Annotated in this window: 54 protein-coding genes and 1 pseudogene (1 of these 55 cut by a window edge); 29 read left to right on the top strand and 26 right to left on the bottom strand. The window is 60.2% G+C overall.

Annotated features, from left to right (window positions below; genetic code table 11):
• A protein-coding gene (locus NRG74_RS22830) for a hypothetical protein (protein ID WP_257706661.1) crosses the window boundary here: on the top strand, positions 1 to 435 show its 3' portion. It extends 30 nt beyond the left edge of the window; the window shows 435 of its 465 coding nt (coding positions 31–465); its start codon lies off the left edge, out of view; the stop codon is at positions 433 to 435.
• 392 nt (positions 436 to 827) lie between these two features.
• Here NRG74_RS22830 and NRG74_RS22825 read toward each other — a convergent pair whose 3' ends face one another.
• Both NRG74_RS22825 and NRG74_RS22820 read right to left on the bottom strand, forming a co-directional pair.
• A complete protein-coding gene (locus tag NRG74_RS22825; RefSeq protein WP_257706660.1) occupies positions 828 to 1,748 on the bottom strand; it encodes an alpha/beta fold hydrolase in 921 nt (306 codons plus the stop codon).
• Positions 1,745 to 2,635 (bottom strand): alpha/beta fold hydrolase, encoded by an 891-nt coding sequence (locus NRG74_RS22820; protein ID WP_257706659.1) that lies wholly within the window; start codon positions 2,633 to 2,635, stop codon positions 1,745 to 1,747. Before NRG74_RS22820 ends, NRG74_RS22825 begins: the two co-directional genes overlap by 4 nt.
• A gap of 118 nt (positions 2,636 to 2,753) precedes the next feature.
• On the opposite strand from NRG74_RS22820, the gene NRG74_RS22815 reads away from it, so the two are divergent.
• The 6 genes from NRG74_RS22815 (at position 2,754) to NRG74_RS22790 (ending at position 7,482) form a co-directional block, all read left to right on the top strand.
• On the top strand, positions 2,754 to 3,131 hold the full coding sequence (locus NRG74_RS22815; RefSeq protein ID WP_257706658.1) for a MerR family transcriptional regulator: 378 nt from the start codon (positions 2,754 to 2,756) through the stop codon (positions 3,129 to 3,131).
• A 237-nt stretch (positions 3,132 to 3,368) separates the two neighbouring features.
• Positions 3,369 to 3,608, top strand: coding sequence for a hypothetical protein (locus tag NRG74_RS22810; protein ID WP_257706657.1), 240 nt, complete (start codon positions 3,369 to 3,371; stop codon positions 3,606 to 3,608).
• Positions 3,609 to 4,379: 771 nt separating this feature from the next.
• On the top strand, positions 4,380 to 4,904 hold the full coding sequence (locus NRG74_RS22805; protein WP_257706656.1) for a hypothetical protein: 525 nt from the start codon (positions 4,380 to 4,382) through the stop codon (positions 4,902 to 4,904).
• A 778-nt stretch (positions 4,905 to 5,682) separates the two neighbouring features.
• Positions 5,683 to 5,967 carry a hypothetical protein gene (locus NRG74_RS22800; RefSeq protein ID WP_138956554.1) on the top strand — a complete coding sequence of 95 codons (285 nt, stop codon included), beginning with the start codon at positions 5,683 to 5,685 and terminating at the stop codon, positions 5,965 to 5,967.
• A 173-nt stretch (positions 5,968 to 6,140) separates the two neighbouring features.
• A protein-coding gene (locus NRG74_RS22795) for an IS3 family transposase (protein ID WP_181126034.1) occupies positions 6,141 to 7,303 on the top strand; the annotation gives its coding sequence in 2 pieces (ribosomal slippage) (positions 6,141 to 6,396 and positions 6,396 to 7,303; 1,164 coding nt in all).
• Between the two features lie 26 nt (positions 7,304 to 7,329).
• Positions 7,330 to 7,482, top strand: a complete 153-nt coding sequence (locus NRG74_RS22790) for a hypothetical protein (protein WP_257706655.1) — start codon at positions 7,330 to 7,332, stop codon at positions 7,480 to 7,482.
• 39 nt (positions 7,483 to 7,521) lie between these two features.
• Here the strand turns inward: NRG74_RS22790 and NRG74_RS22785 are convergent, their stop codons facing one another.
• The 3 genes from NRG74_RS22785 to NRG74_RS22775 form a co-directional block, all read right to left on the bottom strand.
• Positions 7,522 to 8,781 (bottom strand): DUF1173 domain-containing protein, encoded by a 1,260-nt coding sequence (locus NRG74_RS22785; protein ID WP_257706654.1) that lies wholly within the window; start codon positions 8,779 to 8,781, stop codon positions 7,522 to 7,524.
• A 186-nt stretch (positions 8,782 to 8,967) separates the two neighbouring features.
• On the bottom strand, positions 8,968 to 9,537 hold the full coding sequence (locus tag NRG74_RS22780) for a hypothetical protein (RefSeq protein ID WP_257706653.1): 570 nt from the start codon (positions 9,535 to 9,537) through the stop codon (positions 8,968 to 8,970).
• A 157-nt stretch (positions 9,538 to 9,694) separates the two neighbouring features.
• Complete coding sequence (locus tag NRG74_RS22775) at positions 9,695 to 9,952, bottom strand: hypothetical protein (RefSeq protein WP_093257852.1); 258 nt, start codon at positions 9,950 to 9,952, stop codon at positions 9,695 to 9,697.
• A gap of 317 nt (positions 9,953 to 10,269) precedes the next feature.
• Here NRG74_RS22775 and NRG74_RS22770 point away from each other — a divergent pair, with 317 nt between their 5' ends.
• On the top strand, positions 10,270 to 10,506 hold the full coding sequence (locus NRG74_RS22770; protein WP_257706652.1) for a hypothetical protein: 237 nt from the start codon (positions 10,270 to 10,272) through the stop codon (positions 10,504 to 10,506).
• Between the two features lie 307 nt (positions 10,507 to 10,813).
• Here NRG74_RS22770 and NRG74_RS22765 read toward each other — a convergent pair whose 3' ends face one another.
• On the bottom strand, positions 10,814 to 11,002 hold the full coding sequence (locus NRG74_RS22765; protein WP_257706651.1) for a hypothetical protein: 189 nt from the start codon (positions 11,000 to 11,002) through the stop codon (positions 10,814 to 10,816).
• A gap of 232 nt (positions 11,003 to 11,234) precedes the next feature.
• On the opposite strand from NRG74_RS22765, the gene NRG74_RS22760 reads away from it, so the two are divergent.
• On the top strand, positions 11,235 to 11,468 hold the full coding sequence (locus NRG74_RS22760; RefSeq protein ID WP_257706650.1) for a hypothetical protein: 234 nt from the start codon (positions 11,235 to 11,237) through the stop codon (positions 11,466 to 11,468).
• Positions 11,469 to 11,479: 11 nt separating this feature from the next.
• Positions 11,480 to 12,031 carry a hypothetical protein gene (locus NRG74_RS22755; RefSeq protein ID WP_257706649.1) on the top strand — a complete coding sequence of 184 codons (552 nt, stop codon included), beginning with the start codon at positions 11,480 to 11,482 and terminating at the stop codon, positions 12,029 to 12,031.
• Between the two features lie 7 nt (positions 12,032 to 12,038).
• On the opposite strand, the gene NRG74_RS22750 is transcribed toward NRG74_RS22755, so the two are convergent.
• Both NRG74_RS22750 and NRG74_RS22745 read right to left on the bottom strand, forming a co-directional pair.
• Positions 12,039 to 12,761 (bottom strand): thermonuclease family protein, encoded by a 723-nt coding sequence (locus NRG74_RS22750; RefSeq protein ID WP_437181206.1) that lies wholly within the window; start codon positions 12,759 to 12,761, stop codon positions 12,039 to 12,041.
• A 178-nt stretch (positions 12,762 to 12,939) separates the two neighbouring features.
• A complete protein-coding gene (locus NRG74_RS22745; RefSeq protein WP_074585291.1) occupies positions 12,940 to 13,575 on the bottom strand; it encodes a hypothetical protein in 636 nt (211 codons plus the stop codon).
• 121 nt (positions 13,576 to 13,696) lie between these two features.
• Here NRG74_RS22745 and NRG74_RS22740 point away from each other — a divergent pair, with 121 nt between their 5' ends.
• The 3 genes from NRG74_RS22740 (at position 13,697) to NRG74_RS22730 (ending at position 15,192) form a co-directional block, all read left to right on the top strand.
• Positions 13,697 to 14,179, top strand: a complete 483-nt coding sequence (locus tag NRG74_RS22740) for a hypothetical protein (protein ID WP_257706647.1) — start codon at positions 13,697 to 13,699, stop codon at positions 14,177 to 14,179.
• 171 nt (positions 14,180 to 14,350) lie between these two features.
• Positions 14,351 to 14,617 carry a hypothetical protein gene (locus tag NRG74_RS22735; RefSeq protein WP_007162497.1) on the top strand — a complete coding sequence of 89 codons (267 nt, stop codon included), beginning with the start codon at positions 14,351 to 14,353 and terminating at the stop codon, positions 14,615 to 14,617.
• A 125-nt stretch (positions 14,618 to 14,742) separates the two neighbouring features.
• Positions 14,743 to 15,192: a hypothetical protein gene (locus tag NRG74_RS22730; protein WP_257706646.1), complete on the top strand. Its 450-nt coding sequence runs from the start codon at positions 14,743 to 14,745 to the stop codon at positions 15,190 to 15,192.
• A gap of 192 nt (positions 15,193 to 15,384) precedes the next feature.
• Here the strand turns inward: NRG74_RS22730 and NRG74_RS22725 are convergent, their stop codons facing one another.
• From NRG74_RS22725 to mobI, 6 genes are all read right to left on the bottom strand, one after another.
• Positions 15,385 to 18,459 carry an error-prone DNA polymerase gene (locus NRG74_RS22725; protein WP_068383176.1) on the bottom strand — a complete coding sequence of 1,025 codons (3,075 nt, stop codon included), beginning with the start codon at positions 18,457 to 18,459 and terminating at the stop codon, positions 15,385 to 15,387.
• On the bottom strand, positions 18,456 to 19,871 hold the full coding sequence (locus NRG74_RS22720; RefSeq protein ID WP_257706645.1) for a Y-family DNA polymerase: 1,416 nt from the start codon (positions 19,869 to 19,871) through the stop codon (positions 18,456 to 18,458). The genes NRG74_RS22725 and NRG74_RS22720 overlap by 4 nt, the downstream gene beginning before the upstream one ends.
• Positions 19,872 to 19,883: 12 nt before the next feature.
• The gene (imuA, locus tag NRG74_RS22715) at positions 19,884 to 20,516 is read right to left on the bottom strand and encodes a translesion DNA synthesis-associated protein ImuA (RefSeq protein ID WP_007162493.1); all 633 of its coding nucleotides are present in this window, start codon (positions 20,514 to 20,516) and stop codon (positions 19,884 to 19,886) included.
• A complete protein-coding gene (locus NRG74_RS22710; RefSeq protein ID WP_115947129.1) occupies positions 20,509 to 20,973 on the bottom strand; it encodes a hypothetical protein in 465 nt (154 codons plus the stop codon). Before NRG74_RS22710 ends, imuA begins: the two co-directional genes overlap by 8 nt.
• Positions 20,974 to 21,709: 736 nt before the next feature.
• On the bottom strand, positions 21,710 to 22,024 hold the full coding sequence (locus NRG74_RS22705; RefSeq protein WP_257706644.1) for a hypothetical protein: 315 nt from the start codon (positions 22,022 to 22,024) through the stop codon (positions 21,710 to 21,712).
• A gap of 29 nt (positions 22,025 to 22,053) precedes the next feature.
• Positions 22,054 to 22,557 (bottom strand): conjugative transfer protein MobI(A/C), encoded by a 504-nt coding sequence (gene mobI / locus NRG74_RS22700; protein ID WP_108576357.1) that lies wholly within the window; start codon positions 22,555 to 22,557, stop codon positions 22,054 to 22,056.
• Between the two features lie 1,327 nt (positions 22,558 to 23,884).
• On the opposite strand from mobI, the gene NRG74_RS22695 reads away from it, so the two are divergent.
• Entirely contained in the window at positions 23,885 to 24,895 is a 1,011-nt protein-coding gene (locus NRG74_RS22695; protein ID WP_074585299.1) for a ParM/StbA family protein, read from the top strand.
• Between the two features lie 10 nt (positions 24,896 to 24,905).
• Positions 24,906 to 25,325, top strand: coding sequence for a hypothetical protein (locus tag NRG74_RS22690; RefSeq protein WP_257706643.1), 420 nt, complete (start codon positions 24,906 to 24,908; stop codon positions 25,323 to 25,325).
• A gap of 68 nt (positions 25,326 to 25,393) precedes the next feature.
• Here the strand turns inward: NRG74_RS22690 and NRG74_RS22685 are convergent, their stop codons facing one another.
• Complete coding sequence (locus NRG74_RS22685; protein ID WP_257706642.1) at positions 25,394 to 26,092, bottom strand: XRE family transcriptional regulator; 699 nt, start codon at positions 26,090 to 26,092, stop codon at positions 25,394 to 25,396.
• Between the two features lie 413 nt (positions 26,093 to 26,505).
• On the opposite strand from NRG74_RS22685, the gene NRG74_RS22680 reads away from it, so the two are divergent.
• The 3 genes from NRG74_RS22680 to NRG74_RS22670 are packed head-to-tail and all read left to right on the top strand — an operon-like array spanning position 26,506 to position 28,355.
• Positions 26,506 to 27,075, top strand: a complete 570-nt coding sequence (locus NRG74_RS22680; protein ID WP_257706641.1) for a lytic transglycosylase domain-containing protein — start codon at positions 26,506 to 26,508, stop codon at positions 27,073 to 27,075.
• Positions 27,075 to 27,560, top strand: coding sequence for a hypothetical protein (locus NRG74_RS22675; RefSeq protein WP_077172104.1), 486 nt, complete (start codon positions 27,075 to 27,077; stop codon positions 27,558 to 27,560). The genes NRG74_RS22680 and NRG74_RS22675 overlap by 1 nt, the downstream gene beginning before the upstream one ends.
• Positions 27,561 to 27,593: 33 nt before the next feature.
• Entirely contained in the window at positions 27,594 to 28,355 is a 762-nt protein-coding gene (locus NRG74_RS22670; protein WP_257706640.1) for a flagellar transcriptional regulator FlhC, read from the top strand.
• 357 nt (positions 28,356 to 28,712) lie between these two features.
• Here the strand turns inward: NRG74_RS22670 and NRG74_RS22665 are convergent, their stop codons facing one another.
• Positions 28,713 to 29,924, bottom strand: a complete 1,212-nt coding sequence (locus NRG74_RS22665; protein ID WP_257706639.1) for a tyrosine-type recombinase/integrase — start codon at positions 29,922 to 29,924, stop codon at positions 28,713 to 28,715.
• Between the two features lie 385 nt (positions 29,925 to 30,309).
• Between NRG74_RS22665 and NRG74_RS22660 the strand changes: the two genes are divergently transcribed.
• Both NRG74_RS22660 and NRG74_RS22655 read left to right on the top strand, forming a co-directional pair.
• On the top strand, positions 30,310 to 31,302 hold the full coding sequence (locus NRG74_RS22660) for a DNA-binding protein (RefSeq protein WP_257706638.1): 993 nt from the start codon (positions 30,310 to 30,312) through the stop codon (positions 31,300 to 31,302).
• Positions 31,299 to 31,781, top strand: a complete 483-nt coding sequence (locus NRG74_RS22655) for a hypothetical protein (RefSeq protein ID WP_068383184.1) — start codon at positions 31,299 to 31,301, stop codon at positions 31,779 to 31,781. Before NRG74_RS22660 ends, NRG74_RS22655 begins: the two co-directional genes overlap by 4 nt.
• 9 nt (positions 31,782 to 31,790) lie before the next feature.
• Here the strand turns inward: NRG74_RS22655 and NRG74_RS22650 are convergent, their stop codons facing one another.
• Both NRG74_RS22650 and NRG74_RS22645 read right to left on the bottom strand, forming a co-directional pair.
• Positions 31,791 to 32,135 (bottom strand): hypothetical protein, encoded by a 345-nt coding sequence (locus NRG74_RS22650; RefSeq protein ID WP_257706637.1) that lies wholly within the window; start codon positions 32,133 to 32,135, stop codon positions 31,791 to 31,793.
• Complete coding sequence (locus NRG74_RS22645) at positions 32,132 to 32,386, bottom strand: type II toxin-antitoxin system Phd/YefM family antitoxin (RefSeq protein WP_068383188.1); 255 nt, start codon at positions 32,384 to 32,386, stop codon at positions 32,132 to 32,134. Before NRG74_RS22645 ends, NRG74_RS22650 begins: the two co-directional genes overlap by 4 nt.
• A 307-nt stretch (positions 32,387 to 32,693) precedes the next feature.
• Between NRG74_RS22645 and NRG74_RS22640 the strand changes: the two genes are divergently transcribed.
• Positions 32,694 to 33,884 carry a Fic family protein gene (locus NRG74_RS22640; RefSeq protein ID WP_257706771.1) on the top strand — a complete coding sequence of 397 codons (1,191 nt, stop codon included), beginning with the start codon at positions 32,694 to 32,696 and terminating at the stop codon, positions 33,882 to 33,884.
• A 29-nt stretch (positions 33,885 to 33,913) separates the two neighbouring features.
• Here the strand turns inward: NRG74_RS22640 and NRG74_RS24485 are convergent, their stop codons facing one another.
• Positions 33,914 to 34,129: a D-glutamate cyclase family protein gene (locus NRG74_RS24485; protein WP_082731490.1), complete on the bottom strand. Its 216-nt coding sequence runs from the start codon at positions 34,127 to 34,129 to the stop codon at positions 33,914 to 33,916.
• A gap of 360 nt (positions 34,130 to 34,489) precedes the next feature.
• On the opposite strand from NRG74_RS24485, the gene vapB reads away from it, so the two are divergent.
• Genes vapB through NRG74_RS22625 form a run of 3 tightly spaced genes read left to right on the top strand, consistent with a single transcriptional unit; the run spans position 34,490 to position 39,361 of the window.
• Positions 34,490 to 34,720 carry a type II toxin-antitoxin system VapB family antitoxin gene (gene vapB, locus NRG74_RS22635; RefSeq protein WP_007162476.1) on the top strand — a complete coding sequence of 77 codons (231 nt, stop codon included), beginning with the start codon at positions 34,490 to 34,492 and terminating at the stop codon, positions 34,718 to 34,720.
• Positions 34,717 to 35,127: a type II toxin-antitoxin system VapC family toxin gene (locus NRG74_RS22630; RefSeq protein WP_068383192.1), complete on the top strand. Its 411-nt coding sequence runs from the start codon at positions 34,717 to 34,719 to the stop codon at positions 35,125 to 35,127. Before vapB ends, NRG74_RS22630 begins: the two co-directional genes overlap by 4 nt.
• A gap of 19 nt (positions 35,128 to 35,146) precedes the next feature.
• The gene (locus NRG74_RS22625) at positions 35,147 to 39,361 is read left to right on the top strand and encodes a HEAT repeat domain-containing protein (RefSeq protein ID WP_257706636.1); all 4,215 of its coding nucleotides are present in this window, start codon (positions 35,147 to 35,149) and stop codon (positions 39,359 to 39,361) included.
• A gap of 384 nt (positions 39,362 to 39,745) precedes the next feature.
• Here the strand turns inward: NRG74_RS22625 and NRG74_RS22620 are convergent, their stop codons facing one another.
• The gene (locus NRG74_RS22620; RefSeq protein ID WP_169854974.1) at positions 39,746 to 41,152 is read right to left on the bottom strand and encodes a heavy metal sensor histidine kinase; all 1,407 of its coding nucleotides are present in this window, start codon (positions 41,150 to 41,152) and stop codon (positions 39,746 to 39,748) included.
• 5 nt (positions 41,153 to 41,157) lie between these two features.
• Positions 41,158 to 41,832 carry a heavy metal response regulator transcription factor gene (locus tag NRG74_RS22615; protein ID WP_026083573.1) on the bottom strand — a complete coding sequence of 225 codons (675 nt, stop codon included), beginning with the start codon at positions 41,830 to 41,832 and terminating at the stop codon, positions 41,158 to 41,160.
• A gap of 220 nt (positions 41,833 to 42,052) precedes the next feature.
• Between NRG74_RS22615 and NRG74_RS22610 the strand changes: the two genes are divergently transcribed.
• The 4 genes from NRG74_RS22610 to NRG74_RS22595 all read left to right on the top strand — a co-directional run bounded on the left by NRG74_RS22610 (position 42,053) and on the right by NRG74_RS22595 (position 48,064).
• Complete coding sequence (locus NRG74_RS22610; RefSeq protein WP_231357402.1) at positions 42,053 to 43,300, top strand: TolC family protein; 1,248 nt, start codon at positions 42,053 to 42,055, stop codon at positions 43,298 to 43,300.
• A gap of 41 nt (positions 43,301 to 43,341) precedes the next feature.
• Positions 43,342 to 44,616, top strand: coding sequence for an efflux RND transporter periplasmic adaptor subunit (locus NRG74_RS22605; protein ID WP_017638793.1), 1,275 nt, complete (start codon positions 43,342 to 43,344; stop codon positions 44,614 to 44,616).
• 9 nt (positions 44,617 to 44,625) lie between these two features.
• Complete coding sequence (locus NRG74_RS22600) at positions 44,626 to 47,763, top strand: CusA/CzcA family heavy metal efflux RND transporter (RefSeq protein WP_017638792.1); 3,138 nt, start codon at positions 44,626 to 44,628, stop codon at positions 47,761 to 47,763.
• A 91-nt stretch (positions 47,764 to 47,854) separates the two neighbouring features.
• The gene (locus tag NRG74_RS22595; protein WP_017638791.1) at positions 47,855 to 48,064 is read left to right on the top strand and encodes a hypothetical protein; all 210 of its coding nucleotides are present in this window, start codon (positions 47,855 to 47,857) and stop codon (positions 48,062 to 48,064) included.
• A 516-nt stretch (positions 48,065 to 48,580) separates the two neighbouring features.
• Here NRG74_RS22595 and NRG74_RS22590 read toward each other — a convergent pair.
• Together NRG74_RS22590 and NRG74_RS22585 are read right to left on the bottom strand one after the other, a co-directional pair.
• Positions 48,581 to 49,729 (bottom strand): annotated as a pseudogene (locus tag NRG74_RS22590) (IS3 family transposase).
• A gap of 196 nt (positions 49,730 to 49,925) precedes the next feature.
• On the bottom strand, positions 49,926 to 51,221 hold the full coding sequence (locus NRG74_RS22585; protein ID WP_231357420.1) for an OprD family porin: 1,296 nt from the start codon (positions 51,219 to 51,221) through the stop codon (positions 49,926 to 49,928).
• A gap of 1,170 nt (positions 51,222 to 52,391) precedes the next feature.
• Here NRG74_RS22585 and NRG74_RS22580 point away from each other — a divergent pair.
• Complete coding sequence (locus tag NRG74_RS22580; protein ID WP_081348011.1) at positions 52,392 to 52,580, top strand: LysR family transcriptional regulator; 189 nt, start codon at positions 52,392 to 52,394, stop codon at positions 52,578 to 52,580.
• 325 nt (positions 52,581 to 52,905) lie between these two features.
• Here the strand turns inward: NRG74_RS22580 and NRG74_RS22575 are convergent, their stop codons facing one another.
• From NRG74_RS22575 to NRG74_RS22565, 3 genes are all read right to left on the bottom strand, one after another.
• Positions 52,906 to 53,562, bottom strand: coding sequence for an HNH endonuclease (locus NRG74_RS22575; RefSeq protein ID WP_257706635.1), 657 nt, complete (start codon positions 53,560 to 53,562; stop codon positions 52,906 to 52,908).
• Positions 53,546 to 54,952: an AAA family ATPase gene (locus NRG74_RS22570; RefSeq protein WP_143008583.1), complete on the bottom strand. Its 1,407-nt coding sequence runs from the start codon at positions 54,950 to 54,952 to the stop codon at positions 53,546 to 53,548. The genes NRG74_RS22575 and NRG74_RS22570 overlap by 17 nt, the downstream gene beginning before the upstream one ends.
• Before the next feature lie 360 nt (positions 54,953 to 55,312).
• Positions 55,313 to 55,744: MerR family transcriptional regulator (locus tag NRG74_RS22565; RefSeq protein WP_017638776.1), on the bottom strand; the 432-nt coding region annotated here is incomplete at its 5' end.

Genomic DNA, 55,744 nt, shown 5'->3' with positions numbered 1-55,744 from the left:
GCGTCGCTGAAGGCCTATCTCGATGAAGCCCTAGCTTTCAGTGTTTCGCTTGAGCGAATGGGCCAGGAGTCGTCGGCTGTACTATCTGGCATCGCTACGGGTGGACCCGGGGAATGGTTCGAGTGGTACACGTATGTCGACCGGGCCAGCTTCGATCACTGTCTCTACACTGCCGTAATCGAAGACAGCCGCGGACTGCACAATGGCTTCCTCGAGCTGCATAGCGCATGCATCGACCTTGAGCTCGCGGGACAACCTGGGCGGGGCCTGCGCTTCGATCGCGGAGCGTTTCTTGAGCATCTTCGCCGGTACCACGCTGCTCCCGGCTGGTTTGGCGAGGAGGGGCAGCCTCGCCTTCCTTACCCACATGAGGTTGTGACCACAGGCGACGAGCCTTCGGATTATCTGGCGCGCTTCAACATCGAGCATTTATAGGAGAAAGCGCTATGCCAACTCCACGCGGTTCGACAAGAAGCGCTATCGTTTTGATAGCGCTACAGGGTCTGCAGGTGGCCGTCACCGGCCTCTGCCCGCGTCTCCCACGATAAATACCTGAACAATGGCAGTCGGGGGCGTGACGCTGGGCCCTGGTGCTGGAGCCTTTACCGGGGCGAGGTAGGCCAACGCAGCGAAGAGGGTCGCGGTTGCGCTCAGTGCGAGTGTGGCAACTTCGTAGATTGTCATGAGGTGTTCCTTTGCTTTAGGGAACACCTATTTCAATGTCACGACCTGACCCTGGATTGCCGGACTTTCCGAAAAGAACACGGCCACGCGCCGACCACCTGTTCCGCGGGTATCACGACCGTCATCGGCGCAAGCGCTGATTGTCAGGTTTCCTCGCCTGCGGACGACGTATTACCGCCGGCTTCCGGTCTTCCCGCGAGGAACGGCACCAGCGCGGCGAGCACCTCGGCCGCGCAATCCTCCGGTTGCAGATGACCACCTGGTAACGCTTTGCCGCGAACGTCGCGGGCCCACCGGCGCCAGATAGCCGTAGGCGGCTCACCGGTGACCTGGGCCGCCGACCAAAGTACCAGCAGCGGGCAGTCCAAGTGCCGGCCCCGGGCCTGGTCCGCAAGATCGTCCCCCAGGTCCTCGTCAGCGCCGGTGCGGTAGTCCTCGCAGATAGCGCGGCGCACTGCAGGATCGCGAAAGGCCTCTCGATAGGCTGCCAGCGCATGGGGCTCAACGCGGTTGAGTCCACCCGCCATGCGCGCCAGCGCCTGTTCGAGAAAGGCATCGGGATCGGCCGCCAGCAGGCGCTCGGGTAGGTCGCTTGGTTGAGCAAGAAAGGTCCAGTGAAAATTCTCAAGTCCGCGTGCTCGGTCGAGGGACGCCCAGGCCTCTGGTGTGGGCACCACAGTGAGCGACGCGTAGCGCTCGACGCGAGCCGGATGGTCTAGCGCCAGTCGGTAGCCGACGCGAGCGCCGCGGTCATGGCCAACCACGGCGAACCTCTCAAGCCCAAGCGCGTCCATCAGCTCCAGTAAGGCCGCCGCTACGCGCCGCTTAGTCCAGCGAGATCCCTGGTCCAGCTGACGGCTGGCGCCGTAGCCTGGCAGATCAGGTATCACCACCCGATACGTCCGGGCGAGCTCCGGGGCGATACGGCGCCAGGCGAGGTGAGTCTGCGGATAGCCGTGCAGCAGCAGCACGGCCGGTCCCTGGCCGCCGATCACACCGCGGAAGACGGCAGACGGGGTGTCCTGGCAGAGCCGCTCGAAACCGGGGAAATTGGAAACAGTCATGGCTGGCGTCTCTCTACGCGGTCGACGAAGGTTGCCAGGTCGTGGTTGAAGCGTGGTGCCTCTTCCAGGAACGGCGCATGCCCAGACTCAGCGTAGCGTGTGACCGTGACGCGCGGATTCAGCGCCTGGGCCCGGGCGATAGATGCCTCCGGCCGTACCAAGGCGTCCTTCTCGCCGTAGAGCAGCCACACCGGCACCTGCGCGCGGCCAAGCCCGGTGGCGGCCGCCACATCCTGACCCTGCACGGCGCTCTGCATGTTCCAAGATGCCATAGCAGCGTTGGCGTACAGGCGCTGGAACAACGCCGGCGCCGGCGGCGTGGCGAAGCACAGGGCGAGGAAATCTCGGATGGCATCCAGATGCGTGCGCAGATCAGATGAGACCAGGTCCCTGTAGATCTCCGGGTGCGGCACGATCTGCGCTGACGCGAGCTCGATGACACCGTCAACGTAGACCGCACCGGAAATGGCGCTGTCCCCATAGGCGGCCAAGTAGTTGGATATGACCGTAGCGCCCAGAGACCACCCTACGAGCACAGGTTGGCGGGCACCGGTGGCAGCGATGACGGCGGCCAAATCGTCGGCCCAGCGCCGACCCTCACGATAAGCCGCGGCATCGGACGGCTTGCCTGAAAGGCCATGGCCGCGAAGGTCGTAGGTGATCAGGCGAAAGCGACTCAGATCAGCGCTCGTAAGCTGGGCGTCCCAATTCAACCGGCTGCCCAGCAAACCGTGGATGAAGACGATCGGCATACCGCGGGGATTGCCCTGTTCTTGGACAGCGAGCACCACACCGTCGGGGGCCGTCACTCGCCATTCCCGCGCCTGGGCGGCCAGACTGGTCAGACTCAACAATAGGATCAGCGATAGCAGTCGCACACGACTCATGGTGGCTCTCCGGAATAAGGGAGTCTCGAGTCTCGGGGATGACACCAGTGTCAGGGTCAAGCGCCGCGTGTCATGCGATAGTGGATCTTTCCTGCCACCAACGCTTCGGACCGTCGCCATGCCTGCACCCGCACCTTCCCTCAGCATTGGCCAGCTGGCTACCGCCACCGGCGTCAGCGTGCGCTCACTACGTCACTACGAGGCCCAGGGCCTGCTGGCGGCTGGCCGCGGTACCAATGGCTACCGGCACTTCTCGGCCAGCGCGGTGGCGCAGGTTCGGCAGCTGCAGCGCCTGCTTGGCGCCGGCTTCAGCTTGACGGAGATCCGCGGCTTCCCGGACTGCATGCGACTGATCGAGGGCGCCCAGGCCTGCCCGGAGACCTCGGCTGCCCAGCGCGAGCGCCTGGAGAACTTGGAGCGTCAGATCGGTGAACTGGAGAGCCGGCGCGCTCGCCTGCTGCAGATGCTTCGAGAGAGCGAAGGGCCTGGAGCTTAGGCCCGGCGGCGATCGCGTGCCGCCCGCTTCAAACCCGAGTGAAGAAAGGCCCGGCAGCATTCGCTGCGCCAGTTCACCCCTCTTCAGGGAGCAAATCAACGAACTGTTCCGTCGTGAGACAGGGACCATGGGGGCTGCACATCGAACACGACTGCTGCTTTCACCGGACGAACCTTAATGCAGATGACACGACTGATGGTTCTCCGCCCATGATCAATTCCCACACCGGAGATGCGAATGCCGAACAAAGCCTGGATTGAACACGCGTACCCGCTGCAGCAGCTGACTATCAAGCTGCAGGGCACTCGACATACCAGTCGGGCGGACCTCATTAGCCTGCTTGAGAGAGTTACTGCTCGTCTTAAAGCCGGCCAGATGGCAGGGGCCGAACACGACGATGATTTCGGTTACGCGTTCGAGTACAGAGACTCGGTACCTGGCCCGTCATTCTTCGAGGAAGAGGCCGAGCGCTCCTGACATCGGTAAGCGCGCTGAAAAGTAGGCGAGGGGAGGGGCAATCTCGCTGAACCTTTCTCTGGGCTCAACACGCCGCCTCAACGTACCGGATCTAATGACTTTTGGGACGATATCTGTGAATCGAACAAAACGCGGCCTCGCCGCCCTGGCGACAGCGGTTCTGATCGCCGGGTACGCACTCGCCGGCCTCTACTGGAACGGCAAGATCAGCTGGTCTCCTTTCCACCTGTTTTACGAGGCGCCTGTGCCTGGCTGGAGCGATTTTTTCGGGTGGATGCTGGCCGGCATCTGCTGGATCTGCCCTGCGGTTGTAATCGCTCTTGGGCTGCTCCACCTGGCTGGCAAAGCCTCCAGCGCTAAGCACTGCTCCCTTCCCCGAGCCTGACCGTCTGAAGCCCTGCCGCGCTGAATCCGCCGTGCACGGCGCCTGCAGGTGTCGAGCATTGATATCCGCCACCTCGTGCCGGCGGCCCTACCCAGATCGGGCAACTGGTCCGGGAGCGCGCCGGGGAAGCGGCTGCTATACCAGGCCGGGGCTACAAGCTTCCCGCAATCTCGATCAGCTGCCGCTGTGAGCGCCTAGACAGTAAGCAAGGGTTACCTGTGCGTGAGGGTTCCCATCGCTACTACCACCGCTGAGGTTCACCCCTTCGATGGGCGCAAATTGGCCATCGTCCGGCGGCCGCCTCGGGCACCATCAGGCATTAGGCGATCATCTACACCGGCCATAAGCTGTTAACCGATGCCTGCGGGCTGACTCAGGAACACATCATGAAGCTGGACGCGCTGAATAAATATCTTGAGGCTACCCAAGACCATTTGGGTGTTGAGGACCAACGCTATGGCGGCGGCTTCCGCGCAATCGTCGCGCACCGCTCGGCTGCCGATTTTCTATTCGACAAGCTCGAAGGCGGCGATTTCGACGGTACCGAAGCGCAAATCTTTCTCAATGAAAATCCATTATTCCCGTCAGCGACCGGCAAAACGCCTCAAGATGCGTTGCAGAAACTGAACGATAAGCTGGAGCTTCTTTATCAGTTTGAGCCTAATGCCGGCGTGTATAAGTGGACCGCGATCCCTCGCTTCAAACTGCAAGCTCAATATGACGCCGATCCAGGTGAAGACCGGACTTGGTATGACGTGTGCTGGAACGACGTTGTCGATGACTTGCAGTCAGATGCGCTCTATTTTTACGAGGACTGTAGAGATAGGTGCAGCGATGAAGTAAAGCGTGATCTGCACGCGTTGGTTACCTTCAAGTATGAAGGCATATTTGCCGGCCTGAAAATCGGTTGATCGTTCGAGTACAGCGCCTCGTGGCCAGGGCCATCGTTCTTTTACGACACGTCTTAGCGCGGCCGAAAAGCCAATGTAATTTAGATCGCCGCTGTTAGCGGCTTCGACGACGGAATAAAATATGAAACAGCCACCCTACATAGTTTTGATTATGGCGCCAATATTTAGTATTGGAAGCGTCTGGTTGGTTTATTCAAACGGCCTGGAGCTGGGATATAGCCCTGTTTACACTGCCCTGCTAACGGTTGGCGGCTGGGGCGGCGCTCTCTATTGTTGGTACACACGTCGCAAGGTGATAGCCAACCGCCTTCGCTTGGACATTCGGCCGAACTCCGCCCAAATAGTTGACAGTCCGGTCTTCCATCAGTGGTTTTCCACGCGTACTCACTTCCTAGGCGATCCCGCTGCCTTCAACAAACTGATCACGGAGGTGGCTAACCGGCCAGCTGTTAGTAAAGGACGGTTTATGTATCGGCGAGAGTCCGTCTACGTGCGACTTCACGCGGGCGAGTTAACCCTTACCGAGGTAGAGGCCGACCGTATAATGGAAATAGTCGAGAGCCATTTCATCGATCCAATCTTCGAGCTAGTTGAGGATGGCGATGCCGAAGTCAATCAGTCAGTGTCCATTAGTGCTTAGCACTGTTTATCGATCAAAGTTTTTTTGCGCTGCTCTTTGAGGTGTTCTGTGCGAAAGATGTGCACGATATTAGCGATGCTAATAACTACCGGGGCGCATGCCACGCCTGATCTGAATTACGCAACGCGGGTAGTATTGGTGACCGAGCTCAAGACTACCGTTGCAGGCACGCAGCTGGCATTTAAACGGCCAGGCGGATGCGTGCTCTCCGGTGTTGCGACTGACGCGAAGGTCGTCGACATCACCCAGAAGACCTGCGGAAATTCGACCACCAAAGTGAAAATGGTTGTCCCGCTGGAAAGGCAAAAGGCCTTTATCGACGCCGGCGGCGCTTGGCCGGAGTTCGATTGGATCAACGACGATCGCCTTAACTATCTGCTCTTCCCGGTCGAGCCTGAAGCTCCAGCACAGAAGACGTCCTAGCTTCTACGGCGAGATCGCCTGGATCGCAGACTCACCGCTCAAGTAGCATCTCAGCAAATGCTGTATAGGCTATCGCCGATTGGTACCCAACCTTGGAGAGCGTAATGGTGTAGTGGTCTACTGATTCCGGACACCCATTTAGGGCGAGAATGCTCGCCATAGAGAGGTGTCTGATGACCAAGCAACGTCGTTCCTTTACGCCCGAGTTCAAACGAGAGGCCGCCTGCCTGGTGCTCGATCAGGGCTACAGCCATATCGAAGCAGCTCGTTCACTGGGAGTGGTTGAGTCGGCCCTGCGCCGTTGGGTAAAACAGCTTCAAGAGGAGCGCGTGGGCGTTACCCCGAAGAGCAAAGCACTGACGCCCGAACAGCAGAAAATCCAGGAGCTGGAAGCCAGGATCGACCGACTGGAACGGGAGAAAGCGATCCTAAAAAAGGCTACCGCTCTCTTGATGTCGGACGAGTTCAATCGTACGCGCTGATAGACCAGTTAAGTGAGCGGGAGTCGGTGGAAGTGGTCTGTTCAGCCTTCGGCGTGGTGCGGTCTTGCTACTACGCCCATCGGCTTCGACGCTGCCGTGTTGATGCATGCCGCGTTGCACTGCGCAGTCAGGTTAACCAGCTGTTCAACCAGAGTCGAGGCTCGGCTGGCAGTCGCAGCATTCTGGGTATGCTGCGTGAGGATGGCGTCAGCATTGGCCGTTTTCATGTGCGTCGGTTGATGCGTGAGTTGGGCTTGGTCAGCAAGCAGCCAGGCTCGCACGCATACAAGCAGGCTACGGTTGAGCGACCAGATATCCCGAACCGGCTGAACCGCGAGTTCACCACTGAGCGCCCCAATCAGGTGTGGTGCGGCGACATCACCTACATCTGGGCACAAGGTCGCTGGCATTACTTAGCGGCGGTGTTGGATCTGCATACAAGACGAGTAGTCGGCTGGGCGATTTCTGCCAAGCCGGATGCTGAGTTGGTGATCAAGGCGCTGGACATGGCCTACGAACAGCGTGGCAAACCGCAGCAGGTACTGTTTCATTCCGATCAGGGCAGCCAATACGCTAGCCGCCTGTTTCGGCAACGGTTGTGGCGATATCGGATGGAACAGAGCATGAGCCGCCGGGGCAACTGCTGGGATAACTCGCCGATGGAGCGATTGTTCCGCAGTTTGAAATCGGAGTGGATTCCACAGACCGGTTACCTGACAGCTCAGGAGGCCCAACGGGACATCAGTCATTACCTGATGCACCGCTACAACTGGATCAGGCCGCATCAATTCAACGATGGGCTACCGCCTGCGGTGGCCGAAGAAAAACTTAACCCACTGTCCGGGATGGGTTGACCACTACAATGGCGGAGCAAGCAAAGGTGATCGCTTGGCGCGTTGAGTTTGAAAGCGGCGCCGTCGAATTGTGGCCGGCAGAAGAGTTCACTGGCATGCCTGGGTTCGGGCGTTGGGTGACCCCGCTGATCGCCGGCGGCGATACCATCGACCACTGTCCGGACCAAGCCGAAGACTGATCCCGGACGGTTGCGCTGCCTGTGCGGGTTCACGTCGACCTACCTGGAAGACCCGTATGCCGCGGGGAACGCCGGTATGTGTTCTCCGCGAGGGTCCTGGGTCGCGTCCCAGCGCCACCAGCCCGTCTTGCCGTACTCGCTGCAGTACCACTGTTCTTTCGTGCCGCGCCGTTCCAGGTACTGCGGCGTGGCCATGCCGAAGACCTCGAGCGCAAAATCCTGCTGCATATCGAGCAGCCAGAAGTCTGGGAAGACCGCGCACTCATCGGCGTCGTAACGCAGCGGCTTGTCGAACTTGCGCCCCTCATCCCGCAGCTTCTGCTCGACCTTGCCTTCCAGGTCTGAATCGAGCGGGATCCACTGCTCGCTCACCTGCATCAGCGCCACCTCGAGCACATCCGCCTGGTGGGCTTTACCCGGGCGCTGCGCGATTTGAGCGATAGCGATCACCCGGCTTCCCCTTCGCCAGGCGCCCAGCTCCCGTCCGAATCGGCGAGAGGCGGTTTCCCATACGGCAGGGGGCAGGTAGAGCGTTGGCATCCCGAATGGCCCAGTCACCGGCAATCTCTCCGGCGAGCCGCTGTGCCGCTCCTCGTCGTACCTGGCCAGGGGACTGACGACGACCAGCCGCCAGTTGCGTGAAGCCGCGTTCGTGGCGATCTCGCGGTTGGTGGCCTCGCGCCGCTTCTCTTTCTGAGCAGCCAGCAGCAGCACCTGGTCGAGCTTGATGCGAGGCGCTACCGACACCCGCCCGGCGCATTCGTGAAGCAGGTGAGAAACCAGCTCCCCATTACGCTTTCCCGCCATTGCCGGGTACCAGGTGGTGAGCCGGCTTTCCGACCAGAGAAGATGTAGCAGGCCCAGGAGCGTCATGGCCGGCTTCTTCACGCCCGGGGCGGCCGGCGGAGAGGGAGTCGCATCCGCAGCTTCCCCAGGCGCTTGCTGCCGTACGCCCCGGGCGAGCCTCACCTTCATACCCCCGTCGGCGGTTTCTTCCACCACGCCGACGGCATAGCCCTGCAGACCAGAGCGCTCGGGCGCTGCTGCATAGAAGCGACAGTCATTGGCATGCTCCGGGCCGCTGTGAGGGTAGCGGGCTAGGTGGTAGCCGTCCGATCCTTCGCGCAGCTTGATCGTCACCTTTCGCTCGCCGCTCCCAGGGCATCCGCACAGACCGTGTTCCCGGCCGTAGGCGCGTTCCAGGACGCGCTTCCAGGCCGCGGCGTACTGAGGATCCGTTTGGAACTCAGGGGAGTATGACTTCCCGCCCAGGGTGATCCGATAGCGGTTGTTGAGCATAGGCGTAGGCCTCCAAGCCAAGGTGGTAGCTATCTCCTCACCGCGGTCCGATAGCGGGTGTCGCCGGCCAGCCACGCTGAGGGAGAGATCCCTGTCAGTACAGCACGGCAGCCGCCTAGGCAAACGCCGGATTGAGCACGCTCCGGGCGTGAACCGCGCAGATTTGGCCGGCGGCCGGCAGTGACGCTAATCCCGGTACTGAAGACCCACGGCGGATCGGCAGTTGCGATGCTCCAGGCTGCCAGCCTTATACGGCCAGCAGACGCGGTCCTTCATGCTTGGCGTCTGGTGCACCACCGTGACCTTCGTCGGCTGCGGGGGCGCCTCTTCTGGCGCCAGGCTTCGAGGGGCTTCGCTGAAGCTCACCACGTTGTCGGCGCCCCGCGGCGTGAAGTTCCGGTCGTTGAAGACGGTCTGCTTGCCGATCGCCACTGCCGGCGGCTGGACGTTCGAGGGTGGGGTCGCCGCGGATGACGCATTTCCTTCCACGGGTGAAGGCGTAACGCGGCGGACCGTGCCGCGGACGGTATCGACCGGCTCTGGGGCAGGATGAGCTGCAGCCTCGGCGCGAAGGGCGGGGCGGTCAGTACCTACGGATGTCGATGGACCTGGCAGCGCCCGGCTGACCAGCTGCAGGGCAGCAAGTGTCGCGAGGCCGCCGACGGCAAGGCACACGACTAAAGCGACCGGCCGCGCCCTACGCGGCTTCTGCACCAGCCAGTCAGGCGCATCATCAGGCTCGGCACTCATTGCCATGTTCAAAAGTCCTTTTTCCTTCATCCAGGGTGGCCCCAGCGGTGCCGCTCTGCGGTGCTTGATCTCTTGGTGCCAGCGGTAAACTCCGCCGGCGCCTGTCATCGCCAATGAAGGCGATGACTAGGATTCTTCAGTGTATTCGTGCTGATCAACTAGCTCACGACGCTTTCGAAGTCGTTCTACTTTCGACCGGTTTGAACAAAAACATCATCACCATAATTGGCAAGAGAACTCCTGGTGCTGCCATAAGCAGCAGCCACCACGGATTATCTTCGAGCGCGGGCACTGCAGCCTGCCAAAGATAATCAGCAGCCGCGTGCCCCATTCGGCCGGTAAAGAAGAGGGCGATCATTGCAATAGGGAAAAGAATGACCGCAAGCGAGAGCCGGGTTGCTGTTTTCAGCGGCCTGATCATGGATGAACTTCAACTCCATATGCTCAATGATTGGCGTCGGCAATCGTCGACTGATACGCCCAAAGTACCAGGCTTGCCCTATGCAGCAAACGCCCCAGACCCGAGCGGCGCAGATCTGGGATCGAGCTGTAGGCTTGAGGAGCTTCCTCACCGTAGGCCGACGAACCCTTCTGGTGCCAGGGTAAACGCAGCTGGCGCCCAGACCTCGCCATCCTTCGATGTGCGGTCCCTGACAAGCGATAAGGTGCCCGGTGTTTGCGTTTTCCAGAAGGCCGCTAGCCTAGGAGGCGATTCCATCAGTATTGAGCGAGCGCAAGATGAACAGGCACCCCAAAGTCCTACAGGAACGATATGCGGAGCGGGAGCGTGCGGTTGCGGCCTTGGGCGACCGCGAGCAGATTGCCGCCGCCGATCTCGAGGGACTGGATTACTTGGGCCGGTTCAAGGTGGCCAACGAGCACTGGCACCTGTGTGACGCGTCTGCACGGAGCGCGCTGCTCGGTGACACCCATCATTTCGTCGCTTCCTGCGCACGCCTTCAGGAGTCGAACTGATGGATCACACGACACGGATCGCATTTCTCACCGAGCTACGAGACCTCCTCCAGCGATACGACGCGGAGATTTCTGTCGACTATGACGACTGCAGCGATTTCCATGGAGTCACCGGTGAAGCCATGAGTGTCAGCATGGGTAAAGCTGACCGGTTTCACGGTCGCCCAACTTTCACGCTGGGGGAGGGATGGGGGATAGAACCCGAGGGCTTGTCCCGACTGTTGGAATCCTCCGAGTGAGCATGATCCCGGCGCTGTGGAGTGCTCGACCAGCACCGTCAATCGGTGTTGGGTAGCAACGGCCTGAATCAGTCCTTCCAGAGATATTTTTTGCGCCAGCCGGGATAGAGTTCCTTCGTCAGGCAGTCGTCCTGAACGAACACCTGAGCACGTAGGTCGGCGTTCCTCTCGGCAAATTCCAGCAAGTCACGTGGAGCGCCATCTGCCTCTCGATAGATGGGAGGGTAGCCGTTTCGGGTCAGGATGTAGGTAGCCATAGCTTTGCCTTTTGTTGGTTCATAGGAGGGTGCTCTTGCAAGAGCGGCCGCAGGGTATGTAACTGGGGCGCCCCGTCAAGGGGAACGTGCTCAAGCTCAATTTGGGAGCAGCTGGGAGCAGCAACCGGCGACCTGCGCGGCTTGCATCGAGCCGCAGCCGGTACCGAGTTGCATTTTTAAAATGCTCGATAGCGTGGAACGGATCTCTCATCACTCTCGAGGCATTCGGAACATGGCTACCCAGAAGCACTTCGACGCCGCAGCCGAGCGGCTGCTTGGCGCATCGGCCTACCAGGGCCTGCTCGCATCCGGTTATTCGCGCCCGGACTTCTGCCGCGAAATCGCGCAGCTAGCGTTCATCGGTCACCTACCCGACTCGGCAAGCACACAGGACGATCTCGTGCTGATCCGCCAGGTCGCTGAACGGCTGTGGAAAGGCGTCGGCGATACTGGATTGGACGAGTAGGGGGCCTGGTAATGGACGACATCAAGAAAGCGGAGAGAAAGCGCTTCGAAGCGGCCACCCAGCAGGCGGATTGGAACGCGGTGGTGCAGGGCAACCCCACCAACACGGTGCCGGTCTGGATCTACTCGGTGAATCCGGAGCACGGCGCCCGGTTGGTTACACAGCTCTCGGTCGAGGGCTACCGCGCCGCGTGTCAGCGCGGCGGGCTGCCGCTGCCAAAGGGCATCCAGGCGTGGGACGTGCTGCAATACGCCCTGACCAACTACGAGGCGGCGAAGGATCACGCGGCGCGCCTGGCGCTGCACGAAGAGCTCGCTGGCGCCCTACTAGCCTACGCCAGCCACACCAAGACCTGGGGCATGCTTCCCCCGGTAGGCCAGGTGCAGGGCATCCACGTGGTGATCGGTGATTGGAACACCCGCAAGGCCGGCCGCGTGTTCAAGCCGGCTGCGGTCGTGGGGCGTGATCTGCTCAGCCGTCCGGACGTCGTCGCCCTCCTCGACCAGCTGATCGCGGCCCATACCGCGAAGCATCCGGCAGAAGGCCCCATCCGGGCCCGCTAGTCACCAGCTACCGGCAGATGGCTTCGCACGGCACCCCGTCGTGGTCGCCATCGATCCGGCTATTGCCGCAGTGCTGCAGCTGATACTTCGCCTCCGCACAGCTCGCCATCTGTCTGCAGGCCTTCAGCGGTGTGCAGCTGAAGGATCCCGCGGCGCTGGCGCCCTCCGATCCGCCAAATTGAGAAAAGGACGTGGGTCGCTTCGGCGGTACTGCCGCCGGCGGCTTGCCCTCTCCAGCTTGCGCGTCTTGACGCTGATCACGCGCGGCGTGGCGCCACTCCCACGGCGGTACCCGCTCCGCCTCCGGTAGCGCCCACAGGCCAAGTTTCTGCGCCTTGGCCTGTGCTTCCAGGTCCAGCAGCGATCGATCCTTCAGGTATTGGCAATAGACCCACGCGGCGCCCTGGCGCACCTGCTCGGCATTCACGTCCGTATTGCCCTGGTACACGCGGGCCACCCGGCGGCCATATCGATCAGTGTCCTGGATATCCAGGCGAACAGCCTTCGAAAAGACCATGGCCGCCAAGGACTGCTGGGCGCGATTGCCGTAGGGCTGTTTGCTCTCCGGGGTGTCGATTTCCGCAAGCCGGACCTTGATCTGCTGCTTGGCGGTGGTGAGGCACGTCAGGGTGTCGCCGTCGTGCACGCCCACCACGCGGCAGTCGATCGTTTCGGCTAAGGAGAGGGTAGGGAGGGTCAACGCAAGGGCTACTGCTAGCTGCCGAAGCATATGAGGTCTCAGATCCGTTGTAAGAGGGGAGGTCCGCTATCACCGGGCGGGCGCTGCCGCGTTTCCGTACTGCCAGCGACGCCGACGCGGGAGTGTAGCGGCGGTGCGGATGACTGGCAGGGTCTATGTGGGGCAGAAGCGGACAGAGGAGCGAAAGGTGGCTATAAGCGGCGGCGGGCTAGCGGCGGTGGCCACCGTCAGTGGCGGTACCGCCGGCGGCCATCTTCTTGCGGTTGGGGCGCTTATACGCGGGGATCTGGTGCTTCAGGCGCAGCTGTCTCACCTTGCTGTAGTGGACCCCGTGCCTCAGGCCGATCACTCGATCGCTATCGGTGCCCAGATCAGCCAGTAGCGCCTCGCTCAGCGGCTTTGCGTCCTGCAGCTTTGGAATGTCGCGCCGTTTGCGCTCGCGGTACACCAGGTCGTCAGGAATCCCGAACCGGTGAGCGAGTTCGGCGTCTCGCAACTTGCCCAGTAGCGGCACGGCCTCCGGGGGCAGTGTGTACACCCGCGGCGCCCGCTTCGCCGGATCCAGCCCCTGGCGCAGGCGCATCAGGTAGACCGCACGCCGGCTGATGCCGAGCCGCCTGGCGACGGTCGCATCGGGTTCCTGTCCAAGGAGGGCGAGGTTCTCCGGGCTCCACCGGAACAGCGTCTCGCGCTGGAAGCCGCCCTGCTTCAGGTCGTAGGGCGCGATGGCCAGCGACTGCCGCTTGCGCGCCACGGTCATTCGCGACATACCCCACCGGTCGCCCAGGGCGGTATCGCTCTCGGTGCCCAGCAAGGCAATCATCTCGTCCGTCCAGGTCTTCATCGGAACTCACAGCATCTGCAGCGCCAGCCAGTCTAGCGGCATGGCGCCAGGCGGACCACGGCAGGCCTTGCGTTTTCCGGATCGGTGAGAGGGTAGGCCATCACCTGATGGAGACCCGAATATGGTACCGGTTGAACAGCTCAAAGCCGCGGTGGAACAACTTCCGAAGTGGAGCCCGCAGATCACCAGTCAGGTAGGCTGGGTCAACTGGCGCCGCGGCTTCCAGATCAAGGCGCTCTGGTACGGGAATTGTTCGCTCCTGTGCTACCTCGACTTCAAGGACAGGGTCGCCCGGGACGACACCTTGGCCACTGCCTTCAGGCGGTTCGCCGCGCCCGGCGCCCGGCCGCGAAAGAGCGATGGCCATGGCTGGTCCTGCCTCGACTACTCGTTCCAGTCTGACCAGTTCGTGTCCATCAATGAGCTGGCGGAGATCGCGGACGCCAAGGGTTATGCGTACACCGTCCTGTACGTCCAGGAATGTGTGGGTGCTCGGCCGGTCTTCGCGACGCTGGGCATCCCCCTGGTACCGGGCGAGATGGGCAAGGAATGGGTGGGCGGCAAGTTCATTTCCTATGCCTGTCCCGCCGGCCAGAATCTGTAGTCGTCTGCCACGTCTGCTGCCTGATGGATAGCGGCCAGCACCGGGCGGCGCGGTACCCCAACGCCCGGCGGGCCGTAATCTGTAGTCGTACCCTGCGTCACCTGACGACCTGCTGCCGGCCATCCCGGCACTGCGCGGTATCATCGCGCCTCAACTCGTGAGGCGTGCGCAATGCTGGTGATCCATCTGGAAAGTGGTCGAGTAATCAACCTGGAGCGCTCGGTGAGTACCGTCAACGGGTACGGTATCTGGGAATACCATCGGAGCCAGAGCTCCAGCATGTGGGTGCCCGACTACACCCCCTACCGCCACCTCGCCGTCAAACCGCCGGACCCGGCCATTGGCCAGAAGGTCACCGTGGCTATCTGCAAGCTCGGCGCACCGGAGGAAGAGTGGAAGCCCTTCAGATCCGGGATCGCGGGATTCGACGGGATCTGAAAGCGGTCGCAGTAGGCGAGTCAGGCTACCCGGTGCGCCAGCTGCTGAGCCCCTCGCGGCTTGCGTATCTGAAGACCTATGGGACGTTGGTCAGCATCACTCAACGATGCTGACGGAGCTTCCCCATGCAGACCCCCAACACCCCTTCGACTCCGGCTCTGCCGCTACAGCTGTGCGTCCACCGCTATTACTCCAGAGCCGAAGACCCGGCCTTTCAGCAGCTGCTTGTGGTTTGGAACCAGGTGGCGCCGATCCTCGCTGCGGCGCCGGCCGGCACCATTGCCAAAGTCGACAGCGAGTCCCTGTTCGTTGCGCCGGTGGGTGGTGCTCTTGCGATGTTCCTGTCCGCAGACCTCACCCCAACGGCCGTCGACGGTAACATCTTCCGGCCTGAGGATTTCGACGGCATCGGCGCCGATGAATTTGCCGAACTGCAGAGTGCCTTGGAGCGCTGGATGGCTGCGCCAACGTACGACACGCCCTGCACCCCGTCTCACCTCGCAGACGTGCTCGCCGCTAACTACGGGGAGGCGGGAGCGCCACGTGAATGGCGGTGGTCGGGCGAGACCCTATAGGCCTTCAGTAGCAAGGCTTCACGCCTTGCGGTCCACCAGGGCAAGCAAGATTCGCATGCCCTGGAGACACCCCGCGCCAGTCGGTATAGCGGAAGTATCCCAGCCGGTATACTTCCGCTCTTGAAGCATCCCCTCCGGCGCCACATCACCGTTCATTCTGCCGATCCAAGACCTGCCCACTCGAAGATCCGGTCAATGAAAATCTCGGCTTCGCGTATCGAGACCCTGCAGCAGCTCGCTGATGTCCTCCAAGCGGCCGGCCACAATGTGCAGCACGCCATCGCGCGTCTCTACCGTTCCATCCACTCGCAGCAGCTGTGACGCCACCAGCTCCCGCCGCTGGCGCTCCGCCAGGGTGCGCCACACCACCACGTTCACCATCCCAAACTCATCCTCCAGTGTCACGAAGGTCACGCCGCTGGCGGTACCCGGCCGCTGTCGGCCGACTACTAGGCCAGCGACCCGGGCCGGCTGGCCGTGGCGCCGCTCCTTCAGCTCCTGCGAGCTCATCAGCCGCCGGGCCGACAGCTCCGGCCGCAGCAGGGTGAGAGGGTGCGGCCCCAGGGTGGTGCCTAGGGAGGCATAGTCCGAATAGAGGTCCTCACCCACGGTTGGCGCAACCAGCTCCTGGATCTCCTCCTCAACCACAGCGCCCTCGGCGAATAGGGGCAGCTGCGGCTCGATCGCGGCCATGGCCCAGCGCGCCTGGAATCGGTGCCCTGCGAGGCCCTTCAAGGCTCCCGCATCCGCCAGGCACTCCCGGGCCTTAGCATCAAGGCCTGCACGTAGGCACAGATCGGTAACATCGCGGAATGGCCGGTGCCGGCGGGCCTGCTCAACGGCGCGCCCGGCTTTCTCGGCCAGGCCTCGCACCATTCGCAATCCCATCCGGATAGCCGGCTGCGAGCTATCGGCGACTGGCTCGAGACTGCAATCCCAGTCGCTGCAGGTCACGTCTACCGGCAGGGTCTGCAACCGATGGCGCCGGGCGTCCTGCAGGATCTGGTCGGGGCTGTAGAAGCCCATGGGGTAGGAGTTGATCAGCGCCGCGGCGAAGGCGGCCGGTTCGTGACATTTGAGCCAGCAGCTGGCGTAGGTCAGCAGGGCGAAGCTGGCCGCATGGGATTCGGGAAAGCCGTAGCTGCCGAACCCCTCGATCTGCCGGAAAATGTCCGCGGCGTACTCGGCCGTGTAGCCGTTAATGAGCATGCGCGAGGTGAGTCGCTCCCGGTGCGGCTCCAGCCCGCCATGGCGCTTCCACGCCGCCATGCTGCGGCGCAGCTGATCGGCCTCGCCAGGGGTGTAGTCGGCGGCCAAGATGGCGAGCTCCATCACCTGTTCCTGGAACAGGGGCACACCCAGGGTCCGGCCGAAGACGCGCTCGAGTTTCGGCGGGTAGCTGATCTCCTCCTGACCGGTCCGCCGGCGCAGGTACGGGTGGACCATGCCACCCTGGATGGGGCCCGGGCGGACGATGGCCACCTCGATCACCAGGTCGTAAAAGGTCTGTGGCTTCAGCCGCGGCAGCATAGCCATCTGGGCACGTGACTCGATCTGGAACACCCCGAGCGTATCGGCCCGGCTAATCATCGCGTAGGTCGGCTTGTCCTCTTGAGGCACGGTAGCCAGGGTCAGCTCCTTACCCCGGTAGCCCCTCACCAGGTCGAAGCACCGGCGCAGGGCGCTGAGCATGCCCAGGGCGAGGATGTCGACCTTGAGCAGGCCCATCGCATCGAGATCGTCCTTGTCCCACTGGATGACGGTGCGTCCTTCCATGGCCGCGTTCTCGACCGGCACCAGGGTATCCAGCGTCTGGTCGGCGATGACGAAACCGCCCGGGTGCTGAGACAGGTGCCGCGGGAAACCGATTAGCTCGCCGGTGAGCACCAGGATCCGGTGAAGGAGGGGGCTATCAGGATCGAAGCCAGACTCGCGGAGGCGCTCCGGCGGCGGCAGATTGTCGGTCCAACGGCCGCAGCAGTCCGCCAGCGCGGTGATCTGGTCTGGGGGTAGGCCGAGGGCCTTGGCCACGTCGCGGACGGCACCCGCAGCGTGGTAGGTGGATACCACCGCGGTGAGGGCGGCGCGCTGGCGCCCATAGCGGCGGAAGATGTACTGGATGACCTCTTCCCGGCGGTCATGCTCGAAGTCGACGTCGATGTCTGGTGGCTCATCGCGCTCGTGGCTGATGAAGCGCTCGAACAGTAGGTTGATCCGGGTCGGATCCAGCTCGGTGATGCCCAGGGCGAAACAGACTGCAGAGTTGGCGGCCGAGCCGCGCCCCTGGCAAAGGATCCCCTGCTGCCGGGCGAAGCGGACGATGTCGTGCACCGTCAGGAAGTAACTCTCATATGCCTTGTCGGCGATCAGCTGCAGCTCCTTTTCGATCTGGGCACGTAGTCGAGCCGATAGGCCTTCGGGCCAGCGCCAGGCGCAACCCTCCTCGGTGAGAACACGCAACCAGCTGGTGGCGGTGTGTCCTTCCGGTACCACCTCACTAGGGTATTGGTAACGGAGCTCCGCCAGGCTGAAGGTGCAGCGCTCTGCAATACGTAGGGTCTCCTCCAGCAGCTCGGGCGGATAGCACCGCGCCAAGGCCTCACGGGTCCGTAGGTGGCGCTCGCCATTCGGGAAGAGCAGCTGGCCGGCTTCCGCCACCTGGACGTGATGACGGATGGCGGTGATCGTGTCCTGCAGGGCCCGGCGCCCGCGGCAGTGCATGTGCACGTCACCGGTAGCCACCAGCCCTACGCCCAAGGCCGCACCCAGCCCCTGCAGCTGCTGCAGCCGTACCTGGTCGTCTTGATCGAAGTGGAGCTCGGCGGCAATCCACAGCCGGCCGGGGAAAACCTGCAGCAACCAGCGCACCGACTCCGCCTCTGCGTGCCGATCCGGTACCCAGAGCGCGACAAGGCCAGCGACCTGGTCGAGGTCCTCGCGCAGCAGCCGGTAGCTGCCCTTGTCCGCGCGCCGACGGGCCAGGGTGATCAGCCGGCACAGCTGCTGGTAGCCCCGCAGGTCTTCCACCAGCAGCACGAGCTTGGGGCCCTGGGCGACCTGGAACTCCGCGCCCACGATCAGCCGGACGCCATGCTTCTCCGATGCCTGCCAGGCGCGCACTATGCCGGCGAGAGTGCACTCGTCGGTGATGGCCAACGCCTCATAGCCCATGACCCTGGCACGCTCGAATAGCTGATCGACGCTGGAAGCACCGCGCTGGAAGCTGAAGTTCGACAGGCAGTGCAGCTCCGCATAGCCGGGTGTCACGCGAACCACCCCTGCACCCACCAGCCTGACCCTTCCGCCGGAGACTGGAAGGCCCAGGCCGTACGCCCGTCGGCGAGCTCGAGCACGTAGTAGTCCCGACGGGCATCCTCGCCGTCCCACCAACCGCTCTCGATACGCTCAGGCCCGCTCAGGACCCGTGACTGGTCGACATCCAGGGGCTCCGGCGCCGGTAGCAGCCAGCCAGGCCGTCGATTTGGTCCCAATGCCTGGAGCGCCAGCGAAGGCGTGTCGCGCCGCCAGGCCCGCTCCGGCCGGTGATCGCCCTGCGCGCCCACCGCATAGACCGCGTCGTCGCCAAGGCGAGAACGCAGCCGCTCGCGCAGCTGCTCCCAGCTCACCGTCTGTTGCGGGCGCTCATCGAAGAGGCCGCGGTGCTGAGGGACGAACGAGGGCAGTTCGTCAGCGACCAGGCCGATCGCGAGTACCGGCTCCACCACCTGGGTGGGCTCCAGGCGCCCCCGGGCAAATTCGAACAGCAGCGCAGGGTCACGCTCCGGGGCGAGTAAGCCAACCACCACCTCCGTGGTCGGCGCCTCCCTATGCTCCAGCCGCAGGGTGAAGCGCTGGGCGCCCATGTCCCGGCCGGCCAGGTAGGTGGCCAGGTCCGAGGTCAGGCGACGCAGCGGGAACAGCAGGGCCTGGGTCGACTCGACTTCGAAGTTGAGCTCGATCCGCAGCCTGAAGGTGGTAGGAGGCAGGAAAAACTCCAGGGGCAGGACCTTGCTGCCCAGCATCTGATCGAGGTGATTGAGCAGACTCAGCGGAAAGCGCCGGGCGAGCTGCGCCCGGGGCAGCGCCAGTACCTGGCTGAGCTGCCGAAGCCCCATGCGGCTCAAGGCCTGGACGATCTCCGGCTCGAAGCCCAGAAGCGCCACCGGCAGCGTGCGCATAGCGCTGGCAAGGCCTGCATCGTCCCGAACCGCCAGGGTGTCGCCGGCGTTGGCCAACACCCGGGCGGCGACTGGGTTGGGTGCCAGGGTGATCCGGTGGCCGAAGCCCAGCGCCGTGAGCTCCTGGCGCAGCCTCGCTTCAAATCTTGGCCAGGGCCCGAAGAGCGGCAGGCTCGACTGCACCTCGAGCACCAGGGCGTCGGCGAAATGCAGGCTCACTTGCGAGCTGAACCCATAGGCCCAGGCCGCCAGCAGCTCGTGCTGGTGCCGTAGCGCCGCTTCGTCGTACTCCACCGTCGCAAGCTGCGGGCAGATCGCCTGGGCAGCGGTGTAGGTCATCTCCGGCCGGAGGCCGAGCGCCAACGCCGCCGGGTTCGCCGCCTTGATGATCCGGCGTTGTATCGGCCCGTGGAGCAGTACCAGGGGTTCGTCCGGGTCAGGACAATTGCGCAGTACACCGTCCAGCGCGAACTGCGGGAAGAAGATGCAGGCCCATTTCATGGCAGTCGTCCCTCAATGCCAGACCCGATGCGCCAGCGCCGTCGCCGGTGGATTGCCGCCACGGCACTTGAGCACTCGAAGCTGCTGAGGCGAGCCCTCGAGCACCAGGCGTAGCGCCGCCGGTGAAGCATTGACGGCTTCCCGCTGGTGGCGGAACGCGAATGCCAGGGTCTGTCCGGTCTCTGCAGCCACCTGCAGCCGGCGCAGCGCGCGATCGTCCGCACGGCTGGGCCAGCAGAGCACCGCGCCACAGCTACCGGAGCGCAGGCACTGCTCTGCGGCCCACAGCACGTCTTTGCCTTGGACCTGGATGACGCTCAGCCGGCCGAGGTCGACGCCGGCCTGCAGCCAGGCATGCGGGTAGAGCAGATACGGGGGAGCGATCAGCACAACGCGTTCGCCGGCAGCAGTGAGGCGCGCCAGCGTTGGCCACACGAGGGTCAGCTCACCTAGGCCCGGTCGGGCGCTCAAGATTTCGGTGAGCGCTGCATCAGGCCACCCGCCGAGCGGCAGTTGGGCATCGAGCGCCGAATGTCCGGTTGGCTGAGTGCTGGCGTCGTCGACGTGCGGACTTTGCCCGCGCCACACACGGCGACTGTCGAGCAGAGAGTCGAGCGCAACGACATTGGTGGCCGCGTTATCCATGCTGCACCCCCGTCGGCGCCGACGGCGAGCTGCCGCGCTCGGTGAGCATGACTTGCAGCTGCGCACGCAGTTTGAACAGATCTGCATGCAGGACGGAGTTCATCGACTCCAGGCGCAGGATATGACGCTGGGCACGCGAGAGGGGATCGTCGCGGTCGTCCGGAATGAGCCGGTCACCCCGGGGCACGTGGCGCTGGTTCTCTTCCTGTACGAACTGGACGTAGCGCAGTCGGTGGCGCTGCACCTCGGCTTTGAAGGCGTCACGTTCTGCAACGAGGTTGTCGCGCTCGGCGACCAGGACCCGATTAGCACGCTGGGCTTGCCCCAGGCACTGACGTACCTGGTCGAGCTCCTCGGTCAGCAGATCCACGAGATTGCGGCAGTACGTCAGCTCCGTGGGGCGGAACAGGGACTGCTGCTGTTCGAAGCTGTCCTGCTCATCACCAAGCATGTCCATAGCGGCCCACCTGCTCAATCCCTGACGCCATGACCTTCTGGTACTCAACAGAGCGATCGGGACAGCGGTGACAGAGACGAGGGATACAGGGAGAAATGGACATGGAATGGCCTCCTTTAGGGTTACTGTATAAATAGACAGTAATCAGGGAGGAACGATCCAGCAAGCTTGACAGCGACGGACGGCAGGGAGGCGTCCACAGGAAGTGGGTGTAAGAATCTTACACAGGGTCACGAGCGTGAGGCGGATACCGACAAGGAGTCACGGTAGCCGCCGGGATACGAGGCGGACGGCCAGGAGACCCTCAGTTGGCCTGACGTCCGATGAGCACACACCCGGGCAGAAGCGTACTGACAGATAACGCCGTCATCGCCAAGACAATCACAGGATGCGATTCGAACGGTGCAAAGAGGTCAGCCGGCAGGAGGCCCTGCTGCGCCGCATGGACCCACCGGGATCCTTCGCAAACGATGCCGAAGGCCGTGCCCACAAATGCAGCACCTACCGCCGTACGTGCACTACTGGATCGTATCGCCACCGAACTGTCCCTCAACACTGTCAAGGAAAGCATGGCATTCACGGCGGGTCGCCTATGGCGCAGTTCCTACCGGGTCAGGGCGCCCGATCAAACTTCCGTCCAAACGCAGCACCTTGAAACCTCCGCAGCATCGATCAGCGCCTGCTACCGGCAGCAAGCTGCCGGCCCCTTTCCAGTTTGCCAGCCGGACGGCCCGCGTTAGCCGGGCGTGCAGGTAATCAACGTCAGGTGGCGCCGTGCCTGCTGCCGGCTTTGCTGGGCCTGCTGCTGACAGGCCCAGTCGTCCTGGATCTGCCGCGCGACCTCTTTCCGTACCGGCAGAGTCACCGGATAGGCCTCTTGGGTCGCCTCCGAGGAAACCGGCAAGCCAGCCTGCTTCAGGTAGAGATAAGGCTGCTGCAGAAATTCGGATAGCGTGACGGGCGCCTGGCTGTCCTTGTACAGGTCAGCCCAGAGATCGAGATCGACCGCGTCGACGATGATGGGTTGATCCATTTCAGGTGGGCGATGCATAGGGGGGACGTTCTCCGTTGTTGATGTCCCTACGCTACCCCCGTTTCCGGAAATGCAAGGGGCGACCCCAGCATGCTCGACTGCGCCTTGCGCTGCTGCTGGACCAGCAGCTTGCGAATTTTCGAGGCGTACAGCATCTGGTCTCGAAGTACCGCGAGCTGCGGTTCATAGAGCTGGAAGAGCTCAACGAACCAGTGATCCATACCGCGGGTGACAGGCCCTGGCGCATACACCGAGCCCTGACCTTTGGCTATCGGTAGGCGACCTTGCTTTTTGCTATCACCAGGGCCGTCGTAGAAGTAGACCTTGCACCAGACGATCGATATCGCCCCCTTGCCGTTATCCCGTACGTCGATGAGGCGATAGATGATCTTGCCCCCCGAGCGCTGCTTGGCGGCAGCGAAGTATTCATCGCGCAGCCGAAGCGCTTCAGCTTTCACGGTCTGACGGATGTCTTCCATAGCCCCGATCGCCTGCTGGAAATTGTCGTGAATCCGCTGCCCATCAGGTCGGGGGGTAGCTAAGTCGTACATTGTTATCACCTATCTACTAGCAATAATGCCGTTGAGATTGTCATTAGTCCTGCAGCCCTTTTTTCAAGACGACTAGCAGGCCATTTTTAGCCGCTGACCACAAACCCGTTTAGATTGTCATTACTAATAAGCGGATAGGCCGAGCAACAGCTGTCTGTATCTCGGATCACAACCTAAACGTCCGTATGGTCAATACCTATTGTGTTCTCGGCGCCATTCGCAAGCCGCTGCTGGAGGTTCCAGCTCTCATTTTCAGGGCCCCCAGCACAATCTTGCGCGTGCTCTTCCAGTTACTTGCTATACCAACAAACCCGTTTAGATTGTAAGTAGTACTAAGAAATTGATCATTGCCATGTCTGCTTTTTTTCTCTCCAACAAACCCGTTTAGATTGTCATTAACTATAAGAAAACGCCTGGTGTAGGCGCGTTTCAGCCAGGATTTCAGCAAAACGCCTTTATTGGCATTAGATTGCTGGCGTTGCAATAAACCCGTTTAGATTGTCATTAGTAATACGCATTTTTGATTGCCCCGGAAGGCCTGGTTTCTGGCTTAAGCCACCTCTTTAACCTCCATTTCAAGCGTTCTGGCACAATCTTGCGCATGCTTTTCTAATTTCTCGCCATACCAACAAACCCGTTTAGATTGTCAGTAGTACTAAGAAATGGACCATTGCCATGCGTGCTTTTTTTACTCACCAACAAACCCGTTTAGATTGTCATTAACTATAAGAAAACGACTGGTGTAAGTCCGTTTCAGCCATAATTTCAGCAAAACGCCTTTATTTGCATTACGGGAAGGGCGTTTCAACAAACCCGTTTAGATGGTGATTAGTAATAGGCTTTTTGAGTCGCCCTTGGGAGCGACAGGCGCTGGCCACAGCCGCCCCTTCGCTTACTGATTAAGCCAGTGCATTCGAGGTCATAGCGCGCAATCCCACCCTGCTGAGGGGGGGAATCTGAGGCTGTTCGAGTGGCCGGCGGTGGCACGCTGTATCTGAGGCGTCCTGGAGGACGCCTCGAGCGATGTGCGCCAGCTTGCACTGCCCCGCCAGGCGTCCTGGAGGACGCCTGGCTTCAGCTGCGGCGGTTGAGGTAACGACTGAGGCGTCCCCAGGGACGCCTGAGAGTCAGGATTTCTCATTCCGCTGCCCTGCCAGGCGTCCTGGAGGACGCCTGGCCTCAGCTGTGGCAGTTGAGGTAACGACTGAGGCGTCCCCAGGGACGCCTGAGGGTCAGGTGACATCGCTTTTGGATAACACAGCACGGCTCAGGCGTCCTGCAGGACGCCTGAGCCGTGCTCTCATCAGCGACGCTATTCGAGAGACCTATGACCCGAAAGAATCACACCGCGCCTGCCTTCGTAGTAGGCCTCGACATCGGCTACTCCAACGTTAAGCGTGTCGACGGGTACGCTGACGCGGCAGACCCCACACAATCCATTCGCCCTGCCCAAGCAGCGCCGCTCCACTCCCTGAACGGCAATGCCACGCTCAAGGAAGGTGAACACTACGTGCAGTTGGATGGCGAGCCCTGGGCAGCATTTCTGAGCGCCGGCCGCGCCGGCGTAACGCGCGAGCTGCACGCCGACTATCCGGCTTCCAAGGCCTACCGTGCGCTCTTCAATGCATCGATCAGTGAGGCATGTGGCGAGGGGCGCAACGAGATCGATCACCTCATCACGGGCTTACCTGTCAGCCAGATGCGCCAGCCCCAGCTCGTTGAGCGGCTCACAGCGCAGCTGACCGGTACCCACCAGGTCGCCCCGCAGCGCGAGATCCAGGTTCACAAGGTATCGGTACTGCCTCAGCCGGTCGGGACGCTGAACTACATCTACAGCACCTACGAGGCCACTGACGACTTGGATGAGGGCGTCATTCTGGTCCTTGATCCGGGCTTCTTTTCAGTCGACTGGGTGGTCTTCCGTCGCGGGGATATCGTTCGGGACTCCAGTGACTCGTCGATGGAGGCCATGAGCGCGCTCCTCGAGGCGATCAACCAGGCTATCGCCCGTGAATTTGGCGGCCCTGGACCTGGCCGGGACAAGATCGAAATCGCGCTGCAGCGTGGCAAGCCATACATACAGCTGTACGGCAGCAAGGTGGAGCTCAAGCCCTTCGTCGACCAGGCTGTTGCGACCGTTGTCCCCAAGGCCCTGAGCAACATGAAGCAGCAGATGCGCTTCCTGGAGGGCGAGGCGATCGACTTCGTACTCATGGGAGGCGGCGGCGGCGGTTTCTACCAAGCAGCCGCAGAGGAGATCTTTCCCCTCTCCAAGGTGATCACTGCCGACCGACCCATTATCTCGAATGCCTATGGCTACTGGCTGCAGCATCAATAAGGGAGAGGCTATGAGCGATCACGATGATGAGCTCAAGCTTCGCTTGAACGTCAAATTCAAAACCGGGACGGCGCCTGCGTTGCTGGCGGAGCTCACATCCCTACCCGAGCGTCGACGTGTGAAGCGGCTGCTGGACTTGGCACAGATCGGGTTGCTGTACGAGCAAGCGGCCGGGCGTTTGCCAGCCTCGAACTCGGTCCAGCAGCCGGCTGGAAAATTGCCCGAAGACCATGAGCCAGAGTTTTCGAACGATCGCCCGATCAATAGCGCCCCGGCATCAGGGGCGCCTATAGAGGCTGAGGTCCCGGCTCCCGTGGCCGGCACCCCAGAGTCGGAGGTGCTCAATAAGGCAGAAACGAACGGCGAATCGAACAACTCCGTTCCGCTCGCTCGGAAAAGACCAGGTTTCAACACCGCGATGACGGGATAGCGGGCCTGGGCATAGGTGGCCCTGCGGGCCGGGAAGGCGGGGGCGAAATCAGGTGCAGGAACCCAGGGTTACAGAGGGTCCATTCGAAACTTCGCTTTCACCCGCCCCAACAGCCGTGGCTGCAGCGGATCGGTGGGGTCTGAAGGACCAATATCCAGCTTAATAGCAGTGTGCATCTCTTGCGACGTCATGAGCATGAAGCCTGCGTTGGTCAGAGAAACGTTGCGAATTAGCGCTGAACCGTGGTGCACCACAATAAATAGGCCCTCGCTCGGTTTACGGTCGGCCACATCGATCAGGATGGTCATGCCACGCTCAACGAAGGGTGCCATGACGTCATTTTCGACCTGGGCCGCCCGGGTGTGCTGAGCGGATAGTCCGTATTGCTGGATATACGGCAGCGGCAACGTGAGGCTGGTGAGGTGGGAGCTGATGGGGCGACTGATCTCATCCGCAGGGAAAAAACCCTGCTCCTGCGCCAGCTCGTGGAGGCTACGGACAATGAGCGAGACAGGAGACCCTTCTTGGTGGTCCGCAGGCCCGTAGCCCGTAGCGAGGTACTCGACCGTGGTATCGAGCACCGTGGCCATGGCCACGAGCCGATCCCGGTTGGGAGTCGTCTTCTTGTACAGCATGTTTTTGATGGTGGATTCAGCCTCGCCCAGTAAGGCCGCGAGCTTAGGAACATTTATTCCGCGGTCCTTGCGCAACGCTTCGACCCGCCGTACGAACGCTTCGTGCGAAATAGCATCGGGGGTGTAATGCATAGTGGTTCATTCCTACTGATGGAGGTTCCCGGTTTATTGTCGTCTTGATCGGAAAGGATGGATTGGATGGCGTAAGTATCAACCATTTACGACCTTTTTATTTACACCATTCCTTATGATGGCTTGGTGCCAAATCTGACCCTTAAACTGGGCATCAATGCGTCAATTTTATGTATTTGGCGCTTACCTCCTCGGCCGGACTGTCAACTATCAGGCGCCATAATTTACTTATTGCGCTAGATGATCTGTGATGAGCTTAACAGTTCCTTAACACTGTATACCGCCCGTCGCCGTTTGCGTACCGGTCATTCTCGCAGGCCGCCATCTGTCAAATGTGTCGTTGAAGAAATGTGAACCACAGCCGAAAATAGTGACCATCATTTAGGGTCAAAGTACGTCGGGCGGTTAGGTTCATGAGTCACCGGGTCGCGGTAAGGAAACTGGGTGCTGCTCTGCTCCTCGCGTTGCCGATGAAAGCGGCATTTGCGCTGGATCTGGACGGAACCGTTTGGGATCGCCCGGCTATTGGGCAATGCCGTCCTGCGCCGGAACTGCTCTATGCCATGGCTCTGGTCGAATCGAAGCAGTATGCCGGTCGGATGGTTGCCCCTAATCCCTACGCACTCAACATCGATGGAAAAGGCTTTCATCCGGCTAGCCGCGCTGAGGCCGAGCATCTTCTGACGGAGGCTCTTTCCAGGACAAAGATGATTGCAGTCGGCGCCATGCAGGTGAGCGTGCGTTGGAACGGGCATCGTGTGTCCGATCCTTCCGAGCTGCTGGATCTGCACACCAATGTCCGAGTAGCCGTCTCGACGTTCTGTGAATTCCTCAAGCAGCAGGGGGGCGATATCGCGCTCGCCATTGGTCGCTATCACACCCCCAATCCCGCGTTAGCAAGCGTTGCCCGAGCCTATGGCGAAGATGTGCTGCGCGTCTGGCGCCGGCTAATCCTTCTCAAGAAAAGCAACGGAGACGCGTGATGAACAGCGGGACCGACGAAACCTTGCTGGAGATGGCGCGTGAATGGGCCAGGGAACAAGACCCTGCTTTTCACCGCTTCTTCGATATCAGCACCGAAGACACCGCCTGGCTTAAAGCAGCTACCGACCGCGACATTCGCAGGCTCAGCCAGCTGCCCGCTTCCGCCTTTCGAGTCGTTCTACTTCATCGTGAGGACGGTAACGCGGAGCGGCACCTTCTAAATACGAAGAGCGTTGTCCAGGTCGTAGGGGTGCTCGGTGAGATCCGCGAGGGCCTGTCGGACCGCAAGATGGAAACGCAAATCTACTGGAACCTGAAGGATAGCGACGCGGATTGGCTGCTCACCGCCTCTCCGACGCAGCGTCGCCAGATCGCAGCGCTGGGTCGCATTCAGTTCGTCGTACGCGACGGCCATTTGCGGCAGCGTGTGGAGCCCTATCCAGAACCTGTCCTTCACCGATTCATGCGTCTCCTGCACGCCTGACCTCGACTCTACAAACTACGGAGATGTCACGAAATGGATAACGCCGCTCTAATCGACATGATGGTCAAAGCCGGCTTCCGTTGCACCATCATCACCCTGCACACCGAGCTGACTGCCAAGCAGGTGACAAGCGCTCGTAAGCGGCTGAACGTGGTAAGCAGGGGCGGTTCGGGCCCGCTGCCGCTGGGGTCGCGCATATTGGCCAGCAAGGCTCGCGTGATCGAGGCGGCTCTTTTCATGGGTGCTTATCTCCGCGTGGCTCGTAAGCCACTCTTGGGTGTCGACGTCGAAGCCGTGATCGCTGCGCACCAGTCGTATTTGGGCTATCGAGAGGCGCTGAACTTCACGCCGACTGAGTGCCTCTCGATCGACGAAGCATGGGTCGTGGCACGTGAATACCGCTCCAAAGACCTGGTGATGCGTGCTTGCCGGTGCTGCCAGCTCACCTATGTCGCCCTAACCAGCACCAACAAGTCTACCTGCCCGTACTGCTCGCAATCCGTGGTGAAAGATCGATTCCATTGCGATGTGAATGACGCTGCGATGTCCGATCGTCCAGCCGAAGAACTCCTGGCGCTGGCCCTGAACATCCAGCAGCTGACCAATTGGGGTTACAGCTCACACGAGATCATGAAGCAGCTTGGGCTGAACCAGCCGGAATACCTGACTGCGTTAGAGCTTCTGGACTACAAGGACGTCGAGCGCCGCGAGATTGTCGCGCTTTACCCGGCCGGCGATCAGCTCGTTCGCGCTCTGGTCTCTCAGGAATCCATGCCCCTGCTTCGCTCGGCGTAACGATTACGCTTGCTACACCTCCATCAACGGGCGGGGATAGCAAGGCCAGCCGTCTGGTGGCTGGTTTTCTCATCGAACTCCAATGAGTATCCTCGGGGCGCCCTGCGCTGGCGCGTACCATCGAGGGTCTATGGCCTAGGCGTCCTGGGGGCGTCCTACGCTGGCCGGCACCATCGACGATCTATTACCGAGGCGTCCTGGGGGCGTCCTACGCTAGCCGGCATCATTGAGGGTCTGTGTCCGAGGCGTCCTGGGGGCGTCCTACGCTAGCTGGCATCACCGAGGGTCTATGGCCGAGGCGTCCTGGAGGCGTCCTAGCTTCCATGCTTCGGGAGCGCTTCGCCCTCACAGATAACGCTAGGCGTCCTGCAGGCGTCCTGGCGCAACGGCCTCCGAGCCCGGCAGCTCCGGCATCGCCAAGAATGTCTCCCAGTCGCTCATCAGTGCGCGCCGCTTTTCGAGTAATGGCCCCCGGTTGTAGGCGGCCTCAGTCTTGGAGCCAATACTGTGGGCCAGCGCCTTCTCGCAAATCTCCCTCGGGTGTGAGGTGGTCTCTGCCGCCCAGGTACGAAACGTCGAGCGGAAGCCGTGCGGGACCGCTCCCTCAAGCTTGACCTTCCGCAGCGCCCGGCCTATCGCGTTACCCGGCAGTGGTTTCTTACCGCGGGCGTTGGGGAACACCCAGGTATCGTGCTGACCCTTCTGCTGCTCAAGCACTTCCAGCATCCGGTCCGTCAGGGGCACGATATGCTCCTTGTCTCGCTTCATGCGTTCAGCCGGGATGGTCCAGCGTCTGGCGTCGAAGTCGAACTCCGCCCACCTTGCCTCGCGAACCTCGGCATTGCGCAGCGACGTGAGGATCAGGAGCTCCGCTGCACGGGCGGCTGGACCGTCCAGGGAATCCAGGCGATGCAGCACGGATGGACAGCTCTCCGCCGGCGCCGCTGGATGGTGCGTGACATTGCGATCGTGGCGGGGCAGCAGCTTGTCGAGGTGGCCACGCCACCGAGCCGGATTGGCACCTTCGCGAAAACCCAGTGCCTGGGCGGCATCGAGCACCGACTCAATGCGGTTGCGGATGCGCGCGGCGGTGACCTCGATCTTGTCCCAGATCGGGCGGAGCACCTGCAGCACCAGGTCGGTATCGATCTCGGCGACCGGCCGGCGACTAAGAACCGGGAAGACATAGCGCTCCATGGAGCTAACCCATTGACGGTGATGGTCGTGGCTCCACGACGAGCCGTGGGTGGCTATGTACTGCCTGGCCAGGGTCTCGAAGAGGTCGGGTCCGGCGGCCGGCGATTGAGCCGCAGGCGATCGCCGGCCCGGTAACTCAGGCGCGCCCTCTGCGATCTTCAGCCGGCGCCGGTCCGCTTCAAGCCGGGCCTGCTTCAACGACACCGCCGGATAGCCACCCAGCCCCACGTCATACCGCTGACCTTGGAAGGAAAACCTGAAGATCCAGCGTTTGGCCCCGGTCTTGGCCACACGCAGGATTAGGCCGCGGCCGTCCTGATAGACGCCTGGTTCGGATAGCTCTTTCACCTGCTTCGGTAGCAACTGGCCCACGGTAACCCCCATATCGACCGCCGAAGGCTATCACCCAATCTTGTGTATGCAACTACCCATAGACGTGAAAATTGCGTCATACAGTACGGGGATAATGTATCCCCGTACTAAATCCATGGAATCCGCGCCGTACCTAGAATGTTTCCTGTTTCCACAGGTAAGAGCCCACAAAGAGCCCCACATGGCTGAGGCAGCCGCCATTCCAGGTGAAACTGCTGACCAGTGTTGATCCGCGCATCTCTAAGGAGCTACCGACGCTCAAAGGCGACAAACGCTCGCATTGTCTTAGGCTAACGTTAGTACCTAACCAAACATTACTAACAAATAAGCTTGTTAGTAATGTTCGGTTAGGTACTATGCTGTTTTCCACTACCCGGAGGCGGCCATGGCTGAACGCAAATTTACAGACACAGAGGTCATCGCCGCCGGCGAGCAGCTGCTGGCAGGTGGGCGCAAGGTCAATGGCTGGGCGCTACGGACTACCCTCGGCGGCGGCCGCCCTGAAACGCTCCTAAGCGTCTGGCAGCGACACCACACTGGGGTACCGGGTGGGGCCATCCCAACCAGGCCACTGCCAGAGGAAGCCACGGCGATCATCGAAAGCGCGGTCGCCAAGCAGACCAAGGCGATGCAGGACGCCCTGGCCGGTGCCCTTGACCTGGTAGCGGCTGCGGCGCGCAAAGAGGTCGTGCTTGAGCTTGAGCAGGCGCGGCAGGAAATCGCACGCCTGGAGGCTGAGCAAGACGATGCCAGTGCCGTGCTCGAAGGCCTTGAGACCGATCAGGAGCGCAGTCAACAGCAGATGGACGGCTTGGCCAACGAGCTTCAGCTGAAGGACAGCCAGCTCAGTGCGATGGCCGAGGAGAACGCCAGTCTTGCCGAACGGATTGCTGAGGCAGAAGGGCAGGCGCAACTAGCTCGGGACCAGCTCGCCGAGAGCCAGGCCGAGCTGAGCCTGGCGCTTGCCCAGAAGGCTTCCGCAGAAGCGGCGAGCGTGGAGCATCAGCGTACTGCTTCCGCAGCTGAGGAGCGTCTTGCTGATACCCAGGTGGAGCTCCGCGATATGCGCAATCGGCTTGCCATCGCTCGCTCTGAGGCGGATAGCGCCGCGGGGCAGATCCAGGAAATGGAGCGTACGCGCGCCCAGGATCTCGAGATCCTCGCAGAGCTGCGCGTGGAGAATCGCGCCTTGGGTGACAAGCTTGCCCGGGCCGACGCCGGCCGGGAAGCCGCAGAGCGCTACTTGGAGCGCGTGCAGAAAGACAGCGGTGCCCGAATCGCAGTGTTGGAGCGCCAGCTTGCCAAAGCGGCTGCGAAGCCTGCTTCCAGGGGGACCGGTAAGGCGCCCCGGGTCGCTAGCCCTGCTGCAGGGGAATGAAGGTGGCCGGCCAGTTCGAGGGCTTCCACGTTTACGGCGGATCTGCTGCGCTGAAGTTCGAGGTGGTGCTGAATCAGGCGCAGGAAACCGTGCTCGCGGTGGACGGTGCCGGGCGCAAGGGATCCAGCGAAAAATTCGACTGGTCCGAGAAGCTGACGCTCCAGATTACGCCTCGCGAAATGCCGGCGTTCATGTGTTGCGTCCTGGGAATCACGCCGACGTTCGAGGCGCGCAATCATGGGGCCGCCGGTGATAAAGGGCTGACCCTGGTCAACCAGCCTGAGCGCGGTGTGCTCTACCTTCGCCTGCTCCAGCAACGCCTATCGATCAACGTGCCGATCACCGCAGACAAGGTCTTCCATTTGGGTGCCCTGGGCATCCGTGTGCTGGCCAAGCAAGTTCATCTGGACGTACCAACATGCCTGGCGATGTTGCGGGGTACGGCAGGCAGACTGCTGAATGCAGCGGCCGGTGATTAACGGTACGTCCTACCCTGTGAGCAGGTGCCGATACAGCAGTTCTCGGATGTCCTGGCCATCGCGAAAGATGGCGAGCACTACGGCTTCGCGCCGCGCTTCGTCGACCAGGTATCCCGCTCGATAGCCTGACTTGGTGATCTCGCGGTACCTGGTGATGCCGAACTCGGCACCGGCTGCGGCAACAGGGTAAGCGAGAGGGGACTTCCGGAGCTCGATGGCGACTTCGTCTACGACGCTGGTCATCTTCGCGAGTGCGTCGAGGCGAGAAGCCGATTTCGCGAGGTGATGCACCTGGTCGATCGCGCCGGTCCTTGCCGAAGCGCTGAAGCGGACCTGGAAAGGCCTGGCGGTCATTTGCTATCACCACCGAACCGCTGCTGCAGGCCTTCTTTCAGCTGCTCGGATGACATGTGCTCGCCGGCTTCGTACTCCTTGGATCCCAACGCCAGCAGCTTGACCAGGGCGATGGACTCATCGCGGCGGACACGATCCGCGTAAGCCTCAATCACGTAGGCCGGCTTCCCGTTCTGGGTCACGATCATGGGCTCGTCCAGCTCAAGGTCGGCCGCGTTCTTCTTCAGGTAGCTGATTGTCTCGACTCGCATGTGGGTGTTCGTGGGCGTTGAAATAGGTCTTTCACGATATCATAGCCAGGACCAAATTAAGACCGAATATGGACATGCCTATCCCCGGGTTAAAACGGCACAAGGCTTCGCTAACCAGACCGAGCTGATTCGATCTGCAGAAGCCGGTTATGGCGGGCTTAGGGGTCCCCTTATTGGCCCTGTGATGGTGCAGGCGATATTGGGAAATAGATGCTATAGTGGCGGCAAGAATACCGGCAAAATTTCTTTGGAAATATGCCTAAAGCCCAGTCCAGCTGCGGAATGCAGCAAGGTAGCGAACCGGCAAATGACTTTCACACCATTCATCCCTCAAGACGTCGCGCCAGAAGAATTGCAGGATCAGATCGTGCAGGTGATGCGCCTTGACGCGGACCTTCACGCGAAGATCCCGCGCCCTATGCGCGTACCGGTGATGAATTTGCTGCGCGCGGTCAATTCCTACTACAGCAATAAAATCGAAGGTAACTCCACGCTACCGGCGGATATTTTGCGCGCCGAGCAGGATGGAAGTAATACCCTCGAAGCAAAACCCAGCAAGGATTTCTTGGAGATCAAACGGCATATCGAAGCACAGCGTCGACTTACCGATGATCCTATTGATCCAGTCAACGTCTGCACGCGAGAAACTATCTCGCGACTGCACCGTGAGTTTTATGTTGGCGTGCCCGATGAGATGCTGGATATCCAGCTTAACGAACAGGGTGACGTCGTTCGTATGGTACCCGGCGTATTCCGAGAGTACGGCGTCAGGGTTGGTCATCACGTTCCCCCTTCAGTCGAGCAAATGCATTCGTACCTCGGCCAGTTCGAGCGTTCGTATCGGCTCGACTGGATTCATGGCCTCTCCCGATTTCTCGCGGCCGCAGCTGCCCACCATCGGTTTATGTGGATCCACCCGTTTATGGACGGTAATGGCCGCACCGGGCGGCTCTTCACCGATCAGTATTTAAAGGCTGCCGGTTTCGGAGGCTATGGTCTATGGTCGATGAGCCGTGGCTTTGCGCGAAGCACCGAGCTTTATTACCAGAAGCTGAGTGCAGCGGATCAGCCTCGAAAAGGTGACCAGGATGGTCGTGGCATACTTTCAGATAGCGGACTGACGCAATGGAGCCGCTATTTCGCCGAGACTGCGTTGGATCAAGTTCAGTATTTCAGCTCCCAGCTGGAGCCGGAGAAGCTGAGTGAGCGGATTGACGTGTTCTTTGAAATGCGGAGTCGTGGAGCACTCTCGGACGAAAAGGGCAACCAACTCCCCAAGCTACGCATTGAAGCTCGGGACGTATACAGAACCCTGCTCTACATGGGAGATCAGCCGCGTGCCGAGTTGCAAGCCCGTTTAGGTGTTGGAGAACGTACAACGCGGGGCCTCTTAAGCGAGATGGCCGCAGAGGGCCTGATCATTCTCGACGGTCGTAGGCCTGTATCTTTGAGTCTCTCAAGGCATCTCATTGAGTTTCTATTCCCGTACCTCTGGTAAGGCTAACCCCATCCTTAATGGACTGTGAACTAGCCGAACGCCTCGGGCCGGTGATTCAGCACCAACCTGTTCCTAGGATAGAGGGGTGTGCAGTAGGCGCTTGGCAGATGAGGCAGGTCCTGCTGTGGCGTCACCGCGTACGCCGAGAGCGCTGGCAGCTGGTTCGGGGCCATTGGCGGCACCACGCCCAGATCCGGCGCCTGCAGATCGGTGATGCCGAGAGCCCTGGGATTGCCAATGAGCACAGCGGCGCCATGCCCGCAGGGTTAGCGCGCTGCCACTAGCACCGCCAGCGCTGCGAGCTAGATGATGCCTTGGGCAGCAGCATCGGGATCACCAGCGCGACTAGGCAGTGAAGCTCAGGGTCAGCACCCACCGCCGGTCAAAACGATCTGATAGCTCGCCCTGGTGCGGCATCATCGTGCGGCGCACAGGCAGACGCCGGCCATAGCTCGGCTCACCTGGGCTTTGGACTGGCGCTGAGAGGAGTCAAGACCGCTCTTGTGCGAGGTAAGCGCATCCAAATTCCTCAGGCATATGCCTTGTATAGGCCTGAAAGGGGCGCTACATTGGCCTATGCAATGCATAGGCCGAAGGAGCACATCATGCGTACCGTATCGATTTTCATGAATGGCAGGAATCAAGCAGTCCGGCTGCCGCAGGACATGGCTTTTGAAGGCATCGGCGAGCTTGAAATCTCCAAGGAGGGTGACGTCATCACCCTGCGGCCTGCTCGGCCTTCCTGGACGTCTCTGGCGGAACTGCCTAAGGCTGACGCTGACTTCCTGCAGGAGCGCACGGCAGTGGCCAGTGATGAAGGCAGGTTCACTCTGTGACCACCTACATGCTCGATACCTGCATTTGCTCGTTCATCATGCGGGAGCATCCAGACGCCGTGATCAGGCGCCTTGTTGCTGAGGTCGAGCGCGGTAACCGCATTGTGATTTCGGCCATCACCTACTCAGAAATGCGTTTCGGCCAGATCGGCAAGAAGGCCTCACCCAAGCACAAGGTTCTGGTGGACGAGTTCGTTCGGCGATTGGATGCGGTGATCGCCTGGGATTTGCGCGCGGTCGATGCGACGGTTGAGATCATGCGCCAGCTCAATGCGGCGGGTACACCGATCGGGTCGAACGATACCGCTATTGCTGGGCATGCAATCGCTATCGGCTGCACCCTAGTGACCAACAATGTGCGTGAGTTCAGCCGGGTCCCCGGCCTCGTGTACGAAGACTGGGTTTGATAGGTGCGACGTAACGCAAATGGCGATTAATGATGATGGTGGGGCCAACTCATCCTACCAGGGCTACGATTACCAGAAGCTGGTCACCGTCTGGGTGGCTCTGAGGCTAATGTTCGGGCCAGATGCGAGCACAGACCGCGTCACGGTCGAGCCCGCTTCCCACGACGACATCAAAGCCGATCTCGGCGTATCACCCGAAGCGGCCGAGGGCAATCTGACCGTCGCAGCAGCCGGCGAGCTGCACGTCCAAATCAAGTTCAAGGGCGCGGGAGCCTGGAGCCCGAAGGATTTTGCGGGCGTGGTCAATGACAAGCCGGCCCAGGGCACCAGAGGGCCCAAGCCGCGGGCGCGGGCCAAGGCCCTGATGCTTGCCGATGAAAAGCGCCGCTATGTCTTCATAACCAACGCCAGCGTCGATGGATCCCTGGCTGCGGGACGGGTCAACAGTCCCGAACAGCCGTCCGATCCCACATTCACGCCCGCGAACCTCGACCTCAATGTCGGGGAGGATCTCGCCGGGCGGTTCGCCCTGATCGAGGGCATGACGCTGGACGCGACCCGACAGAAGATCGGCCAGATCCTCATGGAAACGCTGCATGTGCCAAGCCAAGGCCTCGACGGGTGCGTCGAGCGCCTTAAGAGGGCGGTCGAAGACCGTTTCCTCGCAGTCCGCGCGCCCTTACACCGAAACGACGTCGAGAAGATCGCCGAGGCGTTCGGTGGTCTGCCGCATGCCAATCCTCAGCTGGCATTCTACGTCCCGCCTGCCAATTTCGACTCTGCTGAAAAGCGCCTGGACGAGTTTGGCGCAGTGCTGCTGATCGGCCCCTCCGGCTACGGCAAGAGCCTGACCGCCGACCAGTTGGCCTACGATCGGCGTCAAGCCGACCCGCCCTACAAAATCGTCCGACGCGAAGACGGCCTGGGCGCCATCCAGGAAGCCTGCGCGGCGCCAGGTCGTGTCCTGTTCCACCTCGAGGACCCCTGGGGCCAGTCCGGTCTCAGGAAGGATGAAGCGGGCGAGTGGACCACGCGCATCAGCGCCCTAATGCAGCAGAAGGCGCCCGACAAGCTATTCGTGATCACTTCGCGCAGCGAGATATATCGCGCGGCGCTCAGCGCTTCGCCGGGCCCGCTCTGGAGCGACCGGGCGGTCATCATTGACGACATCGCTTACGATGAGGCGGCGCGGCGCCAGATTTTGCATGGAAAACTCAAAGGCCAGGGCAGCTGGCGGCAGGATCTAGCACACCAGCACCAGAAGCGGCTGCTGCGGGATCTTAAATCGCCGCTGGAACTGATCAGCTTCGCCCGTGAGCTCATTGCCGTCACCAACCCACTCGATGCTAACGTGGACGTCTTGGTCGATCGGGCGCTCAGCGATAGCCGGCTTCAGGTGGTACGCGACCAGATCAACGCTTATGGCGATCGGGGGGAGCGGGGGGCGGCCGTGCTCTGGGCTCTGCTGCGGTTTTCGCGTGGCATGCTGCACAGCGACTTGGCCGATCTCCGCCGCGAGGTCGACAAGGAGAGAGAAGTCGACATCGGGCTCGATGATTTCGCCGCACACCTCGCCCAGACTCAGCTCACTAAAGATGGCCGCGGGGCCTACGTCGCCCACGCCAAAGTGATTGAGGCGATGGAGGTGGTCGCTCGCGCTAACTTTCGGGGGACAGAGGACGCCCTTAACGCATCGGCCCGCGCGGCCTTGCGCCTAGCGGCGGCGAAGGGCTCGGCCTGGATATCCGTCGTTGAGCGTCTGGTGACGGGCGCGCGGTCGCTTAAGGACGCAGGGGTCGAGCTCCGGGAGGAGGTCATCGAAGCCTTCGATAAGATCTTGATCGATCAGCTCCTCACAGCCGTCGACGAACCCAGCGCCTTTCGCACGGCCTGGCGCAACGCCGTCGGGCGGCTCAGCTCGTGCCAACCGATCGGGCGATTGGTCGGTTGGCTTGAATACGGCGGGCCTAGGCCTAAAGGGTTCGAACAATTCGCATGGCAGCCACCCAAGGTGTCCCAGTCCGAGCGCGAGGCCCTACTGATGGCCGATCCGAAGCTCCGCATCCTGATGGGCTTTATCGCACATCAACTGCCGTGGACCCACATTGATTACGACGCCGACAAGCTGAAGGCCTGGTTGACTCCCTTCAAGGTCAACTTCGCCGAAGCGTTTCTGGCCGCCGGCGAAGTGGTGGCGCAGGCGGCCGAATTTGTAATGTGCGCCGACGCTATCGCTGACTGCGCGTTATCCGGCTCAAATCCTCCCTACGATGCCGTTTGGTCACAGATCGAGACGATGCAGGCGATTGTCGACGACATGCTCGCTGATGCGAAGGAGGACCTTCGCCAGGCGTGGCAGGGCGAACTGGATTACGCGCATGGCCTCCGTATTCAGGAGCGGACGGAGGTGGAGGGACCCTCGGCCAATCAACTCGCAAGAGGCTATGTCCGCGCCCGACGCCGCCAAGATGGTCATGGCTGGATCGCGGGCCACCCACGGCAGGACATTATCCTACCGCTCTGGGCCGAGGTCATGAAATTGAATCCGCCCGAGGTCACCATTACCGAGCTAGACGCTTTCTTCACCGCCGCTGGAGAGGACGACCGTCTGCAAGCCGCAGGGCTCAGCGTCATCGCTGAGCGCCGCCTTGAGTTTGGCCGCGACCGAGTTTTCACCGCCCTGACCACGGGTGCGCCAAAGGCGGTCGAAGCGGCGGTTCGCGCGTTGTCGTTTCTTGAAGGCGACGACGAAGGTAGGCCTGACCGCCCCGCTGCCCAAACCATTTTGGTGGATCTGTTGCCTACCCTCCCGGCGACGCGAGTTGCGATGCTGGCCTCGAAAATCATCAACGATGAGTCTGGAGGGTGGAAGAAAAGGCTGGCGCAGCAGGTCCTGGACTCCACATCGCCCGAGACTGCGGCCGCTGCTCATCTTGCGATCGCCTGTGAACTCGGCGCAGACAAAGAGACGCTTCTGGACTGCTATCGCGCGCTCCTTCCCGGTCAAGCCGAGACCCTAATGGATGAGGGCCCGCGTAACCTAGCCCGGCTCCTGTTGCAGCTATCTGGAGAGGAGCATCTCGACATTCAGCAGCTCGCCGAACAGTGGGCGCGCTCCGACGACGAGGACGACGCCCAGGCGGCGGTACGGGCGCTCGCGGAACTTGGAACGCCTGAGGCACGGGCCGCGATCGTCAATGCGCTTACCCACGCACATTTCGAGGTCCGGCGAACTGCGCTGAACGTGCTGGCTCCCAGATCTGATACGGCTGAAAAGACGGCCATACTCGACCGTGTCGCCGACAGCAGCGCGCTGGTACGCGAGGCTCTGGCCCAGGTGATCGGCCAACAGGCATGGCCCGAGGCCCTCGACGTCCTGGTGTCGCTCCTGGGCGACCGTCGTAACTATTGCCGGCATCCCGAACACCAGCGGCGCGACGAGCCAGCATATCAGGTCGCCCGCACGGCTGCCGAAGCCTTGGCCCGGTACGACACGTTGCCGCCCCAAGTGCTTGATCAGATCACCACCTTCCTGGCCGACGACACTGGGGCCATCGACGTCGTGCTGCACGCGATGCTGCTCGATCTCTTGACTTGCCCGGACCATCCCACAGCCTGGACTACGTTTGAGCGAGGGCTTACCGACGTCCACGTCGTCGGGAACGCGGACGAAAACCTCTATCCACTACGGTACGCAGCCGCCTGGGCGATAGCGGATCGGATTAGTCAGCATCCACTCGAGCGCGACCTCGTTCCCTGGGAGGCAGTCACGGCTGCCGCAGATCACTTCGACGCCCAGCTCGCAGCGCCGCTTCTGCTGGCGCTCGGCACTCAGCTGAACGTCGACAGCGACGCCGCTACCCTCGAAGCGCTTCGGGGACCGAACGCCTCAGATGTCCGAACGGCCCTCGCTCTGTCGATGATTGACGACCATGAAGCCGCCGCCGACATGGCGCGCAGGCACGGTCTCCTAGCTGCCGACCACCCGTTTCTCAATCAAGCCGACGATCTGTCGGCCGGAGACACGGAGCTGTCGCGATGGCCGCTGTCGACCCGGGCTCGGGAGTGGCTTGACGGCCTAAGGAAGGGCGCGGACGTCGAGGCTACTCTGCTATGGATGATGGCCCGCCGCACCGGCATCGACTTCGGGGTCTCCAAGTTCATACCGCGGGCGCTGCGTCGCAATACCTCCGTCCCGATTACCACCTTCGCTGAGATGTTCGGAATGGAGTGAGTGGTTTGAAAGGCCTCCAGGGATGGGGCCTTCACAATTCCCCTCGTCCTGACTTGGCTCGCCGATTATGTGCTGCAGGCGAACCAAATATATACCACCCCTGCACATACCCCTCACCTCAACCCTCTGCACCCCCTCCACCCGAGCTCCCCTCTCTATCCGCCCGCGCCCCGCGCGCGATAGAAGGAAAAGCAGGAAGGGAGCGAGCTACTAGCCCCATATTTGAACTGACGTCCACCTCAGCGCGGCAGAAGGGAAGGGGAATATAGTGAGAAAAAAGCCTTGCTCATTTCGTCTACTGCGACATTGACAAATTTCTACCGCGCTCTGCTATTTTGTGCCGCTGAGCACTACTTTACGCACTACAAACCTAATCTACTTGAGCTATTGAGCACCGTTACTGCCGTTGACTGCCAATGGCGGCAGCAGATAAGACGAAGGTGGAAACTTTAGTAGAAAGCGTGTCTGCCCTTCTGAACATTCCACGCATGCCCCACCTCCATGATAAGCCATGATCGCGCGTACGATCGCCAGCCCCAACCCATTGCCGGCGGTATGGCGGTCACTGCCACGGTAGAAGCGCTCGAAGAGCCTGGGCAGCTCCTCGGTAGCGATCGGGGGGCCTTGGTTGGTAACCGCCACGCACCCGACGCCGTCTTCTCGCCTAAACAACGTCACCGTCACCTCAGTCCCGGGATAAGCATGTCGAATGGCGTTCGATAGCACGTTCGAGATGGCACGCTGGATCATTAGCGTGTCGCCCTCGACCAGCAGCTGCCCCTCGACGGCCAGCTCGAGTTCGCGCGCCTCGGCATAGGCTTCGAACAGGCTGCAGACCCTGAGCGCCTCGTGCTCGACAGCCACCTTGCCCAATGAACTCAGCGGTTCGTGACTGTCCAGGCGGGCCAGCAGCAGCATGTCCGTGACGATTCGGCTCAGGCGATCCAACTCGTCCAGGGATTCCTCCAGGGCCTGTTGATACGCGGTCTCGTCACGCTTCCGGCTGAGTATCATCTGCGTACGCCCAATGAGGATCCCGAGCGGCGTACGCAACTCGTGGGCAACGTCGTCGGCGAAGCGGTCGAGCAACTGCACCCCGGCGTTGAGGCGCTCCAGCATGGTATTCAGCGCAGTGGCCAGCTCAGCCACTTCTGCAGGCAGGTTGGTGTCGTCGACCCGCAAGGTGAGCTGTCGGGTAGTGATCGACCGTGCGGTACGGCGGAAGCGCCGCAAGGGTGCAAGGCCCTGATAGCCCGTCCACCACGCTGCGGCGCCGATCAGCAGCAGCAGAATCGGCAGACTGATTAGGGCCGCGCGGAGGAAGGCGTCCAGGAGGAAGCTGTCGTTGCTGCGATCCTGGCTCAGCAGTAGCTGCAGTGGCGGTAGCCCTGGAATGGTCAGGTTGGCTCGGGCAGTCAAAAGGTCATGACCGTCATCGGAGTGCCAGGCCAAGGTCTGGGCATCCGGCCAGCGTTCTGGCCGGAGCTCGTCGGCATAGGCATGGGAGCCCAGCCCGTACAGGGGAGTGTCCCCGGTGGCCGACAGCACCGTGACTGACAGCTCCTCGTGGCCGAGCAGCGTATCAGCCAAGCTGTGCTGCCAGGGCGCCTTGGGATCCGTGGGACGCTCTTCCAGGCTGTGCTGGATCTGACCCAATTTGGCTTGCAGCTGGTCGGCAGCGCGCCTGCCCAGCTCTCGATCCAGAACGCTGTACACCATGACGACCAGCAGGATGGCCAACAGCAAGCCCACGCCCGTGACCATCAGCCCCAGGCGCAGGGCCAGGCTCATGGGCCTCACGAACGACGCTCCATCACGTAGCCAACGCCTCTTACGGTATGGATAAGGGCTTCCCCGAAGGGCTCATCGACCTTCATCCGCAAGCGTCGAATCGCAACCTCCACCACGTTGGTGTCGCAGTCGAAATTCATGTCCCAGACCCGCGAGATGATCTCGGTGCGGGAGAGCACTTCGCCCTGGCGCTGCATGAGCAGATGAAGCAGCGCAAATTCCTTGCTGGTCAGGTCGATGCGTTGGTCGCCGCGAAAGGCCCGATGGCGAAAGGGATGCAGTTCGAGGTCGGCCAGTTGCAGGGTCTCGCTGAGCACTCGCGTCTCGCCGCGCCTGAGCAGCGCGCGGATGCGGGCGAGCAACTCCGGAAATTCGAAAGGCTTGGTCAGATAGTCGTCAGCGCCGGCGTCCAGTCCACGGACGCGTTCGCTGGTGCGGCTCTGCCCCGTCAGCAGCATCACCCGGGTCTGCTTGCGTCGGCGCAGCAATTCCAGGACTTCCAGGCCATCCATCGTCGGCAGATTGATGTCCAGCAGGATCAGGTCGTAGTCCTGCTGGAGGGCCAGATGCAAGCCATCGATTCCGGTCGCGGCCCGATCGACCACATAGCCATTCTCCGTGAGGCCCTGCTGCAGATAATCCGCAGCCCGGGCTTCGTCTTCCACTATCAGTAAGCGCATCGTCGGTGTCGGTCGTGTCGAGAGGGCGACGCAGGCTGCAGCCTGTAGCCAGTAGAGGGTCAAGCGACCAAGCCTGCCGCTATCCTTGCCCGGCGGCAACTTCCTTGCAGCTTTGTAATGTTGGTGTCACCGGAGCGATAGGTGGCGCTCCCTAGAGTCGGCTTCGCTATCGAGCGTCGCTCCCTTCGAGCGTCGCGCCTTCTGCACAGGAGCCGCTGTCGTGCCGCTATTCTTTTCTTGTCGACATCCCGCCCTATGGCACCTGATGGTGCTGGGGCTGGGCCTGCTGCTCGCCGGCGGATCGGCCCAGGCCTCAGCGCTGACCCTGGAGCAGGCGCTGGCCCAGGCCCTGCGCGACAATCCCGACTACCTGGCGGCCCGCCAGGAGACCGCCGCGGCCGCAGGTGCACGGCAGCAGGCAGGCCTCCTGCCCAACCCGGAACTCGCCTTCGAGGTCGAGGACACTCGCTCTGCCAGTCAGACCCGTAGCATCACGCTCACCCAGCCCTTTGAGCTGGGCGGCAAGCGCGCCGCACGGGTGGCGGTGGCCGAGGCCAACGCTGGCGTGGTCGACGCGGACCTCGAGGCGCGCCGTTATGCCCTCCGTGCGGACATCATCCAGGGCTTTTACGAGTTGCTCTTGGCAGAAGAAGCGGTGCGGCTCGCCAAGCAATCGCAGGCGCTGGCCCAGCGCAGCCTGGACAGCTCGGGGGCGCAGATTCGAGCGGGCAAGCTTTCACCGGTATCGGGTACCCGCGCGGAGGTGGAACAGGTCACCCAGCGGCTGGAGCTGAGACGCGCACTGCAGCAGCGTGACAACGCGCGGGTAAGTCTTGCCCGCCAACTGGGTGTCTCAGTGATCGAACTCGGTGAGCCGGTCGGTGACCTGGATCGTCTGCCCGAACCTCCCGGCGAAGCCCGGCTGCTGCAGGCGATCCGCCAGACACCGGCGATGCTCAAGGCGCGGCAGCAGGTAGCCGCCGGGGATGCCGACGTCGATCTGCAGCGCAGCCAGCGCTATCCGGACGTGCGGGTGAGCCTGGGCAGCCAATACGACGAGCTCGAGGGGGAGCGGGTGAATCTGGTGGGCTTCTCGCTCCCGCTACCGCTCTTCGATCGCAACCAGGGCAACCTGCTCGCCGCCTCCAGCCGCGCCGACCAGGCCCGGGATCTACAGCGAGCGACCGAGCTGCAGATTCAGGCCGAGACCCTTCAGGCGCTGCGCGACTGGCGTAGCGCGGCAGCGGACGTCGACGACTTGCGCAACCGGGTGATGCCGGCGGGCCAGCGCACGGTCGATGACCTCACGCGCGGCTTCTCGCTGGGACGTTTCGCCCAGTTGGATGTGCTGGAAGCCCAGCGCGCCCTCATTGCGGCGCGGGGGCAGTACCTGCTCGCCCAGCGGGCGCAGATCGCTGCCTGGGCTCGCCTCGAACGCCTCCATGGCCCGCTCTTCACCTCCCCATGACGCTACAGATCCCGGTAACGAACCGGGTGCGGAGTTCTTGCATGACCATGATTTCATTCAGGCCGAGACTGCTGCGGCCGCTGCTGATCGCGGTAATCGGCAGTGGGCTGCCGTTCGGTACGCTGCAGGCGGGTGCCGGCCACGACCATCCCGAATCCGCTGCACCCCCGGCGAAGGCGGCCGCTGCCAAGGCGGTAACGGCCCCGTCGCACGCGGCTCTGGCCGCAGAAAAGGACGGCCAGGCAGCAGACGAGGGCGCCCATGGCGAGGGCGAAGAGACGCATGCCGAAGGCGAGATCGAGCTGAGCGCGGAGCAGATTCGCGCGGCCGGTATCGAGACCCAGGTGGTCACACCGGTCAGCGTGGGCGCGTCCTTGAGTCTCCCCGGAGAAATTCGCTTCGATGAGGATCGTACCGCTCACGTGGTGTCTCGCACCCCCGGCATCGTCGAGGAGGTGAAGGCCAATCTCGGGGACCGGGTGCGCAAGGGACAGGTGCTGGCGGTCATCGCCAGCGAGCAGCTGTCCGAGGTGCGCAGCGAGTTGGCGACCGCACAGCAGCGTTTGCAGCTGGCGCGCACCCTCTATGCCCGCGAGCAGAGCCTCTGGCAGGAGCGGATCAGTGCTGAGCAGGATCTGCTGCAGGCGCGGCAGACGCTGCAGGAAGCCGAGATCGCCGTCCGCAACGCCCGCCAGAAAGCTCAGGCTCTGGGTGGCGCGGCCTCCGCTCAGGGCGGTAGTCGCTATGAGTTGCGCGCACCCTTCGACGGCGTGGTGGTGGAGAAGCACCTGGTCCTCGGCGAGCGAGTGGACGAAGCCAGCAACCTGTTCACGCTCACCGACCTGTCCCGCGTGTGGGCGACGTTCGCCGTTCCGGCGCGTGACCTCGATCGAGTGACCGTTGGCCGACAGGTGGAGGTGGTTGCAGGAGAGCTGGACAGTCGCACCGAGGGCACCGTGGCGCATGTCGGCAATCTGCTGGGCGAGCAGACCCGGGCGGCGACCGCCCGCGTCACCCTGGCCAATCCGGCCGGCGCCTGGCGCCCGGGTCTGTTCGTCACGGTACGGCTCGCTGACGAGCGCAAGGCCAAGGTACTCGGCGTGCCCAGTGGCGCCGTGCATGTCGTGGAGGATCGCCCCGTGGTGTTCGTCCGGACGGCGGACGGATTTCAGGCGACCCCCGTGGTCACCGGGGTGCGGGACGGTGAGCGCACCGAGATTCGTCAGGGCTTGAGCGCCGGCCAGGTAGTGGCCGACCGCGGCAGCTTCATTCTCAAGTCGGAACTGGGCAAGGGCTCGGCCGAGCACTCCCACTAAGGGCGCATCATGTTCGAACGTATTCTTCGCTTCGCCATCGAGCAGCGCTGGCTGGTGCTGCTCGCCACGCTCGGCATCGCCGCCCTGGGGATCTACAGCTATCGCCACCTGCCCATCGATGCGGTGCCGGACATCACCAACGTCCAGGTACAGATCAACGCGGAAGTACCGGGCGCTTCGCCGCTGGAGGTCGAACAGCGGGTTACCTATCCGCTGGAAACGGCCATGGCCGGCCTGCCCGGGCTGGAGCGGACCCGGTCGTTGTCGCGCTCGGGCTTTGCTCAGATCAGCGTCATTTTCGCCGATGGGACGGATCTGTTCTTCGCTCGCCAGCAGGTGAGCGAGCGCCTCCAGGGGGCGCGCGAAGCCCTGCCGGAGGGCGTGGAGGTCAATCTGGGGCCGCTGTCCACCGGGCTCGGGGAAATCTTCCTCTGGACAGTGAAGGCCGCGCCTCAGGCGCGCCGGGCTGACGGCGAAGCCTATACGCTCACCGATCTGCGCGAGATCCAGGACTGGATCGTCAAACCCCAGTTGCGTACCGTACCCGGGGTGGCGGAAGTCAACACCATTGGCGGCTACGCCAAGGAGTATCAGATCGCGCCCGATCCCAAGCGCCTGGCCGGCTATCGCATCACCCTGGAACAACTGGCGGTGGCGCTGGAGCGGAACAACGCCAATGTCGGCGCCGGTTTCATCGAGCGCGCCGGGGAGCAGCTGGTGATTCGGGTACCGGGGCAGCTCGCCTCCGTCGAGGACATCGCCACCATCGTGCTGGCGACGGTGGACGGTACCCCGGTACGGGTCCGGGATGTGGCCACGGTCGGGGTAGGGCAGGAGTTGCGGTCCGGGGCGGCTACCGAGAATGGCGAAGAGGCGGTGCTCGGCACCGTCTTCATGCGGGTGGGCGAGAACAGCCGCGAGGTGGCCCTGGCGGTGGCTGGGCGCCTGGCGCAGATCAACCGCAACCTGCCGGAAGGCGTGCAGGCGGTCGCCGTGTACGACCGCACCACGCTGGTGGACAAGGCGATCGCCACGGTACGCAAGAATCTGGTGGAGGGTGCGCTGCTGGTCATCGCCGTGCTCTTCGTCTTCCTCGGCAATCTGCGCGCGGCGCTGATCACCGCGCTGGTGATCCCGCTGTCGATGCTCTTCACCTTCAGCGGCATGGCCGCGAATCGGGTCAGCGCCAACCTGATGAGTCTGGGTGCGCTCGACTTCGGCATCATCGTCGATGGCGCCGTGGTGATCGTGGAGAATGCCATTCGCCGGCTGGCTCATGCCCAGGAACGGCACGGTCGGGTACTCGATCGAAGGGAGCGCTTCCAGGAAGTGTTCGCCGCCGCCCGCGAGGCGCGCAGACCGCTGATCTTCGGGCAGCTGATCATCATGGTGGTCTATCTGCCGGTGTTCGCCCTGACGGGTGTGGAAGGCAAGATGTTCCATCCCATGGCCTTTACCGTGGTGATCGCCTTGCTGGGTGCCATGCTGCTGTCCATCACCTTCGTCCCGGCGGCCGTGGCGCTGTTCGTCACGGGTCGCGTGCAGGAAAAGGACAATCGACTGATGAGCGCGGCGCGGCGCGGCTATGCCGTCGCGTTGGATGCAGCCATGCGTCGGCGGCCACTGGTGTTCGCCGGCGCTGGCCTGAGCGTGGTGCTGACGGTGCTGCTGGCGCTGCGCCTGGGCAGTGAATTCGTACCTAGCTTGAGCGAGGGTGATTTCGCGCTGCAGGCGCTCAGGGTGCCCGGTACCGGCCTGGGGCAATCGGTGGACATGCAGCAACGCCTGGAGCGCTCCATCCTGGATCAGGTACCCGAGGTGGAGCGGGTATTCGCGAGGACCGGGACCGCGGAGATCGCCGCAGATCCGATGCCGCCGAACATCTCCGACAGCTACGTGATGCTCAAGCCGCAGGCACAGTGGCCTGATCCAGGCAAGTCCCGCGAGCAGCTGATGGCCGAGCTGGAAGCAGCGGCGGCGCGTGTACCCGGTAGCAATTACGAGTTGTCGCAACCGATCCAGCTGAGATTCAACGAGCTGATTTCCGGCGTGCGCAGCGATGTGGCGGTCAAGGTCTTCGGCGACGACATGGCGGTGCTGAACAAGACCGCTGCGGAGATTGCCAGGGTGTTGCAGAAGGTCACCGGCGCCGCCGAGGTGAAGGTGGAGCAGACCGGGGGGTTGCCGCTGCTGAGCGTGCAGATCGATCGTGAGCGAGCCGCGCGTTATGGCCTCAATGTCGGTGACATCCAGGATGTGATTGCCACGGCGCTCGGCGGACGCAAGGCCGGCACGCTTTTCGAGGGTGATCGCCGCTTCGATCTGATGATCCGCCTCCCGGAAACGCTGCGCAGCGATCCGGCGGTGCTGGCGCGCCTGCCCATTCCATTGCCAGCGGTGGAAGGCCGCGTCGAGTTCATTCCCCTGGCCGATGTGGCGCGCCTGGAAACGGTGCTGGGGCCGAATCAGATCAGCCGTGAAGACGGCAAGCGCCTGGTGATCGTCAGTGCCAATGTTCGCGATCGGGACCTGGGTAGCTTCGTGGCGGATGCCACCGCCGCCATTACGGACCAGGTACGGATTCCCGCAGGCTACTGGACCAGTTGGGGTGGCCAATTCGAGCAGTTGCAGGCTGCCGCCGCCCGCCTGCAACTCGTGGTGCCGGTGGCCTTGCTGCTGGTGTTCGTGCTGCTGTTCATGATGTTCGGCAATCTGCGCGACGGCCTCGTGGTCTTTACCGGTATTCCCTTCGCCTTGACGGGCGGAGTGCTGGCGTTGTGGTTGCGGGACATTCCCCTGTCGATCTCGGCAGGCGTGGGTTTCATCGCGCTGTCGGGCGTCGCGGTGCTCAATGGCCTGGTGATGATCTCCTTCATCCGTGGCCTGCTGGAGGAGGGCAAGCCGCTGGACATCGCCGTGCGCGAGGGGGCGCTGGTCCGCCTGCGGCCGGTGCTGATGACTGCGCTGGTGGCCTCGCTGGGCTTCATTCCCATGGCCCTGGCGACGGGCACCGGCGCAGAGGTACAACGGCCGCTGGCGACCGTGGTGATCGGCGGCATCCTGTCTTCCACCGCCCTGACGTTGCTGGTCCTGCCCGCGCTCTACCACAGTGTCCTGCGCCGTCGCGAACAGCCCGGGGAAGGATGACAGGATTGTAATGCGCGGCTCATCCTGGCGTTAGCCGCGCCCCTCTAGAGTGGCTCTCATACCCACACTGCACCCTAGAAGGAGAAACACCATGACGTTCCTTAAAACTGCCCTGTTTGCCGCCACCCTCGTTGTTGCGAACCTCAGCTATGCCGCAGACGGCAGCGAGCGCTCGATCTCGCACAACGAAAATTTTCGAGAGCGCCAAGCGGCGCTCCAGCAGCATCGAGAGACGCATGAGATGGTGGCGGAGGAGGTCAATCAGTCAGGTAAGCAAGATACAATTAAAAAGACCGACTAATTTTAACAGCCAAAATTGGCATTTTGTCGCTTGTGGCTTTTTAGGCTCTGACTGAGGGTATGGTAAGTTTTTAAGCAGAAGTACCGTACTCGAATGCCTAGGCTCAAGGACAGGCAGGGTGGCCAACTAGATAGCGCTAGGGACATACGAGCATGAGAGGCACAGTGTTGCAGCTGATCAAGAATGCTAAACGGCAAGGAAGCATCTCCGATCTCACTTCGTTCCGTCCGTCTGGTTGGTCAATAGGCCCCAACGTACTGACCTGCTAGTGCCGCGCTCGCGTCGTATTAATTAGGACATAGAAGCACCCATCGAAGTGTAGCGTCAGATTTTTGATATCTGCCGCGGCTTGAGCCGCGTGAAGACACGAAGCAGATCTCCATCATCACAAGGGGGGCGATGCGCATAAAAATTCGATTGTACAGGCTTGGCGAACCAAAAATTTTAATCGACATGAGTAGCGGCAGTTAGGCACCGGCTGCATCGATGGCGCCGATGTGAATCGGCCCCGCTTTCCTAGACACTCTCCAAGCTCTGGAAATAGCGTTTCTCAAACTCTATGGCGATAGCTGCCTAGCGCTGCCGTGCCATCGTTTAGGGTTATAAGACATCTCGATGTAATCGTACACATTACTACGGGCTTCTTCGCGGGTGCCGTAGGTTTCTCGTCGGATGCGTTGGCGCTTCAGCAACTGGAAAAAGCTTTCCTCCACCGCGTTGTCGTGGCAGTTGCCGCGTCGACTCATGCTGCTGATCAGGCTGTTGGCCTTGAGGAAAATCTGCCAGTCCGAACTGCTGAACTGGCTGCCAAGGTCAGAGTGAATCATCACTTCCTGCTTGGGCTTGCGCCGCCACACCGCCATTAGCAACGCATCAATGGCCAAGTCGCTGCACATCTGTGGTTTCATCGACCAGCCAATTACCTGGCGTGAAAGCAGATCCAGCACCACCGCCAAGTACAACCAACCCTCATAGGTACGGATGTAGATGATGTCGGTGACCCAGACTTTGTTCGGTTCACCGACGTCGAACTGCCGCTCCAGGCGATTGGGCGAGGCCACCGTCGGCCTGCCGCCGTAGTAGCCGGGGCGCTGACGATAGCCGGTCTGCGAGCGCAGCCCTTCTTCCCGTATCAGGCGAGCCACACAGTGCCGGCAACAGGACTCCCCCAGCTCACGCAGATCGTTGTGGACCCTGCGGTAGCCGTAAACTCCACCGTTTTCCAACCAGGCATGCTTGATCAATCCGCGCAGGAGCTGATCTTCCTTGGCGCGTACGGATTTCGGCTCGGCCAGCCTGGCGTAGTAACCGCTGGGATGCACCTGGAGCGTCTGGCAGAGACGTCGCACCGGGTACTCCACCGACAGCTAGCTGATGAAGGCCTACTCCAGCCGGACTCCTTGGCAAAGTACGCGGCGGCCTTTTAAAAATGTCTCGCTCTTCGGTCACCCGCTTGAGTTCGGCGCGCAAACGACGCAATTCGGCATGCTGATCGTCTTTTTGCTGCCGCTGTTCTTAGGGCTTGCCGTAGCGCATGATCCAGGCATACAGGCTATGCACCGACATGCCCAACCGCGCCGCTACCTCAGTAACGGGGAGGCCACGCTCGGTCACTAGCTTGACCGCTTCGATTTTGAATTCTTCGGGGTAACGTTGGTCGCTAATAGCACCTCCTAATGGGCGTCATTATGAAGCTTGGAGGTGTCTACGAAACTAGAGGCGATTCAGTTGGGCGATAGGTTAACTATCATAGCTGCGCGGCTATTCCCAGAAATTAGACCCAAAAAAAGGGTGCCAATTGGCACCCTAAGACGTACACCCTAACCAAAGGAGAACAAAGATGTACGTAAATAAATTTCAATTAAAGCAGGGAGAGGGGGTATTCGGTAATGATCCTGATTTCATCTAGGTCTGACTCAAACTTGCTTGCGCGCGTGGTAGCTTGTCTCAACCGGAATGATAGATCTTTCGCAGGTCCGCTCTGCACTACATAGCGCGCCTCTATATCACGCTCCCAGCGATGTTGGTTTTGTAATGGTAGACCATTCTCGTCACGCCGCATATATACGGAGTTTGCGTTCGAGTAGTCCGCATTCCAGCCCTTCCCATATCGGGCCATCAGAGTTAGCCCAGGAATCCCATACTGCGCAAGGTTTATATCATAGCGTAAAAGAACTGACTGCTCTTTCGGGGAGTTGAAGTCACTATACTGAATGGAGTTGTTAAGGTAAATTGAGTCAGATTGTCTCAGGTAGTCGAAATCGTTGTCCCCGTTGTTTTGCTGGTAGCTCATGGTTATAGAGTGCGCACCCGCTACAATGCCACTGCTAACACTCCAGATATTTGTGGAAAACTCCCCAAGAAACTTTCTACCGTCGTCGACCGATCTATAGAAGTTTAACCCCGCTGTTAGAGCTAGATTATCGTTAATAGGATAGCTGGCGATGGATCCAAAATAGTATTGGCGCCAGGAATTATCTAACTTGCTTGTATAGAGGCTGCTTGTGAGGTACTCATTTATCTTGTACTCACCGCCGAGGTAAGAAAGGTAAGACGACTTCACTTGACCAGCATAGAAGGTTACAAAATCACTTCCCGTCTCGCTTTGCTGCGGCTGGCTCATGGCGTGTAAACGCCCGCCATTAATAGTTATGGCGTCGAAGCTGTTGTTCGTTGCGGTAATGCCTTTAAAGCTTTGTGGAAGTAGGCGTGAGTCGCCAAAATGCACAACAGGTGTAGTAGGGAATACGTCGCCAAGCTTTACCTCAGTATCTAAGAATTTCAACTTTACGGCGCCAAGTAATTTGGAGTACTCGGTCGTGGGATCACCGTTCGCGTCTGCGGGAAGCAAGTTAACGCTACCGCCCTGGCCCGTTCGGCCCCTTCCGCTGTCTAAACGTAGGCCAAGAAGCCCAACTGCGTCTACCCCAACGCCTACGGTACCTTGTGTATATCCTGATCTATAAAAGGCTAATAGACCATGCGCCCAAGTTTCAGAGTAGCCGTTGCCTGCAGAGTTTGCTTGGCCCTTTCTAAAATCCCTATTGAAGTAATAGTTCCGATTCATAATTGAAAGTGAGCTATCTTCTAAGAAGCCTCCAGAGTTTTCTGAAGCTGAATTCGCACTCACTACCTGCGGTATAAAAATAAATGGAATTATTAAGGTCTTTATAACGTTGGTTTGCAAGACGGTGCTCCTTTGGGGTGAGGCAGGTCGATACTGATGTATTTTTTGTTAGTCCTGTGATTTTCAAAGAGTAATCCTTTCAGGACGATTGCTGCTAAATTACAATTTTGTAATCTTAATATCGAGTTCTCATTCATAACAGTTTTGTAATTGCAACGTCATTCTCTCGATATGCGTTCTAGGTAAAGTAAGGTCAAGGTTTTGGATTTCGACTAACTCAAATGATAGAGGTGCCGTTGTGAGATATAAACAGGCGGTCTTAGGTTCTTTGCTTATTTTTTCTTCTTTTGTCTCGGCGGCTAACGTTGCTAGTAGTCGCTATCCAAGCATTCCCGCTGATGCCGAGCGTGTAAATCGTTTACTTAGTAGTGGGGCCGATGGGAGGGTTCGGGTGCCATTCAAGTCTGAAAGGTTTCATGTTGTTGATGCGCGGTTTCAGGATAATACGAATTAGATATTTAAAAAGTTGAGGTCATTGATTCGTTGACGGCTACAGCCAGTTTTGCTGGCTGTGCCTCTGGTTATTAATTAGCCTGTCGAAGGCTGATAATCTTGTAAATTCTCCCTCAACTTAACCTAGAGTCAGTTGAAGTGGTTTGGTTTTCAGAGTTAAAACCTAAGGGCTTAAATTATGATTTTAGCAAAAATGGCTTTTGTAACGCTCCTTTTTTCCGTATCTAGCTTGCTGTACGCTGCTGATGGCGCAGAGCGGTCGATACAACGAAACGAGCAATTCCGCGCGGACCAAGGTAGGGTTGATAGAGATCGTGCTTATCATCGAGCATTAACAGAAAAAGAGAATACAAAGCTTGACAAAAAAACTGATAATTGAGTGGCTTCGGTTATCAATCTGCACATCTTTTGATTCTTCGGAGGCAGATGAAATAGGGTGTCTAAAGATTGCCTATTAGCTGATACTGATCCATCGTCTCGATCATACTATGGGTACGGTCATCGGACTAATGTCGGCATTTTCTATAAGTATCACATGCTCAGTACGGTCTCTTAAAGTTGTATAGATAGCTGTGGCATGTATTCAGAAAGCTATGAAGTAGCATCGAATAGCTGGTGACTATGTGATACGAGTGTCGCTTGAGATTAAGTTATACTGACACTATGGCTTTAATATAAGAGGTTTAGATAGGTGTAATAAAGTTAATCGAGAACGCTGGCAGCACCAGCAAGGCGGCACGGGTATTGAGCGTAAGCCAGCCCGCTGTCAGCCAGGCGATTCGCAAGTTAGAAACAGCGACTACGTCAACACTTAACCTTGAAGGCCGCTTAATGACTGCTCTTGGCTGGGCGTCGGGTGGCGAGGCATACAAGTAGGCATACACGGTTGCTGATAAGCTGAGCTGGATCTGATGGTTCCAAGGTCTTTTCTTTTCGTGGAAGGAACCGAATCTTTGTTAGAACGTGGCTGCTTGCGGTCTATTCGAGTGACAGCCATTGCTTCTGTGGTCCACAACGACTAAAGACAAATTTTAATAATTAATTAAGTTTATTATAAGCTAGAGAATTTCTGTGTGACTCTTTGGTGGCTTAATTTGAAATGAGCGTCGGGAGTAACTCCGCAGTATGATTGCTGATTAATAAGAATTTGCTAAATATCACAATCCTCATTGTCTGTTATGGTCATTCAATTTTACAGGGCTTACGTGTTTGTGGGGATTAATGCTCTGAGCTTTCTCATTACTTCATCGCGTTCCGCCTCACTTCCATCCTTGAACTTTTGTAGTTGCTCGAATAGTGCGTAGTCTGATAATGCTTCAGGCTCAAACCCGAATTTTCTGGTGTATCTGTTAAGCTTACAGATGCCGATTGTAAACCAGCCCTTGTCAGTTTTGTCGGAGTAAAGCTTGTTTCGATGTACCTTTATATGCTCGTCGTATTCGTCTATCGACGGATGAACAATTTTGAAACGCTCAGAGGATTTTGGATAATTTGTAGCATCCCCGTTAAGAGTTTCCGTTTCTTCCTCGTTTAGAATGGCTTTATCATTTTTTGCAAGATTGCAGTCTGCGCAGATAACACATGGATTTTTGGGTTCAAATAGAAACGCTACATGCTTCGATTTTGGCAATATGTGCTCCACAGTCGCGTTTCCTGCGGCAGTTACGGACAAAGTTCCCTTGCAGTAAGGACATACTCCTTTCTGCTCAAGACGGTAAAATTCACGGACTTTACTGCGTAACTTCATTAGCTCATCTTTAGACCAGTCTTTATGGTTGTGTCCCTCTTGTGCGACTAAATCGCTAATTATCTGTTTATCCTCATCGTCTAAAATATAATGGTTATTTATCAGTGGCATAGTATTGGCACACATCCACAACAGTGTTGATCAGCTCAAAATTTGGATCCGCTGCTTCCAGTTTGCGCTGCATTGTCTGTAGCTTTCTCATCTCGGCTTTTATCTGGTCGGATATGGTTTTTTCCGATCTGATTTTTGTGAGCAATGAAAACGCTAATCTGGTGATGTACTCGTTCATTATCCCAGGTGCGTCAAAAAGCTCTGCCAGCTGATAATCTGCGGATTTTTCTAGGTAATCATTTGATCGATGGAGTTTGTTTTCGTCAATCACTGTTATGAAGCAGTTTTCGGCAGAAAGTCGAGAAACAATCTGGGGTGAATGCGTTGCTATTATGAAATGGCACTCTTTGTATTGAGAGAAAACAGTCGTTAGAGTTTTTATGAACTGTTCCTGCCAAGCTGGATGTAAGCTGATCTCCGGCTCATCTATTAATATCAAGGATCGATGTTCGATCTGTCCGGCAATGCCTAGTGTCATTACGAGCATGCATTGTTCGCCGGAGCTGGCCCTTCTTAGGGACAATTCTCGAGTGTCACCGGGCTCGTGTTCTTTCCAGATTTTTAAATCAAAAAGTTTTACTATGTTGTGATTTAGCAAAGTTAGCACAGCCATAGCGAAATGCTTGTCAATAAATCCTTCTCGGTATCTGCTTATATAGTCAAAGTCTAGTTTGAATAGGCTGTCTCTCTTGGTGTCCAGCCTTTCCATTGTGTAATTCAGAGCATGTGCTATGTCGTTTTTTATCTCTTGCGGTAAAGATCTAAAGTTTTCAAATATGCGATCTTCAAGTATTTCTTCAAAACTATCGTCTATTGCGTTGCCACGGGTGTCCGTAAGCAATATCCCTACATCTTCGTAGTCGACAAAGTATCTTTGATCCGGGTTTTCGGGATCCTTTATAGCAATTTTTCTGTTTATGTTTAATTTGAAAACAAAGCTTAGTTTTGCCTCAATTTTCAATAGTCTGAATATTTCGTTTAAATTTTCGTGTCTCTCAGACTCTAGATACTTGTTTATTAGTCCTTTGGTGGCTGATGACATCAAGGCCATGGCATTCGTCGCATACATGCCGGAGCTGCGCATGCCAATATAAGAATATATTGAGCGGAAGCTAGTAGTTTTGCTCCTGGGTACGCTGGGGAATTTATCAAAAGGGCTAGTTGATACGGCCAAAATCTTTGATGGAATAAAGTCATTGGCACGAAAAAAATAAGTGCTTTTCTCGTCAATCATTTTTGAGTAATTAGAGACGATTTCGCTTAAGAGTCTGCTTTTTCCTGTACCATTTCTTCCAATAATAATTGAAAAGCAGTTTTCATCTTCAAATAGGCTCTTCTCTGCTAGCGGTATAAACCTATCTTCAAAGGGGAATTCGATGATGCGTCCCATTCTGATTCCTTGCTATGCCAATATTAGGGCCGTTGGTACCTCTCGATAACTGTTAGGTCTATCCTAGATAGCTGCCTATACGGTTGCTTCATCGAGGCGCTCATCATCGTGCAGATTGAATCCGCTTTGGTGAGCGGCGACGGAAAATCCCATGGTGGTGCAGGGTTTTGCAGGTTTTTCGTTGCCTATCAAACAATAGTCTAAGCCACGTCCCATGTGGAAACGTTCGTCCTGCAGGGGTGCAGAAAAACCGACACATTTAGCCCGCAGGTGTGGCGGGAGGACAACAGCGCGCGCCAGGTGATAAGGCTGTGGTGGCCGGTGGCGTTCACCTGGGAACGCAACGCTTGTCGGCCGCCGTCAGGGCACCGCCAAACCCTCTGCTTTCGAGACGCCAGCCAAGGATTCGATGATCCGGCATTCCGATATGGTCCCGCCGTGGCAGCACGCCAATAGACGTTGCAATTCGCCCTCTAGGGCTTGCAGGTCGGCAAGGCGCTGCCGCACCTGTCGTAGGTGTTCTGCAACCAGACTATCCACGGCATCGCAAGGCGCCTGCTGCCGATCCGCCAGGCCGAGTAGCTCACGGACTTCTTCAAGGCTGAAGCCCAGGGTGCGGGCACGTCTGACGAAGAGCAGCCGATCCCGTTCGGCCGGGCCGTACAGCCGGTAGCCAGATGCTGAGCGCATCGAGGTCGGCAGCAAGCCTTCTTTTTCGTAGTAGCGGATGGTGACGGTCTTGGTATCCGTGGCCTTCGCTAGCTGACCGATGGTGTAGGCAGAAGCGTTCAT

The organism is Pseudomonas oryzihabitans (assembly GCF_024652905.1).
In the GTDB taxonomy this organism is placed as follows: Bacteria; Pseudomonadota; Gammaproteobacteria; order Pseudomonadales; family Pseudomonadaceae; genus Chryseomonas; species Chryseomonas benzopyrenica.
The sequence above is the reverse complement of the archived record's forward strand: the minus strand, read 5'-3'. Positions and strand labels throughout refer to the sequence as shown.

Bases quoted from the DNA above. Each gene is read 5' to 3' on its own strand.
- NRG74_RS22600 (WP_017638792.1), top strand. From the start codon at position 44,626: ATGTTCGAACGTATTCTTCGCTTCGCCATCGAGCAGCGCTGGCTGGTG.
- NRG74_RS22775 (WP_093257852.1), bottom strand. From the start codon at position 9,952: ATGATCAGGCCGCTGAAAACAGCAACCCGGCTCTCGCTTGCGGTCATT.
- NRG74_RS22595 (WP_017638791.1), top strand. From the start codon at position 47,855: ATGACGTTCCTTAAAACTGCCCTGTTTGCCGCCACCCTCGTTGTTGCG.
- NRG74_RS22805 (WP_257706656.1), top strand. From the start codon at position 4,380: ATGAAGCTGGACGCGCTGAATAAATATCTTGAGGCTACCCAAGACCAT.
- NRG74_RS22740 (WP_257706647.1), top strand. From the start codon at position 13,697: ATGGTACCGGTTGAACAGCTCAAAGCCGCGGTGGAACAACTTCCGAAG.
- NRG74_RS22720 (WP_257706645.1), bottom strand. From the start codon at position 19,871: ATGAAATGGGCCTGCATCTTCTTCCCGCAGTTCGCGCTGGACGGTGTA.
- NRG74_RS22735 (WP_007162497.1), top strand. From the start codon at position 14,351: ATGCTGGTGATCCATCTGGAAAGTGGTCGAGTAATCAACCTGGAGCGC.
- NRG74_RS22615 (WP_026083573.1), bottom strand. From the start codon at position 41,832: ATGCGCTTACTGATAGTGGAAGACGAAGCCCGGGCTGCGGATTATCTG.
- NRG74_RS22780 (WP_257706653.1), bottom strand. From the start codon at position 9,537: ATGGCAATGAGTGCCGAGCCTGATGATGCGCCTGACTGGCTGGTGCAG.
- NRG74_RS22680 (WP_257706641.1), top strand. From the start codon at position 26,506: ATGAGTCACCGGGTCGCGGTAAGGAAACTGGGTGCTGCTCTGCTCCTC.
- NRG74_RS22620 (WP_169854974.1), bottom strand. From the start codon at position 41,152: ATGAGCCTGGCCCTGCGCCTGGGGCTGATGGTCACGGGCGTGGGCTTG.
- NRG74_RS22765 (WP_257706651.1), bottom strand. From the start codon at position 11,002: ATGGCTACCTACATCCTGACCCGAAACGGCTACCCTCCCATCTATCGA.
- NRG74_RS22655 (WP_068383184.1), top strand. From the start codon at position 31,299: ATGAAGGTGGCCGGCCAGTTCGAGGGCTTCCACGTTTACGGCGGATCT.
- NRG74_RS22705 (WP_257706644.1), bottom strand. From the start codon at position 22,024: ATGCATCGCCCACCTGAAATGGATCAACCCATCATCGTCGACGCGGTC.
- NRG74_RS22770 (WP_257706652.1), top strand. From the start codon at position 10,270: ATGAACAGGCACCCCAAAGTCCTACAGGAACGATATGCGGAGCGGGAG.
- NRG74_RS22710 (WP_115947129.1), bottom strand. From the start codon at position 20,973: ATGGACATGCTTGGTGATGAGCAGGACAGCTTCGAACAGCAGCAGTCC.
- mobI (WP_108576357.1), bottom strand. From the start codon at position 22,557: ATGTACGACTTAGCTACCCCCCGACCTGATGGGCAGCGGATTCACGAC.
- NRG74_RS22760 (WP_257706650.1), top strand. From the start codon at position 11,235: ATGGCTACCCAGAAGCACTTCGACGCCGCAGCCGAGCGGCTGCTTGGC.
- imuA (WP_007162493.1), bottom strand. From the start codon at position 20,516: ATGGATAACGCGGCCACCAATGTCGTTGCGCTCGACTCTCTGCTCGAC.
- NRG74_RS22785 (WP_257706654.1), bottom strand. From the start codon at position 8,781: ATGCTCAACAACCGCTATCGGATCACCCTGGGCGGGAAGTCATACTCC.
- NRG74_RS22730 (WP_257706646.1), top strand. From the start codon at position 14,743: ATGCAGACCCCCAACACCCCTTCGACTCCGGCTCTGCCGCTACAGCTG.
- NRG74_RS22660 (WP_257706638.1), top strand. From the start codon at position 30,310: ATGGCTGAACGCAAATTTACAGACACAGAGGTCATCGCCGCCGGCGAG.
- NRG74_RS22690 (WP_257706643.1), top strand. From the start codon at position 24,906: ATGAGCGATCACGATGATGAGCTCAAGCTTCGCTTGAACGTCAAATTC.
- NRG74_RS22605 (WP_017638793.1), top strand. From the start codon at position 43,342: ATGACCATGATTTCATTCAGGCCGAGACTGCTGCGGCCGCTGCTGATC.
- NRG74_RS22650 (WP_257706637.1), bottom strand. From the start codon at position 32,135: ATGACCGCCAGGCCTTTCCAGGTCCGCTTCAGCGCTTCGGCAAGGACC.
- NRG74_RS22675 (WP_077172104.1), top strand. From the start codon at position 27,075: ATGAACAGCGGGACCGACGAAACCTTGCTGGAGATGGCGCGTGAATGG.
- NRG74_RS22745 (WP_074585291.1), bottom strand. From the start codon at position 13,575: ATGAAGACCTGGACGGACGAGATGATTGCCTTGCTGGGCACCGAGAGC.
- NRG74_RS22625 (WP_257706636.1), top strand. From the start codon at position 35,147: ATGGCGATTAATGATGATGGTGGGGCCAACTCATCCTACCAGGGCTAC.
- NRG74_RS22815 (WP_257706658.1), top strand. From the start codon at position 2,754: ATGCCTGCACCCGCACCTTCCCTCAGCATTGGCCAGCTGGCTACCGCC.
- NRG74_RS22575 (WP_257706635.1), bottom strand. From the start codon at position 53,562: ATGCCACTGATAAATAACCATTATATTTTAGACGATGAGGATAAACAG.
- NRG74_RS22645 (WP_068383188.1), bottom strand. From the start codon at position 32,386: ATGCGAGTCGAGACAATCAGCTACCTGAAGAAGAACGCGGCCGACCTT.
- NRG74_RS22570 (WP_143008583.1), bottom strand. From the start codon at position 54,952: ATGGGACGCATCATCGAATTCCCCTTTGAAGATAGGTTTATACCGCTA.
- NRG74_RS22820 (WP_257706659.1), bottom strand. From the start codon at position 2,635: ATGAGTCGTGTGCGACTGCTATCGCTGATCCTATTGTTGAGTCTGACC.
- NRG74_RS22755 (WP_257706649.1), top strand. From the start codon at position 11,480: ATGGACGACATCAAGAAAGCGGAGAGAAAGCGCTTCGAAGCGGCCACC.
- NRG74_RS22750 (WP_437181206.1), bottom strand. From the start codon at position 12,761: ATGCTTCGGCAGCTAGCAGTAGCCCTTGCGTTGACCCTCCCTACCCTC.
- vapB (WP_007162476.1), top strand. From the start codon at position 34,490: ATGCGTACCGTATCGATTTTCATGAATGGCAGGAATCAAGCAGTCCGG.
- NRG74_RS22685 (WP_257706642.1), bottom strand. From the start codon at position 26,092: ATGCATTACACCCCCGATGCTATTTCGCACGAAGCGTTCGTACGGCGG.
- NRG74_RS22670 (WP_257706640.1), top strand. From the start codon at position 27,594: ATGGATAACGCCGCTCTAATCGACATGATGGTCAAAGCCGGCTTCCGT.
- NRG74_RS22810 (WP_257706657.1), top strand. From the start codon at position 3,369: ATGCCGAACAAAGCCTGGATTGAACACGCGTACCCGCTGCAGCAGCTG.
- NRG74_RS22825 (WP_257706660.1), bottom strand. From the start codon at position 1,748: ATGACTGTTTCCAATTTCCCCGGTTTCGAGCGGCTCTGCCAGGACACC.
- NRG74_RS22640 (WP_257706771.1), top strand. From the start codon at position 32,694: ATGACTTTCACACCATTCATCCCTCAAGACGTCGCGCCAGAAGAATTG.
- NRG74_RS22695 (WP_074585299.1), top strand. From the start codon at position 23,885: ATGACCCGAAAGAATCACACCGCGCCTGCCTTCGTAGTAGGCCTCGAC.